Source organism: Pedobacter nutrimenti (assembly GCF_003208655.1).
In the GTDB taxonomy this organism is placed as follows: domain Bacteria; phylum Bacteroidota; class Bacteroidia; order Sphingobacteriales; family Sphingobacteriaceae; genus Pedobacter; species Pedobacter nutrimenti.
Map to the genome: position 1 here is coordinate 173,015 of NZ_QKLU01000007.1, position 57,671 is coordinate 230,685.

Below are 57,671 nucleotides of genomic sequence, written 5' to 3' on the forward strand. Positions count from 1 at the left end.
AAAATCAAGAAACGATGTGATGCTTGCCCACATGGAGCAGGCAATACCAGACTTAAATGCTATCCGTCACAGAAATATACCAGAAAACTGGTCGGATGATAAAAAACTTCATGAAATGCAGGTGCCTTCCTGGCTGCTGCAGGTGGTTGAAAAATGTTTACGGAAAGATCCGCTACAGCGATTTGGAAATGGAGTAGAACTCCAGGATTTTATTATACACCGTAGTGTTGCCAGTACGACAGAACAAGGGGATTATACTTTAAGTGCAGCGGTGATGACCAGTGAAAACGAAAGGTTGCAGGCCCTGGTATTGCAGTATCAGGAAGCAGCGCAGACTGATGGTATCGTGCAAGCAGAAGATGCCGATCATATTAAAGTTTCAAGACCTGTATTTTATGCCATGGTGACTTTGATGGTTGTACTTGCTGTCGCAATGGGATTGTTGTTGTTTGCAAATTCGGGAAAAAACAACCCCGAACCACGAAGTAAGAATGGAAGCCCTGTGACAGACAGTCCTGCCACTACACCCCAAACAGATACCGGGCCTGTAAACAATATTCCGGATAGCGTTTTGGATACGGCCAGCCGGATCAAACCTGCAGAGGTCAAACCCATAACAAAACCTGCTCACGATACGACAAAACTCGATCTGGATACAGCAGTTCATTTTTAACAAAACAGAGATGGAGCCGAAAACAACGTTTTGGAAAAAGATAGGTTTACAAGACCTTTTCCTTCCCGGTAAGAAAACAAAAAAAGAAGTGCAGGCAGCTGCATTAAGTCCCGATGGCGTATATAATTATATCCTGCAACAGTTTAAAACATCGATTAAAGAACTTTCTTTTGCAGGACGTATTGTTTTTTATCATGAGTACATTATTTGTTTTAATGCAGATGATTATAAAGAATTCCTGATGCAGAAACAGGGCTTGTTCGGGATTATTGTTGATGAATCCGTTAAGCAATTTTATCAGGTTCTGAAGACTTATGAAAAGGAAGGCAAAAAAGTAGAACCCTCGAGTTCAAAATGGATTTTTCGTTTGGTTTCACATCCGGATTATCAAAGAGGGGACATTGGCTTTATTGGTAAACTGATGCCTGGCAGTCAGCAGAAAGAAGAAAACCTGCGGGTTACTTTTATTCCCCGTCAAACGGGTATTGCCCAGACCCTGGATGTAAATGAGGATATTCTGAAAGGTTTTACCTATTACAGTGAAGGCTATTATGAATTGCCATATCTTTATGAACCGCAGGGTGCAGAAAAGAAACCGGTCACCAGGACGGAAAAGATCTATGCAAGGCTGGATACCATTATGCCCGATCAGAAATACAGTGGTAAAAAGTTTGAATTTCTGATGAAAGCAGAGGACATTATTGTTTCAGGTGCTGAAGAAGAAAGAAAAGGGCCGGACATCTTTAAAATACCTTCCGATTGGGTGGATAGCCCACACCTGCACATCAGGTTTAATGTTTCGGATGGTAAACTTTACCTGGCTTCCTTTGGGGAAAAAACAATTATCAATGAACAGGAGGTCCAAAGAAGTGATGTCAACAGCCCGCAATGGACAGAATTGCCCATCAATTCAAAAATCCTGCTCAATGGAATTATCGGAATTAATATATTTAAAGGATAAAGCTGATGTCTCAATTGTTAACGGGTTTTCTGGTAGTAATTTGTATCCTGTTATTGATCAGACATTTTACAGATATAAAAAGACAGGGTGATGAGCAATAATATATTTGGTCTGACCGATAGAGGGATGGTCCGGGAAAATAACGAAGATGCTTTTCTGTCTGAACAACTGGACAATGGTCTTTTTCTGGCTTGTGTGATTGATGGGGTTGGTGGTTATGAAGGCGGAGAAGTTGCCGCTGCAATAGCAAAAGACTGCATTCGCAAAAAATTATCAGGCCTTAAGGGAAATGAAGCGCTGATTCCCAAAATGCTTGAAACACTTCTGGAGGCCAATGAAGAAATTTATTTCCGGAAAAAAGAGAATCCTGTTCTGGAAAAAATGGCTTGTGTATTGACAGTGGTCCTTGCAGATATACAACAAAACCAATTGTATTATGCCCATGTGGGGGATACCCGTTTATATCTTTTTAGGGATGAGGTTTTGGTAAAGATTACCCAGGATCAATCCTTTGTCGGTTTTTTAGAAGATTCTGGAAGACTTACGGAAGCTGAGGCAATGAAGCATCCAAAACGAAATGAAATTAATCAGGCCCTGGGACTGGATTCAAGTCAACTTTGGCCTGCTGATTTTGTAGAAACGGGCCAATCTCCTTTTTTACCGGGTGATTTGCTTTTGTTGTGTAGCGATGGGCTGACGGACCGGATTGACGCGGCTCATATCAACAGAATACTGCTGGCCCCAACTTCATTAGATGACAAGGCTGCTGCCCTGGTTCATGCGGCGAACCAGGCCGGGGGACAAGATAATATTACTGTAGTGCTGGTCAGAAACGATAAAGCCATATCAAACCATGTTGTAACCAAGCCTGCTGCCAGGCCTGTTGCTTCGTCTATTCCTGAAGCGGTTAAAGACAGTTTGAACATAAAAGAGCCTGCACAGAAAAAAAACAGGGGCTTGGTTTTTTTTTTACTGATCCTGGTTGTGCTGCTGCTGGGGACATGTGCCTGGATGTATCAGCAAATTCAAATGCTTAAAGAAAAAAGGAGTATAGCTGCTCCGGTTTATGAAAATCCATGGGTACCCATGACCCCAGGTTTAAAGGATACACTTAAAAAGCCATTAAGGGATACAATTTATTACAGGGATTCCATACCTGGGAAAATGAAAAAACATGAAAAGAGACCAGTTAAATAAAACTGAAAACAATAGGGGCAGATGGAGTGAACGGTTATTTATTGCCGCAACTGGTCTGGTGTTTATACTGTTGTTTTTTAGATTATTTAGTGTTCTGGAACATAGATTTCAGGGAACTGTTGTCAAGCTGAAGGAAGGGGCCATTGTCAATCTGAATGATGCTGACCCTGTCAGTGGGATCAGAAATGTTTTAAGTAAGGGCAATTACGATCTGGATTCAAGAGATATTGCGTTTATAGGAAAGATACTTGATCAAAGACTAAAAGAAAACGGACATTTTCAGAATATTGGAGAGCTGAACAAACAAAGCTATTTTGTTTCCGCCCAACAGGCCTTTGATCAGGGGGGGAGCTCTTTTAAAAGGCGTGTGCTTTTGTCCAGATCACTTCTTGGTTACCAGGATACTGGCAGCTCCTCTTATGAAAAAGAGCAAACAAGGCCAGCTCCACTTCCTGCATCGCGGGATCTTGGTCAGGGTATTTATAGTATTAAAGGTAAGGTTGGGCAAAAAAGTAGCGGCATTGCCGGGGTATTGGTTAAACTGGAAATGATTATCCCTAAAGACAGCCTGGAACTGGAGCCGCTGAGTGCATTTGTGCGGACAAACGAAAATGGTGATTTTGAATTTAAAGGACTTCCGACAGGACGTTCTTATGAGGTGCTGCCATTACAGCCTGGCTTTGAATTTGGAAAAAGCCAGGGCACAATTGATTTAAAGCAGAATGAGGTTTTTAATTTCAGACAAAAAGAGCATCGCATCAGGTTGCTGTCTTCCAGGGATTTTAATACCCTTAAAACAGATGGCGCATTTATTGTCAGGAGCCCACTTCGGTTTGAAAAAGGTTATTGGATCATCGCCGGTTCTTTTTTACTGCTTTTTGTATTGGTCCATATCCTGCTGAGCGTTTTTGCGGCAGCGGCGGATCAGTTTTTGCTGCCAGCACTGATGGTGCTTACAGGCTTGTCCCTGCTCAGTTTACTAAGTTTGCAGGATCCTTTAAGGGATCGCTTCCTGGCAACCGATACCCTGATCTATCTGGTGGCAGGGATGGTTGTAGTTGTACTTTTAAGCCTCCTCAATTTAAAACGTTTTAACGCAGATTCAAAATTGTACAGACTCTTTCTTTTTCAAAAAGACCGTACTGCGGCAAATGGCTGGCCATGGATTGTGTTGGCCATGGTGGTATTGGTGTCAACAATTTTGATGGGCTCAGGGCCCGAAGGAAGTGGGGTGAAGGTGAATTTATTTGGCATTCAACCCAGTGAGGTGGTGAAATATCTGGTTATTCTGTTTCTGTCCGGTTTTTTTGCGTTGAATGAAAAATTTATCTCTGCTTATGCAAGCTGGAAAAAACGCTGGTCATTTTTTTCTTTCGCCCTGCTGGCGATCATTTTTACACTCCTGTTGTTTTTAACACTTGGAGATCTTGGTCCGGCGATTGTGATTTGCTTTACATTTATCGTTTTGTTTTCTTTTTCCAGGGGCGATTTTATGTATATGGCCGCTTTTGTCGCCTTATACATCTTAATCGGCTTTCTTATTGATAATGTATGGATTGACGCTGCACTTACTTTTGGTGCTTTGTTTCTGGTTCAATTGTATAAACGGAAACAGGCAAGTGAATCTGCCCTGATGGCTCTTTTGGTGATCACTGCTTTTCTAACCATTGATAAGATCCCATTTTTACACCGCATTGTTCCCGGGCCTGTCGAGCGGCTTTCTGACCGGAAAGCCATATGGCAGGACGCCTGGAACAATGAAGTGTACGGAGGTGATCAGGTCGCTAACGGACTTTGGGCGATTTCAGGAGGTGGCCTCACTGGTCAGGGTACAGGGGAAGGCTATGCCAAAACAATCCCTGAAGCACATACGGATATGATCCTACCCTCTATAGGAGAAGAGTTTGGTTGGTTGGGGATGACCTGTATCTTTTTATTGTTCCTGCTTTATTTGCACCGTTCTATTCTGATTGGCCGGGCGAGTGGCAATCCCTTTCTGTTTTATGTATGTACCGGAATCGGGATCAGTACTTTTATCCAGTTTCTGCTTATCGCAGGAGGCTCTACAGGGGCATTGCCACTTTCAGGCGTTTCATTGCCATTTGAAAGTTATGGTGGTTCTTCGTTAATGATTAATCTGGCAGGAGCAGGATTTCTGATGGGTGTATCTTCCTTGAAAGGAACTAAGGTTCAGATGGATTACATTAGCAAACAACAGGATGCAAACCTTGTTCCTGCCCTGACTGTGGCCAGTATTGCTGTGTTTTTACTGCTTTTGAATACGGCATTTTACGCTTTTAATAATAAAAAATGGATTTCCAGGCCCGCATTGGTTGCCGATAAGAGTGGGGCCAGGATGTTCAGCTATAATCCAAGAATTGCCATTTTGATGAAAAAACTTGCCGCCGGAAATTTATATGACCGTGACGGGAATCTTCTGGCAACCAGCGACCCGGCGTTGATTAAAAAACAGTATGATGTTTTGAAAGCAGCAGGAGCAGGGAAATATGATCTGGATTCTGCTATGCACAAACGTCCTTCCCGTTATTATCCTTTTGAAGAACAAATGTTCTTCTGGACCGGGGATGCCAATACAGGAATTTTTACAGGTGGAATTAATGGCTATTTCGGGGAATATGAACATGCGGCAGAACTCAGGGGTTTTAAAATGCCGCTGAACAGTTATACTGTTAAGGCATCCCGGTACAGGGAAGACCGCTTTCTTCCAAGGGGAGTAAAAGAGATGACTGTTCAAAAAAGGGACTACGGGGCATTGGTCCCGCTTTTGCAATCCGGATTGGACAGTGCTGAAATTGCTTTGCTCAAACAGAAGAACCGGGATGTCAGGCTTGCTGTTGACGCAGGACTGCAAACTCATATACAGCAATCACTGGCAAGTGATCCTGCTTTAAAAAATAATCGGGTTTCCGTGGTGGTCATGGAGGCCGGAAGCGGCGACGTGCTTGCTTCGGCAGCTTATCCGCTGCCTGCTGTTCACAATTGGGAACAGCTCAATTTAAGTATCACAGATCAGAATAAGCTGCCGGGTTGGGTCACCAATGCCGACCCGGGTTTTACCATTGCAACCCAGCCAGGTTCAACGGCCAAAATCCTGACTGCAATGGCGGCATTTAATAAATTAGGTTTAAATGCAGCAGATAAAAGCTATCTGGTGAAAACGAATGAACGGATACGGACAAATGGGGCAGAACCAGATGAAACAGGTTTGATCAATATGGAAAGGGCTGTTGTAAAATCTAATAACGTGTACTTTATTAAATTGGCAAACCAGGAGCATTTACAGGAAGAGATGGCCGCATTATACCTGAAAACAGGAATGTTTCTGCATGGTGTGGGTGGCTATTACTATAATCAAAAGCCTGACAATCAAAGACAGGATGGAAAATGGATGGAGCTGTGGCGCAAGACGGAGTTTAAAAGCCATTATAATCCAAACCGTATTTACCAAAATCGGGCGACAGGAATATCCGGGATGGCCTGGGGCCAGGGGGAGTTGATTGCCAGTCCTGCAGCAGTGGCAAGAATGGCTGCCGGCATTGCAAATAAGGGAAATCTGCGAGCGAACCGTTATGTACTTAAGTCTAGCGATTCAAGTTTTTCCAGGAAGGAAATCATTCCTCTGGCAATAAAACCGGCCTATGCGGCCATGTTACAACGTTTTATGATCGAACAAAGTGCCCCTAAAACTGATATCCTGGGCATAAGTGTTGCCGGAAAAACAGGGACCCCGGAAAGGATCTGGAAAAGAAAAAAAGTAAATGATGGCTGGTACGTTTTTTTTGCGCCGAATGCTGCAGGAACAGATTATACGGTTGTTTGTATCAGAATAGAGGCAACAAGAGGTTCATCTAATGCAGTCAGGCTTGCCGGTGAGCACATTATTCCCTTCCTGCTGGAGAAAAATTATATAAAAAGCATTTGATAAAATTATTAAAATATGTTTAATCCATTCAAAAAAGACAGATCAGCCCAGGTTCCGGATGTTAAGATGATCAGGGAGCAAGGCCTTGTGTTCCTGAAAGAAGAACTGCAAAAACTGGAAGGAGGGGAAGGGGCGCATGTTCAGGTAATTACGCTGTTTATAGCGCCTCCGGAGGAACAACAACATCTGTATGAAGCTGCTTTTTATTTGAAGGACCAGGAAAAATTGAAGCAGGAAATTCAGCGTGTGGCCGATAATTTTGCATTGGAATTGCCTGTAAACTGGAAACTTGAAGTTATAGCGTCTGACAGATTAGGCCAGGACTTAATTGCCGATAAAAGTCTGTACCTGGCTATAAAAATTGGAACAACTCCATTAAAAACAGCGCCAGCGCTTATAGAAAAAACGGCTCATATCACCGTATTGCAAGGGGAAGCCGAGCGGAATGAATATTTAATCCACAGAACACATGGCCGGGTTAATTTAGGCAGGGGAAGCCAGGTTCAGGCAGCTGATGGTTCTTTAAGGTTAAACTTCATTGCCTTTGCAGATGAATCCGGTTATACAGGGAACCGTTTTGTCAGCCGAAAACATGCTCACCTGGAATGGGACGATCAGAAAGGCGGTTTTGTGCTTTTTGCGGATGAAGGCGGTATTCCCCCTGCGAATAAAACAAAAGTCAGGTCGGCCGCGGACGAAAATCCATTGCGCTTAAATGCTTCGGATGTCGGGTATCTGCTGAAAGAAGGAGATCAGGTTATTCTTGGTGAGTCTGTTGTCCTTTTATTTAAGTACATAGAAGAAAATTAGGAACCTATACCTTGATGCCGGAACATACCTTTAAAAATGCTAAAGAAATTTAATGATTCGCCAAAGCTGAAGTAGTTTTAAATCAGAATTTTATACTAATTGCATTAATTTAGGATAAACCCATCTGATGAAATTAAAAACCATATTTAGTGTTGCGGCTATCTTTTCTGCCCTTTCCTCTAATGCTCAAAAGATCAGCCCGCTTTGGAAAGATTTTGTAGAAGCAAAAAAAAACGGAAAAATTGCAGTCCTTCCCGATTTTTCTTATGCGGGTTACCATTGGTCTGAACAGGCACTTCCGGATTTAAAAGACAAAAAGGTTTTTAATGTCAAAGATTTCGGGGCCATTGCAAATGACGATCTGTACGACGACCAGGCCATCCAGAAAGCAATCGATGCGGCCCAGGAAAATCCGGGAGGAGGAATCGTTTTTTTCGGGCCGGGAAAATATCTGATTGCGGCAGATGAGGACCCTTCCAAACAAATCAGGATTTCAAAAAGTGGAATTGTGCTCAAGGGGAGCGGAACTGGAAAGAACGGGACTGAAATCTATCAGGCCAATAAACGGATTAACGGAAGACAGTTTCTGTTTAAGCCGGATCAGACCGAGAGCCAGAAACTGACCCGTATTGTAAAAGATGCAGAAAGGGAAACTTTTGTTGTCGAAGTAGAAAATGCGGGCCAGTTGAAACCAGGACAGGATGTGGTGATCCGTCACCGGAGTGAAGAATATACAAGGGCTTATTTTGCGCCTTTAGATCTTAAGCCTCAATGGAGCAGACTCTTTGGTGAAAAGGGAGGAATGCAGATCTTTGAAATCCATACGATTGAAAAAATAGACGGTGCGAAGGTGACCTTTAAAAACCCGCTTCACCTGGACATCAGAATGGTCAAGTCTTCCAACTGGGACTTGGTATCTTATACGCCTATTGTGGAATGCGGAATAGAAGACATTACCTTCAGCAGCAACTGGAAAAATTATCCGGAGGAGTTCGTCCATCATAAAAATGAGATTCATGATTATGCCTATGAAGCGGTGGGAATGGAATTTGTTAAAAACAGTTGGCTGAGAAATTGTGAATTTCACGATCTGAATGAAGGGGTTTTTATTCGTTCCGGTTATCAGATTAGTGTTTTAAACACCCATTTCAGAGGGAAAAAAGGCCATGCTTCAGTTCATGCCAGAACGGGTTATGGGGTACTGGTGAAAAACTGTTCTTTCAATAATGCCCAGCACCATGGAGCAGGCACCGGATATAGTGCCGTAGGGACGGTCATTACACAGTGTTCACTTGGAACCGACCAAAATTTTGACATTCATTCCGGACAACCTTATGCGACTTTATATGATCAGATTGATGGTGGTGTATTTTATAACCTTGGCGGACCTGAACCAGGCCATCCGCACCATGGAAAATACCTGGTGTTGTGGAATTTTTACCATAAGTCTGTAAAAGACCAGCACTATAATTTCTGGGATATGCAAAGGAGAAGAAATTATACGATTGCCTCGCCTATTCTGGTTGGTTTCCGTTCCGACCGGAAAGTAAGCTTTGAAAATGCTGGTTTAAATGAATCTCAGGGAGAAGAGGTTTTGCCTTTATCGTTATTTGAGGCCCAACTGGAACTCAGGATCAATAAAAAAGACATCAGCAAATGAGAAAATACCTGCTTTTTTTGATACTGGCTATTTTTTGTTTTAAAAACAATACACTAGGCCAGATGAAGGAAACACCAGAGGACAGCAGGTGGAAGATCCTGGCGGACGGAAGTATTTGCTGGGACATTGGAGCTGGACTTCCTCATGCAGACCATATTGAAATGGCAGGAGAGAAAGTGGCCATATGGGTGGAATATGCATTGGACAAAGACAAAAAATCAAAAATAAGCAGGACCCTGGTTTTTCCTACTTTCAGGATGTTACCTGATGCGACCAGAAGCCATATTTCCTATACTTTTCAGGATAATGAATTGCCCAGGTTTTTTATCAATAACAAGTTACTGGATTTTTCTGTCTCTGGCAGTCCAAAATCGGGCCCTTTGGGTTACAACATCAAAAACATCCGTCATAAAGGGATCATGCGTATTTCTGCGGAGTCTGGAAATCCGGCAATGGTTCATGTAGAGCGCAGTATTTTTCCATCTGTTGACCAGCCCATGGCTATTGAGAAATTTGTTTTTACCAATAAAACAGATAAGGAACTACAGGTGTCCATGGAATACCTTAAAAAAGAGGTGCGCACCGATCCTTCCAAAAGTAAAGTGCGTTCGCATTCCATCATCATGGGAACTATAGGAGAGGGAAACCGGTCTCTGGCCCCTGGAGCATCAGCAAGTTTTTCTGTCTATTATCTGGCCACAGACAGTCCGCAGTCCATAGAAAAAATAGATCCCGATGGGCAGGAGGAAAAAAGGAGGAACCGTGTTTCTGAAATTTTGGCTCCGCTTAAATTGGAAACACCGGATAGCGTATTGAATACGGCCTTTGACTTTGCAAAGCTAAGGGCTACAGAAAGTATTTATAAAACCAAAGGCGGTTATTTTCATGGCCCCGGCGGACTTGCTTATTATGCTGCGATCTGGGCCAATGACCAGGCAGAATATGTGAATCCTTATTTTGCCTTTTCAGGGGACAAAATTGGAAATTTATCGGCTATGAATGCTTATCGCTGGTTTGCAAAATATATGAACCCAGATTATAAGGCCATTCCGAGCTCTATTGTGGCCGAGGGAGATGCGGTATGGAAAGGAGCGGGGGACAGAGGAGACCAGGCTATGATCGCTTATGGAGCTTCAAGATATGCCCTGGCCAACGGAGACATTGATTCTGCCCGTGTCTTGTGGCCACTGATCGAGTGGTGTCTGGAATACAGCCGCCGAAAGCTCAATAGTGAAGGTGTGGTGAATTCTGACAAAGATGAACTGGAGGGTCGTTTTCCTTCCGGGAAAGCCAATCTGGCAACCAATACTTTATATTATGATGCCCTGCGCTCAGCAGCCATGCTTGGTCCTTTGCTTGGAAAACCCGCAGCACAAATCAAAAATTACCGTAAACAGGCAGATGAACTGAGCCGGAATATAGAAAAGTATTTTGGGGGCAATGTAGAGGGTTTTGAGACTTATAAATATTATGAAGGTAATGACGTATTGAGGGCTTGGATTTGTTTGCCCCTAACCGTAGGGCTTTATGGACGAAAAGAAGGCACCATTAAGGCCTTGTTTTCACCAAGATTATGGACTGCGGACGGACTGGCCACACAGGCAGGTAAAGAAACTTTCTGGGACCGCTCTACACTTTATGCACTCAGAGGCGTGCTGGAGGCAGGTGAAACCGATAAAGCGATGAATTTTATACAATATTATTCCCGCAGACGTTTGCTGGGAGCGCATGTCCCTTATCCGGTTGAAGCTTATCCGGAAGGAAACCAACGGCATTTGTCTGCTGAAAGTGGGTTGTATTGTCGCATCTTTACCGAAGGTTTGTTTGGAATGCGCCCAGTCGGCTTTCGTGCCTTTAACTGTACACCAAGAATGCCGGCGGGGTGGAACCATTATGCCCTGCGCCGTATTCATTCTTTTGGACATGTATTTGATCTGGAAATTTCCCGGGCAGGGAAAAATAAATTGCTCATCCAGGTTTTGACGGACGGTCAAAAAAAGGCTTACGAAATCCAGGAAGGTAGTACAAAGCGCATCAGCCTTTAGCGGACATATACGGTTTTAATGTTCACAAATTCCCTGATGCCAAACAGCCCCAGTTCTCTGCCATAACCAGACTGATTGATCCCGCCAAAAGGCAAGCGGGGATCTGATTTGACCAGTGTATTGACAAAACAGGAGCCTGCATTTAGCAGGCCTTCTGCAATTTTTTCTCCCGATGCAATGTCTTTGCTGAATACCGCTGCCCCTAGTCCAAAAGAAGAATCATTTGCAATGCGAATGGCATCTGCGGTATTTTTTGCAGAAAAAACCAATGCAACCGGACCAAAAAGTTCTTCGGTATAGGCAGGCATTCCCTTTTTTATTCCGGTTAATATGGTTGGGATATAATAGGCATGTTTTCCTTTAGGGTCCGGAATGTAACCACCCAATAGACATTTGGCCCCGGCCTGAATATTATCCAAAACCTGCTGGTGTAATTCATCCCTCAGGTCTGTTCTTGCCATAGGTCCAAGATCTGTTTGGGGGGCAAAAGGATCACCGGTTTTTTTTTCGGACATCTTTTCTTTAAAAATTTTAAGGAATTTTTTTTCTATACTTCTGACCAGGATAAACCTTTTTGCTGCAATACAGCTTTGGCCATTATTGATCAGCCGGCTTTGCGCACAAATTTCTGCTGCATATTCCAGATCGGCATCTTCGAGAACCAGATAAGGATCGCTGCCGCCCAGTTCAAGGACTGTCTTTTTTAACAAACTTGCCGCCTGCCGGGCCACTTGTATTCCAGCTCCTGTGCTTCCTGTAAGGGTTACGGCTTTCACCAGTGGGTTTTCAATCACCTGATTTACCCTTTTGCTGGAAATAACCAGCGTTTGAAAAACGTGATCCGGAAACCCGGCTTCCTTTAATACCTCCTCTATGGCAAGGGCACAACCGGTTACGTTTGAAGAATGTTTGAGTAAGGCACAATTTCCAGCCATCAGGCCAGGTGCCAGAAAGCGGAAAACCTGCCAGAAAGGAAAATTCCAGGGCATTACCGCCAGCACAATGCCAAGAGGCCTGAAACAAACATAACTTTTGGAGGCTTCAGTTTCAACAGGTTCATCTTTTAAGAATTTTTCGCCGTTAGCGGCATAGTATTCACAAACTTTTGCGCATTTCTCTACTTCCTCCAGACCTGATTTTAAGGGTTTTCCCATTTCCAGGGCCATTAGGGCAGCCAACTCTTTTTTTCTTTCTCTAAGCACTTCAGCGGTCTTATTCAATAAGGCGGCCTTCAAGTCAAAATCCGTAAACTGCCAGTCCTCCCAGGCTCTGGCGCCCAGTTTTATCTTTTTTGCAATGACTTTTTCGGAATCTTCAGAATAAGTTTTTATCAATTTACCATTTACAGGATTAACGGATTTTATGCTCATAAAGTAAAATTATAGAAATTAAAGTATATAACCAGTTGGAGGCCATTTTGGTTTCAAAGCCCTGGAAGATTCTATTTTTTTTCTATTTTTAATTATGATTACACTGGAAAATGAACATATCAAGGCCTCCTTTCTTCCTAAAGGGGCCGAGTTGAAAAGCCTGATCAAAAAAGACAGCGGACAGCAGTACATGTGGAATGCAGATCCGGATTACTGGGGAAAGACAAGCCCGGTACTGTTTCCTATCGTAGGTGCCCTTAAAAACAACACCTATAACTATAAAGACAGCGAATATGAATTGAGCAGACATGGTTTTGCAAGAGATAAAGAGTTCCAGATACAGCAGCTGGGGAACCAAGAGGTCTTGTTTACTTTAAAGAGTGATGAACAAACCCTAAAAAATTATCCTTTTGAATTTAATTTAGGACTCAGGTACCGTTTAAATGAGGACATATTGTCCTGTAGCTATGAAGTGCATAACCCCGGAGCTTCCAATTTGCTTTTTTCTATAGGCGGTCATCCTGCTTTTGCTGTACCCTTAAGCAAAGGAGAAGACTATAACGATTATGAACTTGAATTTAACGCAGACCAGGTTTTGACCTATTATAAAATAAACGATAACCTGATCGATCATAAAACCGAAAACATTACTTTATTAAACAGAAAATTAAGGTTACAGCATAACCTTTTTTATGATGATGCCCTGGTTTTTAAGTCATTAAAAAGTAATAGGATCTCCTTGAAGGGCGGGCAGAATAAACCAGGTATTCACTTTAGTTTTGAGGGTTTTCCATATTTTGGAATATGGTCTGCTAAAGATGCAGATTTTGTATGCCTGGAACCCTGGTGTGGCATAGCCGACGGCATAGACCATGATCAGGACCTGGATAAAAAAGAAGGTATAATTACATTGCTTCCGGGAGGCAGCTGGCACAGAACCTGGAAAGTTCAGCCTTTCTAATTTAGTTTTATTCTTGGGCTTTCATTATATTTGAACATGCTGGTGTAAAGATCGGTGTGAATCTCCCTATGATGATATCCAATAATTTTTCTGCTGCCGAGGCAGAAAGAATCAAAGAATTAAAACGGTACGAGATCTTAGATACTCCTCCTGACTTCAGTTTTGACCGGCTTACCAGGCTTGCTGCTAAGTTATTTGATGTTCCGGTAGCCATTATATCCTTGGTGGACCAGGACAGGGTTTGGTTTAAATCAAGACATGGGATTGATGTACAACAAGTGGCACTTAATCCTGGTTTATGTACTGCAACGATTCTGACCGATGAAGTTTATGTGGTACAGGATGCATTGGAGGAAGAAAGCACTTTTCTTAATCCCCTGGTTACCGGTGATTTTGCCTTACGGTTTTATGCCGGGGCACCTTTAAGAACAAAAGAAGGATATAACCTGGGTAGTTTTTGCATCATAGATAAAAAACCTCGAAATCTGAACGAAGAAGATAAGCAGGTCATGAAAGAACTGGCAGGTGTAGTGATGGATCACTTAGAAGCCAGACTGTCTGCCAGACAGGCAAATGCGCAGCAAAATCAATTGTTGCAAATTGCAGCGCATGACCTGAAAAATCCTTTGACCACGATCCCGGTGCGTGCCGATTTGATCAAGTTGAAAAAACATGATCCTGAGGCGGTTGATAAAATGTGTGACCAGATCAAGCAGGCCGGATTAAAAATGACAAGAACAATAGATGATTTGCTGACTACCGCAAGCATTGAATCTGGCAGGATCAGTTTGTATACATTTAAACTCGACTTTGCGGATATCGTTTCGCAGATTGTTGATTCCAATCAGGCCCTTGCAGATAACAAAGGGCAGGAGATAGAATTGAATATAGAAGGAAGACCTTATGTTATTGCAGATGAGCAGCGCTTGATAGAAGTTGTGGATAACCTGATCAGTAATGCCATTAAGTATTCTCCCAAAGGGGAACAGATTAAGGTAAATATTGCCCATAAAGATCAGAAAGCAGTACTTGTGGTGAAGGACAATGGTCCGGGTCTTACTCAGGAGGATAAGGACCAGTTGTTCCAGCGTTTTGCGAAACTTAGTGCAAAACCCACGGGTGGCGAAAGTTCTACGGGATTGGGCTTGTCCATTGTAAAACAGCTTGTTGATGCCCATAATGGGCGGGTATGGGCAGAAAGTGAAGGCTTGAATACGGGATCTGCCTTTATCGTGGAGATCCCTTCAATTAATTAGCCTCAATACCCTGGTTTTCTGTTTGTAAGTTAAGGGCATGTGCAGTTTGCGCACGGATCTTTTCGCACAGTTCTGCATCATTGTTTAAAGAATGACCAAAAGATGGGATCATTTTTTTAAGTTTTTGCTGCCATTCTTTGGTTTTTAACTGCTCAGGGAAGCAGCGTTCCAGTAAATTAATCATAATAGATACCGCAGTTGATGCACCTGGCGAAGCGCCTAAAAGGGCTGCGATCGACCCGTCAGCCGCACTAACCACTTCAGTTCCAAATTCCAGGACTCCACCGTGTTCCGCATCTTTTTTGATGACCTGAACCCGTTGTCCGGCAGTTTCCAATGTCCAGTCTTCCATTCTTGCATTTGGAAGATATTCTTTCAGGGCATTCAAACGCTCATCAGAAGATTGTCTGACCTGGTGAATCAGGTATTTGGTTAAAGGAATGTTATCCAGTCCAGCAGAAATCATCGGTAAAATATTATTGGCTTTAATAGATAGCGGTAAATCCAGCAAAGAACCATTTTTCAGGAACCTGGTAGAAAATCCTGCATAAGGACCGAAGAGCAAAGCTTTTTTGCCATCGATCATACGGGTATCCAAATGTGGTACAGACATAGGAGGTGAACCTACGGCAGCTTTTCCATATACTTTGGCGTCATGTCTTTCGATAACATCCGGATTGGTACATTTTAACCACTGACCGCTAACAGGGAATCCGCCAAAACCTCTTCCTTCAGGAATATCCGATTTCTCCAGCAGCGGCAAAGAACCGCCTCCGGCACCAATAAATACAAATTTAGCTTTAACTACCCTGCGTTTACCGGTTTCTTCGTTACGTACTTTTATTTCCCACAGGCCATTGATCTGTCTTAGTTTTTTTACTTCATGGTTAAAATGAAGCTGGACCTGTTCCTTTGTTTTTAAAGAATTGAACATCATTCTGGTCAATGCACCAAAATTAACATCTGTGCCCAGGGTCATACGGGTGGCTGCTACCTTTTCTTCCTGGGGCCTGCCTTCCATAACCAAAGGAATCCATTCTTCCAGCAATTTACGGTCCTGGGAATAGGTCATTCCTTTGAAAAGGTGCGACTTCTGAAGTTCCTGATATCTTTTGTGCAGGTAATCCACATTTTCATCTCCCCAAACAAAACTCATGTGGGGGATACTTTTGATGAAAGATTCCGGAGCATCCACCATCTTGTTTTGAATCAAAAAAGACCAGAATTGTTTGGAAACTTCAAAAGATTCAGCAATAGAAACTGCTTTAGAGGTATCTACAGAACCATCCTTTTGTTGAGGGGTGTAATTTAATTCACAAAAAGCAGAGTGCCCGGTACCCGCATTGTTCCATGCGTCAGAACTTTCCGCAGCAGCCACATCTAAACGCTCAAATATTTCAATACTTAAATCTGGCTGAAGTTCCTTTAAAAGTACACCAAGTGTTGCACTCATAATACCGGCCCCAATTAACACTACATCAGTTACTTGATCAGATTTATTCGTTATGCTAGTCATGTTATTAATTAAATTGTGCAAAAGTACATAAAAACTTGTTTTTTGAAACGTTTAAATTGTTATTTAATAGTCATGAAGTAAGCCGGATTTCTGCTGTATTACTCCTTGTGGCTGAACTCAGAAAGGTCTACAGTTTAGCGCTGTGTTTTTGATTTAACAAAAACTTATTCATCAGTTTATATCTGTTGCTGTATTTTGAACTTAACGAGTGGAGTTGTATTTGATAGGTTTCAAAGTAACCATTATGAATTGACTAAAACCAATGGTCGCTTCATCACGCTTAAAAACAAATAATATCCCAATGAAACCTGTACAAGCTTACTGCTTAGAAAACACAATGAAAACAAGCTTTGCACGCTTCATAACCATTAAAAAACAAATAATATTCTGATGAAAATCTTAATTATAGAGGACGAACAGGAACTGTTGAAAAGCATTGCAAGCTATTTGAACGGAAATGCTTTTATCTGCGAGCAGGCCGATAATATTTATACAGCAAGGGAAAAGCTGAAAGCCTCTGACTATGATTGTGTCGTACTGGATATTACCCTCCCGGTTGGTAGTGGAATGGACATTCTGCGGGAACTGAAACTGGAACATAAATCATGCGGTGTGCTTATTATTTCTGCAAAAGGCTCCTTAGATGATAAATTAACCGGCCTGGAGCTTGGGGCTGACGATTACCTGACCAAGCCATTTCACTTACCCGAACTTGCCGCCAGGATTCATGCCATTCACAGAAGAAGGGTATTTGGGGGCAGTGACCTGATCGAGGTGGATAAATTGTCCCTGAATATTCAGGATAAATATGTGCGCACGCATTTAGGCCCTGTTGAGCTGACTAGGAAGGAGTTTGAACTGCTGATGTATTTTATCAGTAATAAAAACAGGGTGGTGACCAAAGAAGCAATTATAGACCATCTTTGGGGGGCACATTCCAATATGCCCGATAATTATGACCTGATCTATGTGCACATTCGTAACCTGAGAAAAAAATTAATAGATAAAGGTTGTCCGGATTACATTAATGCGGTGTATGGCATTGGTTACAGATTTTCAGTGGTGGAATTGCCGGTAAGCCTATGAAGTTTCTTTCCATGTATAACCGCTACAACGTATCGGTTATGGTGATTGTTTTTGCCCTCTCCAGTGTGGTTTCTTTTTTTCTGATCAAAGAAGTCCTTAAAAATGAAATGGACGGGAGTTTGCTGAGGGTTAAAGCGAAAATTGCATCTTATGTGAATGACCATAAACGCTTACCCGAAGTCAGTTTACTGAATGATGAGCAGATCGAATTTAAAAAAACGAATCAGGGAAGTTCTTCTGATGTGTTCAAATCAGTGAGGTCCTTTGTTCCTGGTCTGGGTAGAATTCATTTTTGTCGTCAGCTGAGTTACAGCATAAAAGTACAGGACCAGTTTTATGTGGTCCGTATTGTAAACCCTTTGGAAGGGACGAGCCATTTAACAAAATTAATTCTTTGCATTAGTTTGATTACCATTGTATTGCTGTTGGTTACAACTTTTATGATCAACAGACTGATCATTTCCAAATTGTGGCAGCCATTTTATCAGTCGATGACTGCACTGGGCAATTTTAAAGTAAGTGATATCCAGCAACCCGATTTTCCGGTCACAAAAATTTCAGAGTTTAATTTTATGATTGGTCGGCTTCGGGCGGCAACAACAGATGCAGGGGAAAACTACAGGATCCTGAAAGAGTTCACCGAAAATGCTGCCCATGAAATTCAAACGCCTTTGGCCATCATACAATCAAAACTGGACCTGCTGGTACAACAGCAAATGCAGGATGAACACCTGGAATCATTGCGCTCCGCGTATGGGGCAATCCGGAAATTGTCCAGGATCAACCAGGATTTACTACTGATCACCAAAATCGAAAACAGCCAGTTTAAAAAAGAAGAAAACACTTCTGTAAAGGACAAAGTCGAAGAAAAACTGAAGGAATTCAGGGAAATCTGGCAATTAAAGAACTTGCAACTGGAAACCGAACTAAAGGATGCCGGACTGACCATTAGCCCTCAGCTGCTGGATATTTTAATTTACAATGTATTTGGAAATGCCACTAAACACAATAGGAACGGGGGCTTCATCCGTGTAAAACTAAATGGGCAGGGTTTAAGTGTAACCAATTCTGGTCCGGCCAAGGCACTGAACAAAGAACGTTTGTTCAGCAGGTTTTATAAAGAGAACAACAATGCAGAAAGTAATGGACTGGGTTTATCTATTATCAAACAAATTTGTGAAGTCTCGGGCATAGAGGCAGGGTACCGGTATGATGAAAATGCCCATGAATTTTATTTTGTGTTTTAAACCACCTGCCCAAAACTGGCAGGTGGTTTTTAGGTCCTTTAATTTTTATAAACCAGTACCCGGAATGAACCTGGCTTAATGTTTTTGGTTTGACCTATATAAGATGCCGTACTGAAGTAGATGTAATGGGTTTTAGTGTTCAGTGCCATGGTTTTGGCACCCGCAGGGGTGCTGAGTTTTTCCAGGACCTGATACTTGCTGCGGTCAATTTGCCTGATAATGGTGGTCACACCATCAGCGCCAGGGCAAAAGATCAGCTTACGCTCGGGATCATAAGTGACCGCATCTACATGCTCGCTGATTGGTAATTCTGCTATTTTTTTATCTGAAATCAAGTCAATGACCACCAGTTTTTTAAGTTCTGCACAAGCAGAGAAAAGGCATTTGTTTTCTGTATCAATAGCAAGTCCTGTTGGTGCTGCATTTTTGTCCAGCTGAATGTTGCGAAGGGTTTTCTGTTTCAGCGCATCAATTACAGCAATGGCGTTTTCCTCTTCCAGGTTGTTGTAAATGAGCCCTTTTTTATCAGATACAGCGAATTCAGGGGCGGCACCAATTTTTACGGTACCAATTTCCTTATTGCTAATGGGATCAATAACAGAGGCATTATTGGATTTGCCACAAAATACCCATATTTTTTTGCTGGATTTGTCAAATAATATCGCATCCGGTTTTTCAGTGCTCAATGGAATGCTGGTGATGCTGTCCAGTGTTTTATAATCAAAAACAGTAACTGTGTTGTTGCTGCCATTGGAAATGAAGCCTTTGTTGAATTCCGGCGCCAGTGCAATTCCATGTACGCCATGGAGGTTTTTTATACGCCCAATTTCCTGTTCGGTTTGTAGGTCTATGACATGGACACGGTCTGTATGGGATACAAACAGGCGGTTGCTTTTTTTATCTTCTTTTAAATAATCCCATTTCCCATTTCCCTCCAGGGCAATCTGTTTGCTAAGTTTATAGCCGCTTTGAGCAAAGACCGAACCTGTGAAAAAAAGAATGGCTGTTGTCAGTTTAATTGTTTTGATGTTCATTATAGATGATTAATGTTGATTTCCTGTACCATTGGTTTGGTAAGCACCCATATCCTTACCGGGAGGCGTAATTTCTGTAGCACCATATTTGGGGTGCAGGGGAACCAGGGCCTCGGGGCTAAAACCTGTATAACCTTTTCCAATACATGGAGATGTCGGTTTGAGACCGAAATTATAAGAGCCGACAACAACAACATCCTTTAAGTTGTAACCCTGGGGAAGAGGGACAGGACCATTGATAAATTGAGGGTCATTGGCTTTAACCAGGCCTGGAGCGTTGTAAATGTCCCCGGTTTTCCAGCCTGTGGGAAGGAATGTGGAAGGTTGAGGGATATCGGTGACCGAGGCATTGGTCAGATAGGTAGGTGGATAAAACTGATTCACCAGATCAACGTCATCCGCATAACTGAAGTTGTAGCCATAACTTAAATTGGCCAGGTCTGCAATCGGTGCTTTCACTACCCTAAGCCCGTATTTGCAATTGACCATAATGTTGTTGAAAGCCATACCACCTGCACCTTCCTCAAAATTAATAGAGCCGCCCCGTCCGGCTTCTGCACGTCTGAAACCACAATTTATAATCGTATTGTTATAAATACGGACATTGGTTGCAGGGACACCATTTGCCGCACCGGAATTGGATAGTTTTGGTCCGTTTGTTGCAATACCAATACACACATTATAAGCAAAATCTCCAATAGTCCCTGCTTTTGCGTTTAAAGCTTCACCACCGGTAAACCCGCATTTTTCGAAGGTATTTCTAAACATTGCAATTTTACCCCCAAGGGTACGGATGGGATCATCCACACTGCCGTAAATCCAGGAATCTTCCAGCACAAATATGCCGCCCGGGTTCTGGAAAAATATAGGATAAGCCTTAGTGGAGATGGAGGTTTTAATTTCCCCGGTTGTTGGGCCACCGGCGAAATCCACATGGGTCCACTTCATGACAAGGAGCTTACAGGAGGTGTCGCAAATAACACCAGTCCACTTTCCGGCAAGGGCAGGGTCCTTTGTCGGATCTGCACCAGGCTGGTCTGTTCTGGTCAGGCCAGGGTAAGTAAAATAATTGGGTTTGCTTTTTGTCCCCAGTGAAAGCAGGACGCCTTTTACCCCAATCCCGAAATTACCGGTAAAGTTGAGGGTTACGCCTTCCTGTATGGTTAGGGTGTCGGTTTTCTTTACAATGATGTTGCCGTTAATGGTGTAAGTTTTGCCGGCCAGCATGGTTCCTTTGACCGGACCAGATAAAGGTGCAGCATCACTTACCGGGGCTGCATCGACCTCAACAGGAACAAAGAGGTCTTTTCTGTCCTCGTTTTTTTTGCAGGATGCAAAGCCTGCAGCAAGAAAAAGGACCATTATGGTTAATAATCTGTTGTGTTTCATGTGCGTTATAATTTATATCGGAGGCCTAATAAAAATGAAGTTTTGAAATAGTCTTTTTGGACAATAAACTTATCCGGGTCTGTTTGCAAGCCTAGTGCTTTGTTTCCCGCAGCAAGGTATTCTGCATAAGATTTGTGCAATTCAAGCTGTAAAGGCGTATTGGTTAAGTTGTTGATCTTTCCATAAATTGAAAACTTTTTGATCAGGGATTTTTCAAAGGAAACATCAATCTGTTTGGTGGGTGCTTGCCAGTAATCCAGTCCGAAGTAAGGGCTAACCAGTGCAATTCTGCTTCCGGTATAGACAAATGCGGCCTGAATATCGAGTCCGATTGAAGGATTTTTATATAAAAGAGAAAGATTACCCACATGATTGGATTGTCCCTGCAAAGGTCTGGTCTCCTGTACCGTTTTACTGGAGAAACCGCTAGGACCCACAAAGGTGAGCAGTTTATCGGTGGTGATACTGGATTTGGTAAAGGTATAGTTGGCGGATATGCCAAATGGTCCAAAATACTTGGTGATAACGGCCTCCAAACCATAATTGGTAGCTACCCCAAAATTGCTTGGTATTAAAGTCTGAGAGGTTACACCGGTTTTAACCGCTGTATATTCAATGGGGTCTTTAATGTTTTTGTAAAACGCCCCCAGGAGCAGCTGGTCTGTTTGCCCTGGAAAAAATTCATAACGGAAGTCCAGGTTATCGGCAGTACTGTGGTTTAATTTGGAAGGATTTCCTTCTTCTTTAAAAGCTTCACCCTGTATCCCGTCAGGAATAAGGTCTATGAAGCTCGGCCTGGCGAGTGCTTTGTAATAAGCCAAACGTAAATTCTGCGTTTCTGTTAAGGCGTATTTAAACTGAAGGGAGGGCAAAATATCGGTATAATCGATGCTTCCAAAACGATAAAGTTTTGAAGGGTCCGATTGGGTGTCGTAATGCTGATGCGTCTGTTCGATTCTGGTACCGCCCAATACTTCTAGTTTGTGAAGGATTTGCCATTTGAACTGAACATAGGCTTCAGTAAGATCTTCTTTAAAAGTGTAATTGTTTCCGCTGGGACTTGAAAAACCTCCGTTGTCTACCAGGTAAATGGCATTGTTGATGTTGGAATAGGTTTGTGGGCCTGTAGTTCCAGGGACAGGTTTAAGGGTGTATTCATTATAAATATTTGTCCTGGTCTTATCGCGGAAAACAAGCCCGGCTTTTAATTCCATTGGACGGTCCAGTGCAGTGGTTTTTTGGGTGATGTTTGCATAAGCAGAGTAATCTTTGTCTGAATTACTCATCCATAACCTGCCCATATTTTGTAAAATATCCGGTGTCCGGCTTAATTGTCCTGTTTGAGAGTTGACAATCATGCCGTATTGGTGAGAAAATTTAGCCTGGTCTGGAATGCGGTTGTTGGCCAGGGAATAGACCAGGGACCAGTCGAATTTTAGACCATTATTCAGATCGTGGTCGCCCTGAAGGGTCGAGTTGTAAATCGACTGTTTTTGTACAGTGCTGCGGTCTTCATAATTGACAATACTGTTCAAAACAATGGTATCTACAATATTTCTTTCCTGTATATCCTCCAGCCTTACAAACAGGTTGTACCAGGAAATTTTGTTCTTGCGGTTGATTTGATAATCCAATTTTGCGTTCAGGCCAAGGCGGCTGCTTTGAGTAGAATACTGACGCTGATGTATTTCCTGAAAAGAAGGAATATTGTTCACATTGGGCTGGGCATTTGGTAAAAAGAAGGTTGAACTTGTCCCTCTGTAGTTGTTTTGATAGCTTCCCGAAACAATAAAACCAAATTGCTTGTCTTTGCCCAGACGGTTTCCAATGGTCAGTCCGGCGTTTAGGTTAATGGGCCTGTTTTTTATGGTATAATTCAACAGACCAACCGGGAAATCGGAGGGTTTGGCCGCATAAGCAGGGCCATTGAGCTCTGCAGGTGAATGTGTACTGATGCCTGATCTGCTAAACTGCCTGTAATCCTGGTTGTCAAAAATGTTGTTATAGCCAGCCGCAAAGTTACCTTGGAGCAGCAACCTGGAAGGGGCGTCCTTCATCACCAGATTGATGCTTCCGCCAATGGCATCGGCCTCCATGGAAGGGGTAAGACTTTTGCTAACTTCCAGACGGTCCAGGATTTCAGAAGGAAACAGGTCCAGGGGAACATAACGGTTCTTGTTGTCGGGACTTGGAATTTTAATTCCATTGACCAGCGTATTGATGTACCTTTTTTCCATTCCACGGATAATCGGGTAACGGCCTTCACCGGTACTGCTTCTTTCGATCGTTACACCAGATACCCGTTGCATGACATTGGCCACAGTCAGATCTGGCGACAATTCTATGGTTTTTGCAGAAACCACATTCAACAGGGCGTCCGCATTTTTTTCCAAACTGCGGGCCTTGCGGTCCGATGCATTTCCCTGGGCACCAATAACTACAGTAGAAAGTTCGGCCGCATCTGGGTTCATTTCGATAGAAACCTGGGTTATTCCTGAAGCATTAACCCTGATTTCTTTCTGGCTTGTTTTGTAAGAAAGGTAACTCACCTGAAGATGGTATGCTCCCGCTTTCAAATTTTTAATGGTAAAAGTTCCGTCGAGCTGGACAAAGTGTCTGGAGGAATTCTCCATTACTTTAACCGTGGCACCTGTCAGGGGATCTCCTGTAATGGCATCTGTGACCCTGCCTTTTAAGGTCTGCGAAAATGCAGCGCAGGCCAAAAAGATCAGAAAGGAAAAGATGGCCACTGTTTTTTTAATGAACGAAGTAAAAGTTGTGGGCATAGTTATATTTTTTTTGCAATGGTATTAAAAAAGAAGGCTGCATCAGGGCTCTGGTGGATTTGATGATTAATACATAACTGCTTATTAACAAGCGCTTAAGAATCTCTTAAGAATTGGAAGGAAATGTGGAATTATTGGTAAGGTGTTTTTAAATTAACGCCGGCTTAACAATAGACTTGCGTTCTTTGCGGAATGAAAACCTTTCCTAAAATTTTTTTAAGCCTCTTATTTCCACTGGCCCTTCATGCCCAGGAAAAAGAAAAAAAATCACCCCAACCCGTATTGATCAGGGGGCCGTATTTACAGGTTGCCAGCAGTACCGGAATATTGATCCGCTGGAGAACAGATGTTTCTTCCAGGAGCCGGGTCTGTTTTGGAAGCCGTCCTGACCACCTGGACCAGCAGGCCCAGGACAATAAACTCGTTACAGAACATCAGGTTCGTTTAAGTGGTTTAAAACCCTATACCAGGTATTATTATTCCATAGGAGATTTTCGTGACACCCTGCAGAAAGGCAAAGACAATTATTTCACTACCCTCCCTGAGCCAGGTAAAGCAGGCAAATACCGCATTGCAGCGTTGGGAGATTGTGGAGACAATTCCATCAACCAGCGTCAAGTTAAGGAGCAGGTTATCAAATACCTTGGGGACCAACAAATGGACGCCTGGATTTTGCTGGGAGATAATGCTTATTCCGATGGAACTGATGCAGAGTTTCAAACCAAATTTTTTAACATTTACAAAGATGACCTGCTCAAGAAATACTCTCTATTTCCCACACCAGGTAACCACGATTATCACGATACAGAAGTCACCTCCGCCAAGGCGCAGGAAACACATGAAACCGCCTATTACCAGAATTTCTCTATGCCAACCCAGGGAGAATCAGGTGGTACAGCTTCCCATACACAGGCATTTTACTCTTTTGACATTGGAAATGCTCACTTTCTTTCCCTGGATTCTTACGGAAAAGAAGAAAAATCCTACCGCCTTTATGATACGTTGGGTCCTCAGGTTAACTGGATCAAAAAAGATCTGGCAGAAAACAAAAACAAAGGCTGGGTAATTGCCTATTGGCACCATCCCCCTTATACCATGGGGTCACACAATTCCGATACAGAAACAGAGCTGGTCAAAATCAGGGAGAATTTCATCCGTATTCTGGAAAGGTATGGCGTAGATCTGGTCCTTTGCGGCCATAGCCATGATTATGAACGTTCGCGTTTAATGGCTGGACATTATGGACCGGAAGCGAGTTTTAATGCTGCCAGGCATAACCTGAGTTCTTCCTCAGGGCGTTACGATGGTGGGAAAGATGCTGGGCCCTATGTAAAAAACGACCTTCAGAATAAGGGGACCGTATATGTGGTGAGTGGTTCTGCCGGAAAACTGGGTGGTAAACAAACGAGTTTTCCACATGATGCCATGTACTTTTCTGATGCCGATCATGGTGGTGCCAGTATGCTGGAAATTGAAGACAACCGGCTTGACCTGAAGTGGATTTGTGCAGACGGGCAGATCCGGGACCAGTTTACCATCATGAAAAACGTCAGCAAAAATACCGTCATCAAGCTCAAGGCCGGGGAGAAAGCAGAGCTTAAAGCTTCATTTATTGGTAAATACAAATGGAACCCTTCCTCTGAAGTGTCCAGAAGTATCGTCGTGTCCCCTGCGGCCGGAATAACCAAATATACCGTTACCGATGAATTTAATACGGTAACAGATACTTTTGAAGTACATGTCTCAAAATAAAATAAAAAGGCCCCTGCAAATGGGCCTTTTATTGATTTGCCTTGGTACTATACTGGGGCTCCGGACGGCGCCTGAACCACAGGCTGCTGTGCGGATTTCAGCATACTTTAAAGAAAATGCACTTGCCTTCAGCGCTTCTACTTTAGCGCTGAAAAAAAGCATCTCCCAATTAGATGAAAATAAAAACTCGCTGCTGCAAGCAAAAGAGGCCTTAAAGAACTGCAGGCTTCAATATAAAAAGATTGAATTTCTGATGGATTATTTTTTTCAGAGTTCTGCGCTCATTTATAACCGGCCAGCAAAAACAGAAGTGGAAGAGCCCTATATGGAATATCAGGAGCCTTCAGGATTCCAGGTCATAGAAGCCTTACTCTTCGAGGATCATCCCCTGCAGCACCTGCAGGACCTGAAAGCCCAGGCAGAACTCCTCAGTTCTTCTGCGGCAGACCTTGCTGCGCTGATGTACCAGTTTGAAGCAAGCGATGCCCAGCTTCTGGAAAGCCTGCGCCTGGAGTTGATCAAAGTCATGGCCTTAAGTATTACGGGTTACGATGCACCTGAACTGAAAAGTGGAATTGCAGAATCCTTGACTTCTTTGAAGGCGATACAGTTCATGCTGGAGCCTTATGTAAAAGAAAAGAAAGTGGCTATGCCCCTGCTTTCCTTACAGCAGTCTATAGATTACCTTTCTCTCAACCAAAATTTTGATGAGTTTAACCGGATGGTTTTTTTAAAGGATTATGCATTGCCTTTACAAGGGGAACTTTATGCACTAAGTGCAGCCATAGGGCCGGTACTCAGTGTTAAAACTGCTTTAAATGAACAGACAGGGAACCTGTTTGCAAAAAATGCAATCCTTTTGGATCATTTTCCACAGGAGACTTATCCAGCTGAGAAGGAGGCACGGCTGGCCGGACTTGGGAAAAAGCTTTTTTTTGAAAAGTCACTTTCGGGCAACCTGAGCCGAAGCTGTGCCAGTTGTCACCAACCTGAACAATATTTTTCCGACGGTTTAAAAACAAGTCTTGCATTTGACGGAAAAAGCCATGTAAAAAGGAATGCGCCGACACTGCTTTATTCCGCCTACCAGTATGTTCAGTTTTGGGATGGAAGGGCAGGAAATTTAAGCAGCCAGATTAAAATGGTTATGGCTAACCCATTGGAAATGAATGCTGATCATCGTTTGGTTGTAGAGCGGTTAGAAAAAAACAAGTACTACCAGCAGGAATTTGAACATATCTTTCAAAAAGGCAGCGGGCCCAGTATAGATCATGTTGCGCAGGCCATTGCCGCCTATTTGAAAACCTTATCTCCCTTTAATTCGGCCTTTGATCAATACATCAGCGGAAAAAAGAATACCATGACTTCAAAGCAGGTCCGGGGTTTTAATCTCTTTATGGGTAAGGCGCAATGTGGTTCCTGTCATTTTATCCCCTTATTTAATGGTTTGATCCCGCCTTATTACAAGCGGACCGAATTTGAAGTTTTGGGCGTACCCGCCAATGATAATTTTAACCGGCCTCTGGCTGACACCGATAAAGGCCGTTATGATTTTTTTCCGATCAGCTATTATCAGGGGACATTTAAAACACCAGGCTTAAGAAATGTGGCCATGACTGGGCCTTATATGCATAATGGAGCTATTGTCAACCTGCAAAAAGTAATGGATTTTTATAACCGGGGAGGAGGTAATGGGATAGGGCTTCAGCTTGGCAATCAGAGTTTATCTTCCAAACCCTTACATTTAACAAAAAAGGAAAGGAATGAAATCATAGATTTTATGAAATCCCTGACCGACGGCCTGCCTGAATAATGACAAGAAATAAAATCAAATTTTCTGTTTAAAAGCTTGTAAAAAGATTTTTTTAAAATATTTTTAAATTGTTAACCAATATAAGAATAAAGAGATATAGTTTTATATAGGGTTAATAAAAAACAATAACCTTTAGAAACATATGGCATACAAGTACAAAATTGATGAATTCCTTGAAAATCTTCCTGTGAAACACAACAAACATCTGGTCAGCCAGATTCCTGGGATCCTAAACGTATCCAGAAATACGTTTAGAAATTATTGTAAAATTCCTTTTATGAGCAAAAAGGACATCCCTTATGGATGCGTAAGAAAACTGGAAATCCTTTTCGGAATGGAACCAGGGGAATTGGCCAATTATGGCATCACCGGGAGGCATTACCTGGACCTGGTCAGGCAACGGCCTGTCAAAACAGGGGCGAAAAGAAACCTGAAGAAACCAGAACAGCCTGAACAGGATTAGCCTGTCTCCGATAGGTTTAAACCTTTTTTTTAAGTTCTATCACGGTAATTTCCGGCCAAATTCCTATTCTGCCGGAAAAGCCCAGAAATCCGAAACCCCGGTTTACATTCAGGTACCGTCCGTTTTCCTTTTTAATGCCTGCCCAGTGCGGATAACGGTATTTAACAGGACTCCATTTAATGCCAAAGGCCTCCAGCCCAAACTGCATTCCGTGGGTGTGACCGGACAGTGTAAGTTGTATTTTGGAAGGATAGGATTTGACTTCAGATTCCCAGTGACTCGGATCATGTGAAAGCAATACCTTAAAGTCCCCGGCTTTAGTATTTCTTAAAGCTTTCTGAAGATCGCCACGTTCTCCGAAACCCAGTCCCCAGTTTTCCACACCGGCCAGGACAATCTTCTCTGCATTTTTGTAAATATCTACATGCTCATCCAAAAGCAGGTGGTAACCCATTTCTGCATGACGGGTTTTTAAATCCCGCAGATTGGCTTGTTTTTTTTCTTCACTTTCCCATTTTACATAATCTCCGTAATCGTGGTTTCCAAGAATGGAGAACTGGCCGTAAGGCGCCCTGATTTGTGAAAAATAACTCATCCAGGGTAAAATTTCTGTCGCCTTATTGTTGACCAGGTCACCAGTAAAGACAAAAAGGTCAGATTTCTGTTCCTTGATTAGGTCTATACCCCTTTGAATGGCTTTTGGGTTGTTGAAACTACCCGCATGGACATCAGAAATCTGGGTAATGGTAAAACCATCAAAACTATCAGGAAGGTCGTCGAAATAGAGTGTATGTTTAATGGCCCGGTAAGCATATTTCCCCCTGACCATTCCATAAATAAATATAAATACAGTAAGGATAAATAAAAAGCTGGCAAATTCTACCCAGTGCAGGTTACGCGGATGGCCCCTGAACAAACGATAAATGTCCCCTACAAGAAGGGTGATCGAGAAAATCAGCTCGGCCGTAAATAAAATCAAAAAAGCGTGGGTGGCCACCTTAAAAAAAGTACCCATGCCCCGGCTGCTCACCCTTCGGATGCTGTAAATCAGCGATAAGGTAACCAGAGCAACCAGCAACCAGCAGCCAAGGCTCAGCAGGGGATTGGAACTGTAGATTTCCAACCCGGAAATTACATACCAGTTCAGGAGCAAATAAAAGAACGCAATTAAGGCAATTGGCAGAATACTGAATTTTCTTCTCATAGTGAATCTAAAACGCAAAAGTACTGTATATATATTTTATATTTATACCATGAATTACCCGCATATCATAGAGCAGATCAAAGAAGAGGTGCATAATGTGTTTCATAATGGTAAGGATGACCGGCTGATCTATCACAATTTGTTACATACTGAGCAGGTGGTCAGGCATATTGTGAAACTCGCAGGACATTACCAGCTCAGCGATTCCGATTTTTTTACAGTGATGGCCGCAGGATGGTTTCACGATACCGGTTATTTTACCGACTGCAAAAACCATGAAAATGTGGGTGCAGAAAATGCAAAAAACTTTCTTCAAAAAGTAGGGGTTCCCCAGGAAGTGATCAAAGAAGTTGAAGCTTGTATTCTTTCTACAAAAATGCCCCAGAAGCCCGAAGGCCTGCTCCAACAGATTATTTGTGACGCAGACCTTTATCATTTGGGTACGGATGATTTTAAAGAAAAAAATAAAACCATGCGTAAGGAAGCTGAAGCATTCAAAGGGCATGAAATTGATAAACAGCAATGGAGGGTCCACACCATTGCTTTTTTGGAAAGCCAGCATTTTCACACGACATACGCCCGGGAACACCTGGAAAAAGGCCGGCTGAAAAACCTGGAAGAACTAAAGGAAAAATCATTGAAATTTCAGCAGGATCAGGATCTTATACTTATGAATGAACAAAACATTGCTGTCGCGGAAACAGATGCGCTGCAGAAAAAAGATAAAAAGAAAAAACTGGAGCGCCCCGACAAAGGGATTGAAACCATGTTCCGGATTACGGCAGGAAATCACCAGCGCTTAAGCGATATGGCAGACAACAAAGCCCACATTATGATTTCCACCAATTCGATCATATTGTCTGTCATCCTGAGTATCCTGCTGCGCAAATTGGAAGACAATCCGCATCTGATTGTTCCAACCTTACTGCTGCTGATTATTTGTGTGGTGACCATGGTCTTTTCTATTCTTGCCACCAGGCCAACCATTCCTTCGGGAAAGTTTACCCAGCAGGATGTCGATCAAAAAAAAGTGAACCTCTTGTTTTTTGGTAACTTTTATGGAATGAGTCTTACTGATTATGAAAGCGGAATGTTACAGATGATGGAAGACCGGGATTTTCTGTATGGCAGTCTGATCAGGGATTTACATGGGCAGGGCGTCGTATTAGGCCGTAAATACCGCTTACTGCGAATTGCCTATAATGTGTTTATGTTTGGAATTGTGGCCTCTGTTTTGGCTTTTATCATCGCAATGGTATTTGTAGCAATGTAGCAACATGGAAAGGGATACCTATTTTAACCGTGACCTGAGCTGGCTGGGTTTCAATGAAAGGGTCTTGATGGAAGCCGAAAATCCAAGGGTCCCCTTATTGGAACGCATCAAATTCCTGTCCATTTATTCTTCCAATCTCGACGAATTTTACAGGGTAAGGATGCCGGTTGTGATGGCCATAAATGCGATTATTAAAGAACAGGAAACCGAAGAAACCGCATTAAAAGTAAAAGCACTGATCAATCTGCAGCAGCAACGTTTTGGAGAGGTGCTGAAAAATGATATTTTACCAGAGCTTGAAAAAAACGGTATCAAATGGCTTTACAATATTGATATCCCCCAATTCCTGGAAGAGCAGGTGGGTAAAATCTTTTTCAATGACATCCTGAGCCATATTCATCCGGAAAACATAGAAACAGAAGGGAAAGATTTTTTTGCGCAGAACAACCAGCTTTACCAAATGGTCGTGCTCAGGGATAACTCAGGACAAGAACGGCTGGAGTTGATCCATATCCCTTCGGACCTGTTGCCCAGATTTTATAGTTTAACTTATAAAAATCAGCATTATGTCCTTTTTATAGAAGATATTATTAAACTCCATTTGCAGTATCTTTTTCCAAATGATCAGGTATGTGGGGCCTTTAATGTTAAAATTACCAGGGATGCCGAATTGAGACTGGAGGAAGAGCTGGATGCCGATATGGCCATTTTAATAGAAAAAGAGCTGCTGAAAAGAGATCTGGGGGCTGCAACGCGCTTCCTTTGTCAGCCTGGAATACCGCTTCGTCATGTATACCGTATGGTCTATGCTTTAAAACTGGAAAAGGCTTCGGTTGTTATTGGTGGTGTTTATCATAACCTCAAAGACCTGAATGGTTTTCCCCTGCAAGACAAAAAGCTGGAATATCCGGCCTGGCCACAAGCCGATGCCTTTCAGATTGCCAAAGGAACTGGTTTATTTGAAGAGATTGAAAGAAAAGACAGGTTGATCAATGTTCCGTACCAAAGCTATGATCCTGTACTCCGTTTTTTTAATGAAGCCTCTTTAGATCCCCAGGTGGAGGAAATTTATTGTACGCTTTACCGGGTTGCAAATCCTTCTAAAATTGTACAGGCCCTGGTCAATGCGGCGAGAAATCATAAAAAAGTGGTGGTCATGCTGGAACTCAAAGCTAGATTTGATGAGGCCAATAACTTAAAATGGGCTGCAGAAATGAAGGCAGGTGGGGTAAAAATTATCTACAGCAGCGTTTCTTTTAAAGTCCATGCTAAAGTTGCCCTGCTGAAACGGAAAACAGAAATGGGAATGCGCTATATTGGGCTGCTGGCCACAGGTAACCTCAATGAAAGCACTGCCCGGTTTTATACAGATCACATTCTGCTGACGGCCAATGAAGCCTTGTTGAAAGAACTGGAATTGCTTTTTGGTTTTTTGGGTAAAAAGAAAAAAAGACCAGCGGAAGAGGATTACATAGATTTTCGTCATTTACTGGTTGCCCAGTTTAATTTACAAACCAGGTTTTTGGCCCTGATTGACCGGGAAATAGAAAATGTTTCCAAAGGCTTGCCTGGGCGTATTACGATAAAACTCAATAACCTGGAAGAAAAGGTCCTGATCTCCAAATTGTATGAAGCTTCCAGGGCAGGGGTGCAGATCGAGTTAATTGTCCGCAGCATTTGCTGTCTGGTTCCCGGAGTTCGGGGTCAGAGTGAAAACATCAGGGTCAGACGTATTGTAGACCGTTACCTGGAACACGGCCGTGTTTTTATTTTCCATAATGATGGAAAAGAAGAAGTTTTTCTGGGCTCGGCCGACTGGATGAACAGAAATATTTACAGCCGGATAGAAGTCTGTTTTCCTGTTTATGATCAGGAACTTAAAGAAAAAATACAGGCCATTATCGCTTTACAGCTGGCAGATAATGTTCAGGCAGTGGAGCTGGATGCGGAAATGAAAAATATTCCCCTGAGTGGGGAACCGCCGCTGCGGTCTCAGGAAGCGGTTCATTATTTGTTGGCAACTAAACATGAAATGCATCAGGCATAGACCAAAAATTTTAAACGGCCTGAAGGATAAAAAATAACAGATCACTTATGAAGATATTTTACAAAAGATGGATATGGACCTTGCCGCTGCTTGCACTTTTTGTGTTTTATGCCTGCAAGCCTGTTCAAAATAAACATACCAGTCCAAAAGGGTACGACCTGACGGCGCCTGAGAAATTCAATATGCCCGAAAGTTTACTGGAAATCAGCGGAATTGCTTTTCACAATGGAGATGGCCGGACGGTTTATTCCATTCAGGATGAAGACGGAAGGCTTTTTAAACAAAGTTGGGGGGTAAAAAAACAAAGTAATGTCCGTTTCGCTGAAAAAGGAGATTATGAAGACCTGGCCATTTTAAAAGAAACTGTTTTTGTGTTGAAAAGCTCGGGGACCATATATGTTTTTCCGCTCGGGGAGATTTATAAAAAGAAAGCAGAAAATGTAAAAGTGTGGAAACACATTCTGCCCGATGGAGAATATGAAAGCCTGTATGCAGATCAAAATACAAATAAACTCTATGCCATCTGTAAGAACTCTGATCAGGACCATAAAACCAGAAAATCATCGGGTTATGTATTCAATTATTATCCGGAGAATGGGAATCTGGCGGTTTCCGGAGATTTTAAAATAGATTCCAAAGAAATTGAAGCCTTTGGGACGCCGATTAAATCGGGCTTAAAAACTTCAGCCCTGGCAAAAAATCCGCGTACAAATGAATGGTATATCCTTTCCTCGGTATATAAATTGCTGGTGATTGCAACACCCGACTGGAAAATAAAAGAGGTTCACAAAATCAGTTCCTCTACTTTCAACCAACCCGAAGGCATTGCATTTGATCAACAGAGTAATTTGTATATTTCCAATGAAGGAGATGAAATTACGCCAGGTAATATTTTAAAATTCAGGTATAAAGCAGTTAAATAAATTTACATCCGCTCATGAAAAGATGGTTGCTCCTGTTGATAGGCTTAGTCCTGCTAAATGCATCAAAAGCACAGGTCCCGGATACAATTTATTCCAGGGTCATTCTTATTGGTGATGCAGGAGAAATGGACATTGCCCAGAAAGCGGTGCTCAGGCATGCTGCCGATCACATCATTAAGGGGAAAACCACAGTGATGTATTTGGGGGATAACATTTACCCCAAAGGAATGGGTTTGCCCGGAAGTAAGGAAGAAGAAACAACCAAAAAAATTCTGCAGTCCCAGTACCAGCCCATGCGGGCGCAGGGAGCCCCGGTGTATTTTGTTCCCGGCAATCACGATTGGGACAAAATGGGGCCAGATGGACTTGCAAAAATTAAAAGGCAATGGGAATTCCTGGAAGAACAGCAGGATAGCCTGCTGAAATTAATTCCCCGAAATGGTTGTCCGGACCCTGTGGAAATCAATGTGTCTGCGGAACTGGTGATCATCGCATTTGACAGTGAATGGTGGCTTTTTCCTTTTAATAAAGACAATCCGGAGGCAGAATGCGACTGCAGCAGCAGGCAGGCTGTTCTGGACAGAATGGCTGAACTGCTGGATAAAAATAAAAATAAAGTTATCCTGCTGGCCTCGCACCATCCTTTCCAGAGTTATGGGAGCCATGGAGGCCGGTTTTCATTAAAAGACCATGTTTTTCCGTTTACGGCTTTGAACTCGAACCTGTGGATCCCCTTGCCGGTGCTGGGTTCTTTATACCCTTTTTTAAGATCAACTTTTCCCACACCCGAAGACCTGGGCAATCCATTGTATAAATACATGATTAAAAGTGTAAGCCAGGTGTTTAAAGGCTTTCCAAATGTTATTTATGTAGCCGGACATGAACATGGCCTTCAGTTTATAAAAGATAAATCTGTGCAGGTGGTTAGCGGGGCGGGTGCCAAAAACAGTTATGCGGTAAAAGGGAAACATGCTTTGTATGCAAATGCAAAACAGGGTTATGTCATGGCAGACCAGCTTTCTGGAAAAAGAATGAAATTCACCTATTTTGCAGAAACAGATAGTGGAATCAGGGAAGTTTTTCAATACATTCAAGCTTATACACCGGTAGAAAGTAAAATGGCAGGTATAGCTGAACCCATTAAGGGAGACAGTATAGATGTTAAACTTCACCCGGCTTATGACCAGGTAGGGAAATTTCACCGCCTGTTGTTCGGTGAAAATTACCGCAAGGAATGGGCTGCCCAGACCAGGCTTCCGGTGATCAGGCTCTCAGAAATTTATGGCGGCCTTAGCCCGGTCAAAACTGGCGGAGGTTTTCAAACCAATTCCCTGCGGCTGGTGGATAAGCAAGGTAAGGAATGGGTTTTAAGGAGTGTGATGAAAAGCCCCGAAAAAATCCTCCCTGAGGCCTTGAGAGAAACTTTTGCAAAGGATTGGGTGAATGATGCCATGAGTGCACAGCACCCTTATTCGGCATTGGTGGTCCCTCCAATGGCCATTGCCGCCGGAGTTCCCCATGCCACACCAATTATTGGTGTGGTTTCCGCTGATCCCAACCTGGGTAAATACAGTAAGCTTTTTGTCAACCAGGTGTGCCTGCTGGAAGAAAGAGAACCAACAGGAGATTCCGACAATACACCCAAAATGATCCGGCACATGAATAAGGACAACGATTATAATGTGGATGGCCGGGCTTTTTTAAGGGCCCGTTTACTGGATCTGCTGATAGGAGACTGGGATAGGCACAGCGACCAGTGGCGCTGGACCAAAGAAGAAAAAAAAGGAGAAGACCTTTATTCGCCCGTGCCAAGAGACAGGGACCAGGTGATGTATACCAATCAGGGTATCCTGCCTTATCTGGCAGCCCGTTCCTGGCTGGCGCCGAATTTGCAGGGCTTTGGAGGCAAAATTAAAGACATCCGTTACTCGCTGTGGAAAACCATGTTCCTTGGACGTTATCCGGCTTCTCAAATCCCGCATGAGGAATGGACGGCCATTGTACAGGAGTTTGTAAAGTCCCAGACCGACCAGGTACTGGAGGCTGGGTTGAAACGATTACCTGCTTCGGCCTATGGGCTCCGTCATGATGTCCTTTTAAAACAGCTCAAAGAGCGTAGGGACAATATTCCGGCTGCAATGGAAGAATACTATCGTTTTATAAATAAAATTGTGGACATTCATGCCAGTGGGAAAAATGAGCTGGTGCACCTAAAAGGGACCCCTGATAAAGGCATTAATGTTGTGCTGAACAAGGTCAACAAAAAAGGAGTTGTACAGGATACGCTGATGAACAAAACCTATACCCCTGAGTTTACCAAAGAAATCCGTTTGTATATGGGTGGGGGAGAAGATAAAATTGTTCTGGACAATGCAACCTCTTCCATTAAACTGAAAATTGTAGACAGTACCGGACGTAAAACCGTTGAAGTCTTGCAGGCCAAAAGAAAAGTAGCTTTGTACGACAGGGGAAAAAAACTAACGCTGATGGGAGACAGCAGCCGTTTGAAACTGCACCTTTCAAAAGACAGCGCCAATACGGCTTTTTTACCGGTGAACCTGATGAATGTGACCATGCCACTGGTTACTGTAGAAGCCAATCCGGATGATGGTTTTCTGTTGGGACTTGGTTTTAAGCGGACCCACCAGGAAAGCTTCCGGAAACTTCCCTATAACGATGTACAGGAATTTTTTGTCAGCCATTCTTTTTCGACCAAAGCTTTCAAGATCCGTTACAGCGGGGAATGGATACAGGCAATAGGTTCTGCAGACCTGCTGGTTAAAGCAGCAGTCAATGCCCCGGAAAATTCCCTGAACTTTTTCGGAAGAGGAAATGAGACCGTATTTAACAAAACAGGGGATTATAAAACTTTTTACCGGGCCAGGTTTAGTACCTACCAGGTCGATCCTGCCTTGCGATGGAAGTCCCTCTCGGGAATGAGCTTTAGCGCAGGGCCTTCCTTTCAGTTTTACCGCTACAGTGCAGATGACAATACCGGACGTTTTATCAGTCAGCCTTCCGGAATTGGCTCTTATGACAGTTTAACCCTTGGAAAAGATAAACTTTTTGCAGGATTAGTGGCTAATTTTACCAACGATAAAAGAAACAGCAAAATTTTGCCAGCCTGGGGCAGTTATGTCAACATCAGGCTGCAGGGCTACACCGGTTTAAACGGCTATTCAAAATCTTTTGTGCAGCTCATACCCGAAGTAGCCTTATATAAAAGTTTCAACACCAGGGGAACAATTGTTCTGGCCGAGCGCTTTGGGGGAGGGCTGACTTTTGGAAAAACAGCATTTTACCAGAGTTTGTTCCTGGGCGGACAAAGTAATTTATACGGTTTCAGGCAAAATCGTTTTGCCGGTCAGCACATGGCTTACAACAATCTTGAGCTTCGCGCCAAGATTGGAGATTTTGTCAGTTACCTTGTTCCGGGACAGGTTGGTGTGATCGGTTTTTATGATATTGGCCGGGTTTGGGAAAATGGCGAAAGCTCCGGCCGCTGGCACAATGGAACAGGTGCGGGAATTTATGCTACCGCAGCCCAGTACGCTGTAGTTAAATTTATTATGGGGCATTCCACAGAAGGCTGGTACCCTAATTTTAATGTAGGAATGCGCTTTTAATTTTAAATAAAAAAGACCATGCAGGCAATTACGCTAGACCTCAACGAATCCATATACGGGACAACCTATCACACAGGAGCAAAGGTAGAATTTTCTCTCAGGCCCTTTATGGATTATGTGCAGCGCAAAACTGAAACCGAAGAGACTGCGAAAATTCATTTTTACCGTTACATCCTCGAGAAATTTAAAGAAAAGCCCGAACTCAGTGCACCGATCCAGTCTTGTGATGCAAATGCCTATAAAGACTTTTTCGAACTGATTTATACTTCCCTTTCTCCTTTGCTTGCTGATGAAAACCAACAGCTCTGGGCATTGAGTAAACCGGTTTCACCTTGTTTTTATTTTGGAACAAATGCGTTTTACAATGTCCTGATTGATAAGGAATCAGGTAAACTCAAGGAAAATCTGAAAATGCCGCCCCGGCCAGACATGGAAAACAATGTATTGAAGACTTTTTACAACCTGGTGCTGGAAAAATTTTACGGACTGAGTTTTGGTGCAGATCAGTTTACCATTAAATCCATCCTGGACCCGGAAACCAATTTGCTGAAATATTACCGCCTGAATGTGGATACCCGTTTTCTGGAGATACAATTTGATGGTGAGCTTCCTGATCTTCAGTTGAAAAGCCTGAAGGAAAAAATTATGGAAGAGGCCAGCAGTATGGATGTGTTGCTGGAACTTTTGCCACCCGACCGGTTCAGCATACAAGGAATTTCAATTGTTAACCTCACCGATGTGACCGGTGAATATGCCCTGGAATCTATTAAAAATGTGATCATAGAACATAATGAATGCCAGGTTGGTGCACATGGTTCGGAAATCTCGATGGCCTTAAAAACACTGGTCGGGAACGATCAGGTACAGTTTGGTTTGTTGCCTTATATAGAACTGAACGGAAAAATCGTGATGAACAACGATTCCGGTTTTGAAAGCATTGTGGCCCGCCTGGCCAAAAAAGATGAAGAGCAGAAAAGCGTTTATCAAAGTTTGGTAGATGAGTACCTTAAACAGCCCAGAAGACTGGTTTTTCCTGAAATATCCGGAGGAGAACAGCTCAATTACCCCATATTAAAATTGTTGTATCAGCAGGGCATTACCTCTTATGCACTCTTTCCCTTGTATTACAATGGAAAAATTGTGGGTTGCCTGGAAGTGTATGCAGATGATCCGGAGGTTTTTAACAGTAAAAGCCTTTCCAAACTGGAACTGGCTTTTCCATTGCTTTCCCAGTTGCTGCAAAACCTGATCATTGATTTTAATCACGACATCACCAATGTGATTACGGAAAAATTCACTGCGCTGCAACCCTCTGTCCAGTGGCGTTTCCGGGAAGCAGCCTTTCATTATATTGTGTCCGGTGCCCAGGAAAAGAACCTGCCTATAGAACGGATTTATTTTGAACAGGTGCAACCATTTTATGGGGCCATAGACATCAAAGATTCCAGCATCAAGCGCAACAGGGCCATCAGGGAAGACTTATACATCAATTTTGAGATCCTTGAAAATTTGCTGCTGTCCATCAAAAATAAAATCAATCTGGACATAGACCAGGACCTGCCAAAAGAGACTTCGATCTGGAATTTTAAGGAATTTGAAGAATTGTCCGATCAGGAAATTCTGAAAATAGAAGACTACCTGCAGCGTCAGCTGCCCTTATACCTGGAACAGCTGAAACATTCGCACCCAGAACTGGAACAAATGGTCCATGAATATTTTGAACTGAGCAAACAAAAGGCCCGCCTGTACAAAAACAGGATCCTTTATGAGAACAGCATGCAAAGGATCAACCGTACTGTAGGCCGGTATCTGGATAAGTTTAATGCCGAAATTCAGGCTATTTATCCCTGTTATTTTGAAAAATTCAGAACAGACGGACAGGAATTTGATATTTATATGGGGCAGTCCATTGCCCCGCTGATCCCTATGCCGGAGGATTTATTGTTTACCCTGAGGTTTAAACAACTTGAAGTCATTGCAAATATTGCGAAAGCGACCCATGACCTGATCCCGGAACTGGATATTTATATGCAGACCACCCACCTGATCTTTGTCTATGAGAAAAAGATTGACATCAGTTTCAGGACCGATGAACAAAGGTTTGATGTAGAGGGGAGTTACAACATCCGTTACCAGATGGTGAAAAAACGAATCGACAAGGCCCATATCAAAGGAACAGATGAGCGTCTGGTTCAGCCGGGAAAAATTGCAATCGTTTACTTCAACAGCTGGGAGGCCCAGGAATATCTGGGTTATATCAGGCGTTTACAGAAGGAAAATGTTTTACTCGATGACCTGGAATATATTGAAATTGAAGAACTGCAGGGCGTAGAGGGATTAAAAGCATTAAGGGTAGGGGTTACACTTGGATGATCACCATGAGGAAACAACATTTGAAGAAATATACAGCAGGATTATTGATGACAGGGCTAGGCCTTTGCGGGGCTTATGCACAGCAAAAACCCCTTGCAGATTCGGTAACGGTTGCCATTGCTCCCCAATACAATGAGGTGAGCGGTACGCACCGGTTTTTTTTAGGTGAAAACTACCGGAAACTTTGGGCTACCCCGGTTAAAATAAGGGTATTGGATCTTCAAAAAGAAAGAGGAGGGCTGACTATTGTTAAGCTTGGCGGCGGAAACCAGACCCGTTCGTTACGGTTTAAAGACGCCTCAGGTAAATTGTGGGCTTTAAGGACCATACAAAAATATCCCGAAAGAGGTTTGCCCGAAAACCTGCGCCCAACAATTGCAAAAAATATTGTGCAGGACCAGGTATCTACCGGTCATCCCTTTGGTGCCCTGGTGGTGCCGCCACTGGCCCAGGCCTTGAAAATTCCGCATGCCAGCCCCGAAATCGTTTATGTAGGTGATGATCCCGGACTGATGGAATACCGCAAGGATTTTGCCAATGCGGCTTATTTGTTTGAGGAAAGGGACCCGATGGAGGCTGAGAAAACAGACAATACCGAAAAGGTGCAGCGAAAACTGCAGGAAGACAATGACAAAACCACAGACCAATTGCTGACCTTGAGGGCAAGGCTGCTCGATTTTATTGTCGGTGACTGGGACCGCCACGAAGACAACTGGAGGTGGTTGCCCAACAAAGACGAAGATGGGACTCTTTATGAGCCAATACCAAGGGACCGGGACAAAGTATTTTACCGGACCTCAGGTGTTTTTCCATGGATACTTTCCCACCAATGGCTGAAATCCAATTTGCAGCCCTATAGCCCAAACATCCGGGACATTAACGGATGGAATTTCAACGCAAGGTATTTTGACCGGTATTTTCTCAATGAGCTGAATGAAAAAGACTGGAAAACAGAAGTTCAGTATGTGCAAAAGACCATTACACCTGAGCTGGTGGCAAAAGCCATCGCCTTAATGCCTGCAGTAATTGTGGCCCAAAACGGAGAAGAATTACAGCATTCGCTTAATGGAAGGGTGCAGAACCTGGAAAAGATAGCCCTGGACTATTACCATTTCCTTTCTGAATATGTGGAAATACCCGCCTCTGACAAGAAGGAATATTTTGAAATTCAATATAAAAAGGATGGACGTCTGGAGTTGACGATCCGAAACATTAAAAAAGATGGCAGTATAGGCAGAAAACTTTATAAGCGGACTTTTGATCCTGCGATGACCAAAGAAATCCGGCTCTATGGTTTTGGAGGTGAAGATCTTTTTTCTGTTAAAGGAGCCGGAAAATCCAGTATCCGGGTGAGAATGGTAGGAGGTGCTGGACTGGACAAGTTTGAAGTGGCACCGGAGGTCAGAAACAACGCTAAACTTTTTATTTATGACCGCCAGGATGAAGGAAATATTGTTCCGCAAAAAGGGCTGGCCAAATTAAAACTGTCCAATGATTCTACCGTAAATGAATACAATAAAACAAGTTTTGTTTTTGATCGCTTTGGCCCTTTGTTCAGGGCAAACTACAGCATAGACCAGGGCCTTCAGATTGGTGCAGGGCTGGTTTACGAAAAACAGGGTTTCCGCAAAATACCCTATGCTTTTAAACATGAATTCTGGGTAACTTACACCACGGGCAGACAGTCCTTTATTCTGAATTATGCCGGGGATTTTAAAAAAGCCATAGGAGAAAATGACCTGAAAATTGATGCGAATTTTCTGGGGCCACATAACCTGAGTAACTTTTTTGGTCTGGGTAATGAAAGCCTGTTTGTCAATAAGGGCGATCAAGAAATGCCTTACTACCGCAACAGGTACGATTACCTGACTGCCGATGTCAAACTGGCCAGGAACCTATCTAAAAACCTGAATATAGAGGGCGGAATTTCCACCGAGTATTACACCAGCAATGCCGCCTCCAATGAACACCGGTTTTTAAAGGATTTCAATACCGCTTATCCCCAGGAAGATGTTTTTTCCAATAGGTTCTATGCAGGCCTGGTGAGTAACCTGACTTATGACAGCCGGGACAATGCAGCCATTCCGACAAAAGGCATTTACTGGAAAACAGGTCTTTCTGTGAAAAGGGAAATGGGCGGGGAGCAGGATTATTATGCAAAACTGCAAACCGAGTTCCGTTATTACCTTAATCCCGGAAAATCTGGATTTGTAATCGCCAACCGGCTCGGTGGGGGTACCACAATTGGAAACCCGGCCTTTTTTCAGCTCATGCAACTGGGTGGGGTCAGGAACCTGAGGGGCTACCACAGCAATCGTTTCAGTGGAAAATCCATGGCCTATTATAACCTCGATTTAAGGCTTAAACTGTTTAGTTTCACCTCTTACATCGTGCCGGGTTCGGTTGGATTAATTGGTTTTAATGATATCGGAAGGGTGTGGGAACCGGGGGAACAAAGTAAAAAATGGCATTATGGTTATGGCGGAGGTTTGTATGTCGTGCCTGCAGAATTGTTCCTGATCCAGGCCGCAGTAGGTGCATCCAAAGAAGGTGCCCTGCCCTATATTTCCATTGGTTTTACATTCTGATTACCGGACCGGGGAGGAAACTGTAAACCAATTGTCTTTTTGAACGTTATATTTGATACGAACAGAAACCTTAATATGCAGGAAAATATAGTCATTATAGGGGGTGGTTTTGCCGGAATTAACCTGGCAAAAGACCTTGGCAGAAATAAAAAGTTTAGCGTAACGCTTGTTGATCAGAACAATTATAATTTTTTTCCGCCTCTGATCTATCAGGTGGCCACAGGTTTTTTAGAACCTTCCAGCATCAGTTACCCCTTCAGGAAACTATTTGCAGGCAAGGATAACCTGCATTTCCGTTTGGGTAAACTCCAGAAGGTTCTTCCTGCAGAAAACAAAGTGATTTTAAACAACGGCGAACTTTCCTATGATGTGCTGGTTTTTGCCACAGGGGCCGAAACCAATTTTTTTGGAAATGAGAACATCCGCAAAAATGCCATTCCCATGAAAACCCTGGGAGATGCCATTGCCATGCGGAACATTCTGCTTATGCGTATGGAACAGGCTTCTATTTCCAAAGATCCCCAAGAGGTCAAAAAATTGCTCACCCTGGTGATTGCCGGTGGAGGTCCGACCGGGGTAGAGATATCTGGGATGTTTGCCGAAATGAAGCAGGGCATTTTACGGAAGGATTATCCCGAACTTAAAGGAAAGGCAGGAGGCATATACCTGGTCGACGGCGGAAAATGTGTGCTTTCCCCGATGAGCGAAAAATCTCAGAAAAACACGGCTCAGGCCCTGACCAAAATGGGGGTCGAGCTCATTATGAATACGCATGTGGATGACTTTGAAAATGATACGGTAATGCTTTCCGGCGGAAAAACCATCAGCACCAGGAACCTGATCTGGGCAGCCGGGGTGACAGCAAGGGTGTTCGAAGGTATTCCTGCTGAAAGTTATGGCAGGGGAAAACGCATGATCTGTGATGCTTTCAACCTGGTAAAGGGTACTGCAAATATTTATGCCATAGGGGATACCTGTCTGCAAAATAACGATGTGAATTTTCCTGATGGACATCCTCAGGTGGCCCAGGTGGCCATACAACAGGGGAAAAACCTGGCGAGAAATTTTAAAAGAAAGGCTGAAGGCAAAGAAATGGAGGCTTTTGCTTACCACGATAAAGGAAGTATGGCCATTATTGGCAGCGCGAAGGCAGTGGTAGACCTAACCCTTCCAAAAATGCACCTGAAAGGATTTTTAGCCTGGCTGGCCTGGCTGTTTATTCACCTGATGTCGCTGATCACGTACAGGAACCGGGCCAGGACTTTCTGGAACTGGATGATTGCCTACTTTTCAAAAGACCAGTCTTTAAGGATGATCATCAGGCCTGTAGAAGAGGAAAATGTAACCTGAAAAGACAAAAAGTCGAAATCGTTTGCATAAAATCAGGCTTTAAAAAGTGCTGAAGTGTTTGTCGGTCTGACAAATAAATTTACATTTGGTAAAACCAAATATAAAAAATGAGCACTTTACACACGTACGATTATATCGTATTCCTGGTCTACTTTATTATTGTGGCCTCCTACGGCTTCTGGATCTATTATAAAAAGAAATCTGCCAGTGGCGATTCCAAAGATTATTTCCTGGCCGAAGGCTCCTTAACCTGGTGGGCCATTGGTGCTTCACTGATTGCCTCCAACATTTCGGCAGAGCAGATGATCGGAATGAGCGGATCGGGCTTTAAACTTGGCCTGGCCATTTCTGCCTATGAATGGATGGCCGCAGCCACCCTGATTATCGTTGCTGTATTTTTTATGCCGGTGTATTTGAAGAATAAAATCTTTACCATGCCGCAGTTTTTAAGCCAGCGTTACAACAGTAAGGTGGCCATGATCATGGCCGTTTTCTGGCTAATGCTTTATATTGTGGTCAACCTGATGTCTATTTTGTACCTGGGTGCCCTTGCCATCAGCGGCATCTCCGGACTGAACATTACCCTTTGTATTCTGGCCCTGGCACTTTTTGCCATTTTTATTACCCTGGGCGGGATGAAGGTGATTGGTTATACCGATGTGATCCAGGTTTTTTTCCTGGTTTTAGGTGGACTGGTGGCTACTTACCTGGCCTTAAACCTGATTTCGGGTGGACAGGGCATTGCCAAGGGCTTTGCCATGCTGAAAGATGGTGCCTCTGAGCATTTTCACCTGATCTTTAAAAAAGACAATCCCAATTATATGGACCTTCCGGGTTTAAGTGTACTGATCGGAGGAATGTGGATTGCCAACCTGAGCTATTGGGGCTGTAACCAATACATTACCCAAAGGGCGCTCGGGGCCTCCCTTCCGGTGGCCAGGTCGGGACTTCTGTTTGCTGCTTTTTTAAAAATGCTGATGCCTGTAATCGTTGTTGTACCGGGTATTGCGGTTTATTATATTGTAAAAAAAGACCTTGGAGGGATTAGTGCAAACCACCTGCTGACCTCCTCAGGTGTTCAGGATCCCAATAAAGCCTATCCTGCATTGCTTGGACTTTTACCTATTGGCCTGAAAGGCCTGTCTTTTGCGGCACTGACTGCCGCCATTGTAGCTTCACTTGCTGGAAAAGCCAATAGCATTGCTACCATTTTTACCCTTGATATTTACAAAAAAGCCTTTAACCAGCAGGCCAGTGAGGCAAAAATGGTCAATGTAGGTAAAGTAACGGTAGTGGTGTCCATGCTGCTGGCGGTACTGCTTTCCCTGATTGTGGGTGATGCCCTGATGGGAGAAGGAAAACAGGGTTTTCAGTATATTCAGGAATATACAGGTTTCGTTTCCCCTGGTATTTTTGCCATGTTTATATTGGGCTTTTTCTGGAAAAAAACAACTTCAAATGCAGCGCTTTTTGCAACCATTGGCGGTTTCATCGTATCGGTATTGCTCAAATTTCTGCCAGCCTGGACAGATCTTTCCCCGCTTTATGAGTATGGCTGGGCTGTGGCCAACAAAAAAGGCGTATTTGAAATTCCTTTTATGGACAGAATGCTGGTTGTTTTTGCTTTTTGTTTGCTTGGAATGTACTTCATTAGTGTGTATGAAAATAAAAAAGGAATTGTTCCCAACGGATTGGAAGTGGATACCAAAATGTTCCGCGTATCGACACCTTTTGCCATTGGTTCGATGATGATTATCGCTTTATTGGTGGCCCTTTACACTGCTTTCTGGTAGAATTAAACCTAAATCTTGAAAAATAATATGAAAAAAATCCTCGTTTGTTTGATCTTTCTGGGTCTGTACAGCATCGGAAAAGCCCAAAGCCCATCTGAACCTTCAAAAGCAGAGCAACAGGTGGCCCAGGTGGTTGAAAAACTTCGCCTGGCCATGATCAGCGGCAATAAAACAGAACTGGAAAGTGTTTTAACCAATGACCTGAGCTATGGCCATTCTGGTGGAAACATCCAGGATAAAGCGGCCTTTGTAGATGCCATAACAACCAAAAAGTCCGATTTTAAAACCATAGAACTGACCAAACAATCCATTACTGTCCAGGACAATATTGCGGTGGTGAGACATATTTTAAGTGCAGATACTAACGATGGCGGAAAACCCGGACATGTGAACCTGGGGATTGTCCTGGTCCTGAAAAAATCGGGTAAAGACTGGAAAGTAATGGCCAGAAGGGCTTTTAAAGTGCCGGAATAACTTAACGGATCAATAAGCTGGTATCCAGTACCTTTTTCTCAAACTCGTACACCGGATACCGGCTTTCAATCAGCCTGATCAGCATATCTGTTGCAATTTGTCCCATTTCAAAGGCTGGCTGACGTACAGCCGTCAATGGGGGATGCATCAGGTCCAGTACATCGGAATTGCTAAAACCGGTAATGGCCATGTCTTTCGGCACCTGGATGTTCAGGTTTTTAAAAACCACCAGGCAACCCACGCTCAAACGGTCCCCGGCCACAAAAACAGCATCCGGCCGGTCTGACAAATTCATCAGCTCCTTCACTGCATTTTCAACCTCATCATAAAACATTCCACCGTGCGGACAATATTTTAGGTAATGGGGATTAAAGGGTAAACCATGCTGTTCCAATGCTTTTTTATAGCCATTTAACCTTTCGATGCTAATGGATAAATGGTCTGAACTGGTCAGGTGGGCAATCTTTTTATAGCCCTGTCTGATCAGGTATTCTGTGGCCTCAAAAGCCCCCTTTTCATTATTGGCGGTAATTTTATGTGTTTCAATATCTTCGGCAACCCGGTCAAAAAAAACCATTTGAAGCCCCCTTTTGTGCAGGCTTTGAAGGTGAGAAGTATCACTGGTTTCTGCAGAAAGGGAAACCAGTAGCCCGTCTACAGACCTGGAAGCCAAATGCTGTATATTGATCTTCTCCCTTTCATACGATTCATGGGTCTGGGTAATAATGACGTGATAACCCTTGTCATAAGCAATGGATTCAATCCCGTTAATGGCCTGTGAGAAGTAATGATTGGCCACCTCGCTGACAATGACCCCTATGGATTTGCTGCGTCTTTCCTTTAAACTCAGTGCATTTGGATTGGGCTTGTAATTGATTTTCTGCGCATATTCCAGAACGATTTTTTTAGTTTCCGCACTGATTTCGTGGGTATCCCTCAGGGCGCGGGAAACCGTGGAGGTAGAAAGGCCTAAGGCTTTGGCAATGTCTTTTAAAGTAAAGGGCTCAAACATAAACAGGTTCTCGAAGGGTAAAAAGATCAGCAGATCAGTTTCTGGTCATTAACACTACACAAGTTTACATATAATTTCTGATTGTTGAATGGCAACGTTGTCGGGAACGATTGCACAGATTTATATCCCCGGCCCAAATCGTTTATTAAAAAAAACAATGTAGACTTGTTTAACGAGAACCTAACCAAATATTCTATAAACCATTAAACCGAATTGTCTGAGCCAGGATAATCCTTAACCATTTATCGCTTCTTTTCCGGAAATTGATAATGTCCCGATGATTTTGGATACAGCAGAGGTTTTAAAACAAACTGTATGAAAAAAACTTTACTTCTGTTTGCATTGCTGAGCTCATTGTACGGGGCACTGCATGCCCAGACCCGGCAGGTAACAGGACAGGTAACGGATAAAACAACCAAAGAACCCATTCCGGGTGTCAGCATCACCATTAAAGGAACCAAAACCGTTGTCAGTACAGATGGCAAGGGGAATTATAAAATTGCTGCAGGTAACGATGCTGTTTTACAGGCCCGTTATGTGGGCTACAAAACTCAGGAGCTCACTGTAGGAACCCAATCTGTGATCAGTTTTGTATTGCAGGAAGATGCTGCGGCCCTGAACGAGGTGGTGATCAATATCGGTTATGGAACTGTACGTAAAGAGGCCTTAACGGGTTCGGTATCATCGGTGAGCGCGAAAGACCTGGCCGATTTTCCTGTAGGTACCGCTGCGCAGGCACTGGCCGGTAAGCTGGCTGGTGTATCGGTAGCCACTACCGAGGGCAGCCCGGGTGCAGAAATCCAAATTAAAGTCAGAGGGGGAAGTTCCCTGACCGGTGATAATTCCCCTTTATATATTGTGGATGGAATACAGGTTGAAAATGCCCTGTCTATTTTATCTCCAAATGAAATTGAAAAGATCGACGTCCTTAAAGATGTGGCCTCGACCGCTATTTACGGGACCCGTGGTGCAAACGGTGTGGTGATCATTACCACTAAAGGCGGTAAGGCTGGCCGTACGGTCGTGGCTTTTGAAGCTTATGGGGGCGTCAGGCAAATTGTCAACCGCCTGGAGACCATGAACCCTTATCAGTTTGTGAAATACCAGTACGAATTGTACAATACCAATACCACCCAACAGGTCAAAGACCAGTTTACCAAAACCTACGGAACCTTTGATGACCTGGACATCTATAAAAACATACAAAACATCAACTGGCAGGATAAGGTTTTTGGAAGACAGGCCTTTTCCAGTACCCAGATCCTGAGCCTTTCAGGTGGAAATGAAAAGACCACTTTTAACTTTAGTTTAAACAATACCAAAGAAGACGGGATTATGCTCGAGTCGGGCTATAGAAGGACTTTTGCTTCCTTCCGTTTTGACCATAAAATATCCGATCAGTTAAAGGCAGGGGTCAATGTACGTTACAGCCGTCAGCGCATTGATGGAGTAGGGACCAGCAACACCGGTTCAAATACCGCAAACCGTTTAAGGAATGCAGTACGTTACCTGCCTTATGCAGGTGGAGGGGATTCCGGAGATCTTTTTGATGCCGATTACAGTGCTACTTTACTGACCAATCCGGTTACCCTGGCCCATAATGAACTGAAGTATGACAACCGGAACGACCTGATCAGCAGTATGTATTTGAATTATCAGATCTTAAAAAACCTTTCTTTTAAAAGTACGGTCGGCTTGACCTATACAGACCGTAAAATCAATACTTTTAATGGAACGGTGAGCCTTATTGCCAGAAACAATGGTGGCCTGCCAGCCATTTCTATTGACAACAACAACCTCAATACCTTAATCAACACCAATTTATTGACTTATAAACCCGATTTGGGTCCTAGCCACAATCTGGACTTACTGGCCGGACAGGAGTTTACCAAAACCAGTACCAACAACACCAGTATGAATATCAAATGGTTCCCGGCCAACATTACCCCTGATGAGGCTTTTGCGAGTATACAAAAAGCAGAGCCTATTGGAAGCGGGGTGCAGGATAAACCAACTTCTTTGATTGGCAGCATGCGCCAGCTTTCCTTTTTTGGAAGGGCAGCTTATGGATACAAAAGCCGATACCTGGCCACCTTTAACCTTAGGGCCGATGGTTCTTCTTTGTTTGCTGCCGGAAAAAAATGGGGCTATTTTCCTTCCGGGCAATTTGCCTGGAGGATCTCCGAAGAAGATTTTTTCAAAAAACAAAATCTTTCCTGGGTGGATAACCTGAAACTGCGCCTGAGTTATGGTGCAGCAGGGAACAACCGGATTGGTCCGGATCTGTTCAGGACGCTCTACTATGCCAATTCAGTTGCCGGTGGTTATGCCGCCAATGATGCCTCGGTCAGTACAGGCTTAATCACCGGTGACTATATGGCCAACCCTGAAATTACCTGGGAAACCAATACTTCCCGAAACCTGGGGCTGGACATCGACCTGCTTAAAAACCGTCTGAACCTGAGCATTGATGTCTACGACAACAGAACAAAAAACCTTTTACTGAGTGCAAATGTCCCACCAACAACCGGCTATAAATACCAGCAGCAAAACGTGGGAAGAACGCAAAACAAAGGGCTGGAAGTACAGCTGAACTGGCTGGCGGTTAAATCAAAAAACTTTACCTATAACGCAGGTTTTAACATTGCCTTTAACCAGAATAAAATTGTTGAACTGCAACAGGGGGTAACCGCATACAGTGCACAATCGGGCTGGGTGAACAGCTTAAATGACTTTTACATAGAAGTCGGGAAACCTGTCGGACAATTTTATGGTTTTGTTTCTGACGGACGTTATACGGTTGATGATTTTAATTATACGCAGAATGCGACAACGGGCGTATATACCTATACCTTAAAACCCGGGGTTCCAAACAGCAGTGTGCTGATCGGGAACCGGGATCCAAAGCCTGGAGATATGAAAGTCAAAAAACTGTCTGGCTCAGCCAGTATGCTCATCGGCGAAGACGATAAAACGGTACTGGGTAACGCCCAGCCAAAATTTATCGGAGGACTGAACAACCAGTTTGTTTATAAAAACTTTGACCTGACCGTATTTATGAACTTTTCAGTAGGTGCTAAAGTATACAACGCAAACAAACTGGAATTTACCTCTCAGTATAATGTAAAAGACAATAACCTGCTGGCCATTATGGACAACCGCTGGACCAATTTTAATGCCCAGGGACAATTGGTCACAGACCCGGCATTGTTAACGGCTATGAACGCCAATACCCAGTACTGGACACCAACTACTGGCAATTATGCCTTAACTTCTTTTGCCATAGAGAATGGTTCTTTTTTAAGGATCAGCAATGTGACCTTAGGTTATACTTTACCAGCCAAACTGATCAAACGCTCGGGCTTTATTTCAAAACTCAGGGTGTACGGAACGGTCAATAACCTTTATACCATTACCGGTTACAGCGGTTACGATCCCGAAGCAAATACCAGAAGGTCCAATGCGCTGACCCCTGGTGTGGATTATGCAGCCTACCCGCGCAGCAGGTATATCCTTGCAGGCCTTAACCTTGTTTTTTAACCCATTCAGTAATTAAAAAGATGACAACGAAATTTAGACAATCAGCTTTAATAGTACTTGCTGTTGGGGCTTTAAGCATTGGTTCTTCCTGTAAAAAAGCTTTGGATTACAGTTCCCCATCGACCACCAATCCGGAAACTGTTTTCGAAAGTACCACCTATACCAATTCTGCCGTTCTGGCCATTTACAACAGGCTCTGCGGGGACAATGGCTACGGAAGCCGGATTTCCACCTTATATCCGGTCACTGCCGATGATTTTAAAACCTCGGGCAATTACAGCCCCTCTGACCGCAGGGGAATTAGTATGTATGGCGCAAGCTCAGACAATTCCGACCTCTACAATCCTTTTGTACAACTCTATTCAGGAGTGGAACGGGCAAACCTTTGTATCAAATACATTCCGGCTTCAAAATTGTACAACAGCGGGGCTGCAACAGATAAGGCCATGATGCAGCGCTACTACGGAGAAGCACTGACCCTTCGCGCCCAGTTTCTCTATGAGCTGATCCGCAACTGGGGAGATGTTCCGGCCCCTATGGTCCCGGCTGCTGACGGCGAGACTTTGTATGCCCCAAATGCAGACCATAACCAGACACTTGAAAAATTAATTGCAGACCTTAAAATTGCAGAAGACCTGGTTCCCTGGAGGTCAGGGATTGCAGAATATGGAAGTTTCCGTTTCACCAAAGGCGCGATTAAAGGGCTCCGGGCCAGGCTTGCTTTGGCAAGGGGTGGTTATTCCCTGCGCATCAGTGACCATACCATGTCCAGGCCTGCAGATTATCTGGCCTATTACAAGATTGCTTTTGACGAATGTCTGGACATCATGAACCACAGATCGGAACATGACCTGAACCCGGTATATGAAAACATTTTTAAAAGTTTACACAGTACATCCAGAATGGACGATAAACATGAGCTGATGTTTGAAGTGGCGGCTTATGGGACCAATGCTTCTACTGACAGTAAGCTGGGCTATTACAACGGGATCCGTTTTAATTCTGCTTCTTCTTTTGGTTCAGGTGGCGGGGGTATGAATGCCATTCCAACCTATTTTTATGAGTTTGATCAAAGCAAAGACTGCAGAAGGGATGTTACCATTGGTGTATTTGAAATTGCGGCCAGTTCGAAAAAGATCCTGAACGCCGCAAACAACCTGACCGATGCCAAGTTCCGGAAATCATGGACTGCTTTTAACAATTCCTCTTCCTCCCAGAATTTTTCCATCAACTGGCCCCTGCTCCGTTTTGCAGATGTCCTTTTGATGTATGCCGAGGCAGACAATGAAATCAATGGTGCGCCTTCGGCCCAGGCGGTAAATGCTTTGCAGGAAGTGCAAAAAAGAGCATATGCAGGCTTTGAAAGTGCGATCCCGGTAAGCCCTTTAGATAAGGCGGGCTTTTTTAATGCCCTGGTCAAAGAACGATTGCTGGAGTTTGGAGGGGAGGGGATCCGTAAATACGACCTGATCCGCTGGAACCTGATGAAAAGTAAATTTGATGAAACCCGGGACAAATTACGCCAGTTCATGGCAGGAACAGGGGCCTATGCGAATGTTCCGGCCTATATTTATGCCAAAGAAAGCTCCTATAACCAAAGTGCAAGTGTTGCCGAAGTGGCTTCCCTTGACCTTTACCCCGGACCATTGCTCAGTACACCCAACGCTGTTTTTTACAGCCCGGGTTTGGGTACTTCTGCTGCCCCTTCTGGTTACACGACAAAAAACTGGAGAGCGGCAGTTACCGATGATCCCTCCAGCGGTGCCATATCAGGAACTTTAAGTGGTTTTGCGACTTATTTTGAAGCCAATAAAAAAGAGGTGTTCCCTTATCCTAAATCAGCATTGATCGAGAACCCTAAAATGGTCCAGAATTTTGGTTATTAATCTGTTATCGTCATGAAAAAATATATACATCAACTCATTTGTGCCCTGGCTGTGGCCGGTCTTCTTTTGGCTTCCTGTAAAAAAACAGAAGAGCAGCCAACTGAGCCCGCCAGGATTTTTAAACCGGGTACACTGTCGGTTTCTGCCGGCGCGACCTCGGCCAAACTAAAATGGACACAACCTTTGCTGTCTACAGGACAAAATTTTAAATACAGTATTGACTTTTCCAAAGATTCCCTGTTCAGTACCATTGCCTATACGGGAAGTTCAGACAGTTTGGGTTATGTGGTTACCGAAGCAAATATTTCGGTCAGGACAAAATATTTTGCCAGGGTTAAAGCATTGGCCACGGCCACCCAGCCGGAGTCTAAATACGTAGTCAGTTCTGCTTTCAGCCTGAGCGGCACCCAGTTGTTCCTGCCAGTCAGGGATAGCGAAATCAAGGAAACAGGGGTCATTCTGCGCTTTACTGCTGCTGCCGGTCTGAGCTCCATTGTACTCAGCCCGCCTACAGGTACGGCCATTACCGTTGCCCTGAGCAGTGCAGATGTGACCGCTGGTCTGAAGGTGATTAACGGTTTAAGCGGCAGCATTAAATACAGTGCCGAACTATTTGCAGGTACGGTAAGTAAAGGTTTTCTCAGTTTTACCACCTTGACTGCAACCAATTATACCAGCATTATAGGTCCGGAAACTGACCTGGCCACTACAATTGCCGGGGCAGCAAACGGAGCGGTAATCGGTTTAAGACCCGGTAGCTATAACCTGAGCAGCACAGCGACGTTTATCACCCAGAAAAGTATTGTATTGAAATCTACTTCTGGCAACCCGGCCGATACCAAAATCAATTTTAAAGAAATTGACCTGGAGGGTACCGGGGCAGGGGTAACCTTTTCAGGAATAGAACTGGACGGAACAGCTGGTGCAGCCTTATATTTCATCAATTTTATCGGTTCTCAGGCCAATAATGCCCTGGCGGCAACCTTTACCAATGTGGTGATAGACAACTGTATTGTTCATGACGCCACTACGGCCTTTATGCGGGGGGACCGCGGATCTGCGGCCAGGGATTTTAAAATCAACGGCATTACGGTGAGCAATTCCATCGTGTACAATTGCGGGGCAAATGGTTCTTCCAATTACTATACCTTCCACCTGAATAAAATGCAGTTCAACACCCTGACTTTAAGCAAATCGACTTTTTACAATTTCGGACCAGGCCTGGTGACAGCTTCCACAACTTTCAGTGCCGATCCGGTGCCGGGGGTGGACATCAGTTACTGTACTTTCAATGGTTTTGGAGGCAATGCCAAATACGCTTTGCTGGATGCGAATGCCAACCCCGTAAATTTCAGTATCAAAAACAGCATTATGGCCAACAGCCCTAAATCAGGGACAGTAGTGGCTTCAGCAATCCGGGCATCGGCAGCAGGTATTGCTTTGTCTATAGCAAATACCAATTATTTTAACCTCAATACCACTCTGGCGGGAGGCACAGCCCTGACTTTTGGCACGGCAGCCTTAAGCGGAAACCTGAATGTTACCTTGCCATGGACAGCAGATACCAATGATTTTACCCTTCCGGCAGGCTCTGCGTTAAGAACCGCAGGAACAGGGGGAACTGCATTGGGTGACCCGAGGTGGGCCTATTAATTTTACAGACATGAAAAGGAAATTTTTATATTGCGGTATAGCCCTGTTCTCATTGACTTTAATGGCTTTTATGAAACCCGTCCCAAAAATAACCCTATACCTCATTGGCGATTCCACTTTGTCGGTGAAAGAAAAAAAAGCCTATCCGGAAACGGGCTGGGGAATGCCCTTTGCTGTTTTTTTTGATGCACAGGTCCGCATCGACAACCGTGCGCAGAATGGAAGAAGCACCAAATCTTTTCTGGCAGAAAATCGCTGGCAACCTGTTGCAGACAGTTTGAAGGAGGGGGATTATGTACTGATCCAGTTTGGGCACAATGATGAAGCGAAAGAAAAGACAGACCGGTATACAGCTGTGCCTGATTTTAAAAATAACCTCCTTAAATTCGTTAAAGAAAGCCGGTCAAAAGGGGCCAAACCCATTCTGATCACTCCGGTGTCCAGGCGAAAATTTGATCAAAATGGAAATGCATTGGAAACCCATAAAGAATATACGCAAGCGGTGATCGATGTAGCCATGCAGGAGCAGGTGCCTCTGATTGACCTGGACCAGAAGAGCAGGGCACTTTATCAGAAATTCGGAGTGGAACAATCTAAATTGCTCTTTAACCAACTGGAAGCCGGTGTACATCCGAATTATCCTGAAGGAAAAATGGACAATACCCATTTTAATGAGCTGGGTGCCAGGGAAATTGCCCAGATCGTTTTGCAGGAAATCAAAAAGCTGGAACCCGGTCTTGCTGCTTATGTGGTGAAATCCTCTGCTGTAAAATAATGAAAGTAGGTTATCTGTTTTTTTTTGTGGGCGTTTTGTTTTTTCAAATGGAAAAAGCTTTTGGACAGGATAGAAAATTGATGGTGGCCCAGGATGGTTCGGGGGATTACCGGACGGTTCAGGAAGCCCTCAATGCTGTGCCGGACTTTAGAAAAGTGGTGACGGTGATTTGGATTAAGAATGGCATTTACAAAGAGAAACTGAATTTATCGGCCTCCAAAAAGCTGGTGAAATTAATAGGTGAAAATGTAGAGCGCACCATTCTGACCTATGACGATTACGCTGCCAAAAAGAACTTTTTTGGAGAGGAAATGGGAACATCAGGTTCTTCGAGTTTTTATGTTTACGGAGAAGAGTTCAGTGCCGAAAACATTACTTTTGAAAATTCTTCCGGACCGGTTGGACAGGCGGTGGCCCTTTGGATTGCCGGAGATAAAGCGCAATTCAGAAACTGCCGTATGCTGGGTTTTCAGGATACTTTATATACCTATGGCGGGGGCAGCCGGCAGTATTTTAAGAATTGCTATATCGAAGGAACTGTAGATTTTATTTTCGGTTCGGCAACAGCCGTGTTTGAAGACTGCCAGATCTATTGTAAAAAGGGCGGGGGTTATATTACAGCCTCTTCCAGTCCGGATACCTTAAAGTATGGCTATGTTTTTTTGAACTGTGTAATTGACGGAGATGCCCCTGAACATTCTGTTTACCTAGGCCGGCCCTGGAGACCTTATGCCAAAGCAGTTTACCTCAATTGCAGTTTGGGAAAAATGATCCGCGGGGAAGGCTGGAACAACTGGGGGAAAGAAAGCAATGAAAAAACCGCTTATTACGCAGAATACGCCAGTAAAGGACCTGGGGCTGCAACACAGAAAAGAGTGGCCTGGTCCAGACAACTGCAGGCTGCAGACCTTGAAGACTATACTTTAGCAAAAATTTTCAGAGGATGGCAACCCGGATTAAAATAATCAGTTTAATACTCTTGTTTTGCAATGTCCTGAGCCATGCCCAGGTGCAAAAACAAGATCCCCTTTCCATCAAAGTGGCGCAAGACGGATCAGGTGATTTTAAAAGTATACAGGAAGCGGTCAATTCGGTGCAGGACCTTTCGGCCCAGCAGGTGGAGATCCACATCAAAAATGGAATTTACAGGGAAAAACTGGTCATTCCTTCCTGGAAAGTCCATATTTCGTTGGTCGGGGAAGAAGCCGAAAAAACCATCATCACCAATAGTGATTATTCCGGTAAAAATGGCATCAATACCTATACTTCTTATACGGTTTTGGTTCAGGGCAATGATTTTAAAGCTTCAAATTTAACCTTTGAAAATGCAGCAGGCCCGGTTGGACAGGCCGTTGCCCTGCATGTGGAGGCAGACCGTGTGTTTATCCGCAATTGCAGAATACTGGGCAATCAGGATACCCTTTTTCCTGCATCGGACAGCAGCCGGCAGTATTATCTGAATTGCTATATTGAAGGGACTACGGATTTTATTTTTGGGGCAGCCACAGCTGTTTTCGACCATTGCCGGATCCACAGCAAGAAAAATTCCTACATCACGGCCGCTTCGACTGCAGCAGGTAGAAATTACGGTTTTGTCTTTCTGGACTGCACCTTAACTGCAGATCCTGCCTTTAAAAAGGTTTACCTGGGGCGGCCCTGGAGGCCTTACGCGAATACGGTATTCATCCGGACCAGTATGGGGGATCACATCCTGCCACAGGGCTGGCATACCTGGAATGATAATGAAAACCATAAAAACAGCTTTTATGCAGAGTACGGCTCTTATGGGCCTGGTTTTGTCAAAGAAGCCAGGGTTGCCTGGTCCAGGCAGCTTAGCAGTAAAGAAGCTAAAAAATACACCCTTCAAAACATTTTTTCCGGCCCCGGGGCCTGGTTACCTTTATGATGAAAAAAGGATTTTTTCTATTGGTATGTCTGCCGCTGTTGCAGGGCAAAGCACAAGACCTGCCCAAAAAAACAGAACCCTCTGTGTCTAAAGTATGGGTTTCGGACCTGGGCAACGGCAATTATAAGAACCCGGTTATCAATGCCGATTATTCAGATCCCGATGCCATTAGGGTGGGCGCAGATTTTTACATGACGGCCTCCAGTTTTGATGCGGTACCGGGTTTACCTATTTTACATTCCAGGGACCTGGTGAACTGGACGCTGATTAACCATGCCCTGCCCTTACAGGTTCCTGTGGAACATTTTTCCAAAACTCGGCCCGGAAAAGGCGTTTGGGCACCGGCCATCAGGTACCATAAAGGGACCTTTTATATTTATTATCCCGATCCAGATTTTGGCATCTATATGATTAAAACCCAGGACCCGGCTTCCAGTTGGTCAAAGCCCTTAATGGTACAGGAAGGTAAGGGGTTAATTGATCCCTGCCCTTTTTGGGACGAGGATGGCAGGGTTTACCTGGCTTATGCTTTTGCCGGCAGCCGTGCGGGTTTAAAAAGTATCCTTGCCATTGAAGAACTGGAGGCCAGCGGAGAAAAGCCATTGGGGCAGGGCAGGATCGTTTACGACGGGCATGAACTGGACCCGACCATTGAAGGCCCTAAATTGTACAAAAGAAACGGCTATTATTACCTCTTTGCACCAGCAGGCGGGGTGTCAACTGGCTGGCAACTGGTTTTAAGGTCAAAAAATATTTATGGCCCTTATGAAAGAAAGGTGGTAATGGACCAGGGCAAAACAAACATCAATGGCCCGCACCAGGGCGCCTGGGTAGATACCGAAAAAGGAGAAGATTGGTTTTTGCATTTCCAGGATAAAGGTATGCTGGGAAGGGTTGTACATTTACAACCCATGAAATGGATACGGGACTGGCCGGTTATCGGATCGGATCCAGATGGAGATGGAAAGGGTGAACCGGTGATGACCTTTCGCAAACCGGCTGTCGGAAGGACTTATCCACCCGCTTCTCCGGCCGAAAGTGATGAGTTTAACCGAGCAGAACTGGGCCTTCAATGGCAGTGGCAGGCCAACCCCAAAGAAACCTGGTTTTTTGCCGATCAAAATAAAGGAAAACTGCGCCTGTATACGGTCGCACTTGCTGACAGTTCGGTCACTTACCGGGATGTGCCTAATCTTTTGCTGCAAAAATTTCCCTCCCAGGAATTTACGGCAACCAGCCGCTTAAATTTTTGTCCGGATAGCAAACAAAGTGCTGAAAAGACCGGA

At 43.7% G+C, this 57,671-nt stretch carries 37 protein-coding genes (2 of these 37 running past the window's edge); 30 read left to right on the forward strand and 7 right to left on the reverse strand.

From position 1 onward, the window contains the following. From B0O44_RS18935 to B0O44_RS18965, 7 genes are all read left to right on the forward strand, one after another. Positions 1–673: the end of a serine/threonine-protein kinase gene (locus tag B0O44_RS18935; protein WP_110833672.1), read on the forward strand. 674 nt of this gene lie to the left of the window's left edge; only the last 673 of its 1,347 coding nucleotides appear in the window; its start codon lies off the left edge, out of view; the stop codon is at positions 671–673. Positions 674–683: 10 nt separating this feature from the next. Then, positions 684–1,634, forward strand: coding sequence for a hypothetical protein (locus B0O44_RS18940; protein WP_110833673.1), 951 nt, complete (start codon positions 684–686; stop codon positions 1,632–1,634). 90 nt (positions 1,635–1,724) lie between these two features. Further along, a complete protein-coding gene (locus B0O44_RS18945) occupies positions 1,725–2,831 on the forward strand; it encodes a PP2C family protein-serine/threonine phosphatase (RefSeq protein ID WP_110833674.1) in 1,107 nt (368 codons plus the stop codon). Then, a complete protein-coding gene (locus tag B0O44_RS18950) occupies positions 2,809–6,774 on the forward strand; it encodes an FtsW/RodA/SpoVE family cell cycle protein (protein WP_110833675.1) in 3,966 nt (1,321 codons plus the stop codon). Before B0O44_RS18945 ends, B0O44_RS18950 begins: the two co-directional genes overlap by 23 nt. Before the next feature lie 15 nt (positions 6,775–6,789). Beyond that, a complete protein-coding gene (locus B0O44_RS18955) occupies positions 6,790–7,584 on the forward strand; it encodes an FHA domain-containing protein (RefSeq protein ID WP_110833676.1) in 795 nt (264 codons plus the stop codon). Between the two features lie 127 nt (positions 7,585–7,711). Beyond that, positions 7,712–9,244, forward strand: coding sequence for a DUF4955 domain-containing protein (locus B0O44_RS18960; protein ID WP_110833677.1), 1,533 nt, complete (start codon positions 7,712–7,714; stop codon positions 9,242–9,244). Next, on the forward strand, positions 9,241–11,289 hold the full coding sequence (locus B0O44_RS18965) for a glucosidase family protein (RefSeq protein ID WP_110833678.1): 2,049 nt from the start codon (positions 9,241–9,243) through the stop codon (positions 11,287–11,289). Before B0O44_RS18960 ends, B0O44_RS18965 begins: the two co-directional genes overlap by 4 nt. Here B0O44_RS18965 and B0O44_RS18970 read toward each other — a convergent pair. Beyond that, positions 11,286–12,659 (reverse strand): NAD-dependent succinate-semialdehyde dehydrogenase, encoded by a 1,374-nt coding sequence (locus B0O44_RS18970; RefSeq protein WP_110833679.1) that lies wholly within the window; start codon positions 12,657–12,659, stop codon positions 11,286–11,288. The genes B0O44_RS18965 and B0O44_RS18970 overlap by 4 nt on opposite strands. A gap of 94 nt (positions 12,660–12,753) precedes the next feature. Here B0O44_RS18970 and B0O44_RS18975 point away from each other — a divergent pair, with 94 nt between their 5' ends. Beyond that, positions 12,754–13,620 carry an aldose 1-epimerase family protein gene (locus tag B0O44_RS18975; protein WP_110833680.1) on the forward strand — a complete coding sequence of 289 codons (867 nt, stop codon included), beginning with the start codon at positions 12,754–12,756 and terminating at the stop codon, positions 13,618–13,620. Positions 13,621–13,688: 68 nt separating this feature from the next. After that, complete coding sequence (locus tag B0O44_RS18980) at positions 13,689–14,876, forward strand: GAF domain-containing sensor histidine kinase (protein ID WP_110833681.1); 1,188 nt, start codon at positions 13,689–13,691, stop codon at positions 14,874–14,876. On the opposite strand, the gene B0O44_RS18985 is transcribed toward B0O44_RS18980, so the two are convergent. Beyond that, positions 14,869–16,413, reverse strand: coding sequence for a malate:quinone oxidoreductase (locus B0O44_RS18985; protein WP_262512049.1), 1,545 nt, complete (start codon positions 16,411–16,413; stop codon positions 14,869–14,871). The genes B0O44_RS18980 and B0O44_RS18985 overlap by 8 nt on opposite strands. Positions 16,414–16,782: 369 nt before the next feature. On the opposite strand from B0O44_RS18985, the gene B0O44_RS18990 reads away from it, so the two are divergent. Continuing rightward, the gene (locus tag B0O44_RS18990) at positions 16,783–17,478 is read left to right on the forward strand and encodes a response regulator transcription factor (RefSeq protein WP_110833683.1); all 696 of its coding nucleotides are present in this window, start codon (positions 16,783–16,785) and stop codon (positions 17,476–17,478) included. Beyond that, positions 17,475–18,725, forward strand: coding sequence for a sensor histidine kinase (locus B0O44_RS18995; protein WP_110833684.1), 1,251 nt, complete (start codon positions 17,475–17,477; stop codon positions 18,723–18,725). Before B0O44_RS18990 ends, B0O44_RS18995 begins: the two co-directional genes overlap by 4 nt. A gap of 38 nt (positions 18,726–18,763) precedes the next feature. Here B0O44_RS18995 and B0O44_RS19000 read toward each other — a convergent pair whose 3' ends face one another. The 3 genes from B0O44_RS19000 to B0O44_RS19010 are packed head-to-tail and all read right to left on the reverse strand — an operon-like array spanning position 18,764 to position 23,934. Beyond that, positions 18,764–19,759 carry a YncE family protein gene (locus B0O44_RS19000; RefSeq protein ID WP_110833685.1) on the reverse strand — a complete coding sequence of 332 codons (996 nt, stop codon included), beginning with the start codon at positions 19,757–19,759 and terminating at the stop codon, positions 18,764–18,766. Positions 19,760–19,768: 9 nt separating this feature from the next. Next, positions 19,769–21,148: a hypothetical protein gene (locus tag B0O44_RS19005; protein WP_110833686.1), complete on the reverse strand. Its 1,380-nt coding sequence runs from the start codon at positions 21,146–21,148 to the stop codon at positions 19,769–19,771. Positions 21,149–21,153: 5 nt separating this feature from the next. Then, positions 21,154–23,934 carry a TonB-dependent receptor gene (locus B0O44_RS19010; protein ID WP_110833687.1) on the reverse strand — a complete coding sequence of 927 codons (2,781 nt, stop codon included), beginning with the start codon at positions 23,932–23,934 and terminating at the stop codon, positions 21,154–21,156. A gap of 192 nt (positions 23,935–24,126) precedes the next feature. Between B0O44_RS19010 and B0O44_RS19015 the strand changes: the two genes are divergently transcribed. From B0O44_RS19015 to B0O44_RS19025, 3 genes are all read left to right on the forward strand, one after another. After that, complete coding sequence (locus B0O44_RS19015; RefSeq protein WP_110833688.1) at positions 24,127–25,686, forward strand: purple acid phosphatase family protein; 1,560 nt, start codon at positions 24,127–24,129, stop codon at positions 25,684–25,686. After that, the gene (locus B0O44_RS19020; protein WP_110833689.1) at positions 25,673–27,499 is read left to right on the forward strand and encodes a cytochrome c peroxidase; all 1,827 of its coding nucleotides are present in this window, start codon (positions 25,673–25,675) and stop codon (positions 27,497–27,499) included. Before B0O44_RS19015 ends, B0O44_RS19020 begins: the two co-directional genes overlap by 14 nt. Before the next feature lie 142 nt (positions 27,500–27,641). Then, positions 27,642–27,962, forward strand: coding sequence for a hypothetical protein (locus tag B0O44_RS19025; RefSeq protein WP_211321413.1), 321 nt, complete (start codon positions 27,642–27,644; stop codon positions 27,960–27,962). Positions 27,963–27,978: 16 nt separating this feature from the next. Here B0O44_RS19025 and B0O44_RS19030 read toward each other — a convergent pair whose 3' ends face one another. After that, positions 27,979–29,166: a metallophosphoesterase gene (locus B0O44_RS19030; protein WP_110833690.1), complete on the reverse strand. Its 1,188-nt coding sequence runs from the start codon at positions 29,164–29,166 to the stop codon at positions 27,979–27,981. 49 nt (positions 29,167–29,215) lie between these two features. Here B0O44_RS19030 and B0O44_RS19035 point away from each other — a divergent pair, with 49 nt between their 5' ends. The 9 genes from B0O44_RS19035 (at position 29,216) to B0O44_RS19075 (ending at position 45,613) form a co-directional block, all read left to right on the forward strand. Beyond that, complete coding sequence (locus B0O44_RS19035; protein ID WP_110833691.1) at positions 29,216–30,439, forward strand: Pycsar system effector family protein; 1,224 nt, start codon at positions 29,216–29,218, stop codon at positions 30,437–30,439. A 4-nt stretch (positions 30,440–30,443) separates the two neighbouring features. Beyond that, positions 30,444–32,486, forward strand: coding sequence for a polyphosphate kinase 1 (ppk1, locus tag B0O44_RS19040; RefSeq protein ID WP_110833692.1), 2,043 nt, complete (start codon positions 30,444–30,446; stop codon positions 32,484–32,486). Positions 32,487–32,533: 47 nt separating this feature from the next. Further along, on the forward strand, positions 32,534–33,409 hold the full coding sequence (locus B0O44_RS19045; RefSeq protein ID WP_245943717.1) for an SdiA-regulated family protein: 876 nt from the start codon (positions 32,534–32,536) through the stop codon (positions 33,407–33,409). A 14-nt stretch (positions 33,410–33,423) separates the two neighbouring features. Continuing rightward, on the forward strand, positions 33,424–37,035 hold the full coding sequence (locus B0O44_RS19050) for a BamA/TamA family outer membrane protein (RefSeq protein ID WP_110833693.1): 3,612 nt from the start codon (positions 33,424–33,426) through the stop codon (positions 37,033–37,035). Between the two features lie 18 nt (positions 37,036–37,053). Further along, positions 37,054–39,408, forward strand: coding sequence for a GAF domain-containing protein (locus tag B0O44_RS19055; protein ID WP_110833694.1), 2,355 nt, complete (start codon positions 37,054–37,056; stop codon positions 39,406–39,408). Between the two features lie 5 nt (positions 39,409–39,413). Then, on the forward strand, positions 39,414–41,996 hold the full coding sequence (locus B0O44_RS19060) for a BamA/TamA family outer membrane protein (protein WP_110833795.1): 2,583 nt from the start codon (positions 39,414–39,416) through the stop codon (positions 41,994–41,996). A 39-nt stretch (positions 41,997–42,035) separates the two neighbouring features. Beyond that, the gene (locus B0O44_RS19065) at positions 42,036–43,346 is read left to right on the forward strand and encodes an NAD(P)/FAD-dependent oxidoreductase (protein ID WP_245943719.1); all 1,311 of its coding nucleotides are present in this window, start codon (positions 42,036–42,038) and stop codon (positions 43,344–43,346) included. 107 nt (positions 43,347–43,453) lie between these two features. Further along, a complete protein-coding gene (locus B0O44_RS19070; protein WP_110833696.1) occupies positions 43,454–45,139 on the forward strand; it encodes a sodium:solute symporter family transporter in 1,686 nt (561 codons plus the stop codon). 27 nt (positions 45,140–45,166) lie between these two features. Beyond that, on the forward strand, positions 45,167–45,613 hold the full coding sequence (locus B0O44_RS19075) for a nuclear transport factor 2 family protein (protein ID WP_110833697.1): 447 nt from the start codon (positions 45,167–45,169) through the stop codon (positions 45,611–45,613). Between the two features lies 1 nt (position 45,614). Here the strand turns inward: B0O44_RS19075 and B0O44_RS19080 are convergent, their stop codons facing one another. Then, on the reverse strand, positions 45,615–46,625 hold the full coding sequence (locus tag B0O44_RS19080; RefSeq protein WP_110833698.1) for a LacI family DNA-binding transcriptional regulator: 1,011 nt from the start codon (positions 46,623–46,625) through the stop codon (positions 45,615–45,617). Between the two features lie 315 nt (positions 46,626–46,940). Between B0O44_RS19080 and B0O44_RS19085 the strand changes: the two genes are divergently transcribed. The 7 genes in view from B0O44_RS19085 to B0O44_RS19115 are tightly spaced (at most 20 nt apart) and all read left to right on the forward strand, a layout consistent with a single transcriptional unit that may run on beyond the window. Then, positions 46,941–50,165 carry a SusC/RagA family TonB-linked outer membrane protein gene (locus tag B0O44_RS19085; RefSeq protein ID WP_110833699.1) on the forward strand — a complete coding sequence of 1,075 codons (3,225 nt, stop codon included), beginning with the start codon at positions 46,941–46,943 and terminating at the stop codon, positions 50,163–50,165. A gap of 20 nt (positions 50,166–50,185) precedes the next feature. Further along, positions 50,186–52,051 carry a RagB/SusD family nutrient uptake outer membrane protein gene (locus tag B0O44_RS19090; RefSeq protein WP_110833700.1) on the forward strand — a complete coding sequence of 622 codons (1,866 nt, stop codon included), beginning with the start codon at positions 50,186–50,188 and terminating at the stop codon, positions 52,049–52,051. Positions 52,052–52,063: 12 nt separating this feature from the next. After that, positions 52,064–53,704: a DUF4957 domain-containing protein gene (locus B0O44_RS19095; RefSeq protein ID WP_110833701.1), complete on the forward strand. Its 1,641-nt coding sequence runs from the start codon at positions 52,064–52,066 to the stop codon at positions 53,702–53,704. Between the two features lie 10 nt (positions 53,705–53,714). Continuing rightward, positions 53,715–54,479: a rhamnogalacturonan acetylesterase gene (locus tag B0O44_RS19100; protein WP_110833702.1), complete on the forward strand. Its 765-nt coding sequence runs from the start codon at positions 53,715–53,717 to the stop codon at positions 54,477–54,479. After that, positions 54,479–55,444, forward strand: coding sequence for a pectinesterase family protein (locus tag B0O44_RS19105; RefSeq protein ID WP_110833703.1), 966 nt, complete (start codon positions 54,479–54,481; stop codon positions 55,442–55,444). Before B0O44_RS19100 ends, B0O44_RS19105 begins: the two co-directional genes overlap by 1 nt. Then, complete coding sequence (locus B0O44_RS19110; RefSeq protein WP_110833704.1) at positions 55,423–56,385, forward strand: pectinesterase family protein; 963 nt, start codon at positions 55,423–55,425, stop codon at positions 56,383–56,385. Before B0O44_RS19105 ends, B0O44_RS19110 begins: the two co-directional genes overlap by 22 nt. Then, positions 56,382–57,671, forward strand: the 5' portion of a protein-coding gene (locus B0O44_RS19115; RefSeq protein WP_110833705.1) for a glycoside hydrolase family 43 protein. Its footprint extends 357 nt past the window's final position; the window shows 1,290 of its 1,647 coding nt (coding positions 1–1,290); its start codon is at positions 56,382–56,384; its stop codon lies beyond the right edge, outside the window. The genes B0O44_RS19110 and B0O44_RS19115 overlap by 4 nt, the downstream gene beginning before the upstream one ends.

What these genes read in the sequence shown, in the direction of transcription:
- B0O44_RS19060 (WP_110833795.1), top strand. Translation starts at nt 39,414, where the DNA reads ATGAGGAAACAACATTTGAAGAAATATACAGCAGGATTATTGATGACA.
- B0O44_RS18980 (WP_110833681.1), top strand. Translation starts at nt 13,689, where the DNA reads ATGATGATATCCAATAATTTTTCTGCTGCCGAGGCAGAAAGAATCAAA.
- B0O44_RS19020 (WP_110833689.1), top strand. Translation starts at nt 25,673, where the DNA reads ATGTCTCAAAATAAAATAAAAAGGCCCCTGCAAATGGGCCTTTTATTG.
- B0O44_RS19015 (WP_110833688.1), top strand. Translation starts at nt 24,127, where the DNA reads ATGAAAACCTTTCCTAAAATTTTTTTAAGCCTCTTATTTCCACTGGCC.
- B0O44_RS19030 (WP_110833690.1), bottom strand. Translation starts at nt 29,166, where the DNA reads ATGAGAAGAAAATTCAGTATTCTGCCAATTGCCTTAATTGCGTTCTTT.
- B0O44_RS18975 (WP_110833680.1), top strand. Translation starts at nt 12,754, where the DNA reads ATGATTACACTGGAAAATGAACATATCAAGGCCTCCTTTCTTCCTAAA.
- B0O44_RS18940 (WP_110833673.1), top strand. Translation starts at nt 684, where the DNA reads ATGGAGCCGAAAACAACGTTTTGGAAAAAGATAGGTTTACAAGACCTT.
- B0O44_RS19110 (WP_110833704.1), top strand. Translation starts at nt 55,423, where the DNA reads ATGGCAACCCGGATTAAAATAATCAGTTTAATACTCTTGTTTTGCAAT.
- B0O44_RS18995 (WP_110833684.1), top strand. Translation starts at nt 17,475, where the DNA reads ATGAAGTTTCTTTCCATGTATAACCGCTACAACGTATCGGTTATGGTG.
- B0O44_RS19095 (WP_110833701.1), top strand. Translation starts at nt 52,064, where the DNA reads ATGAAAAAATATATACATCAACTCATTTGTGCCCTGGCTGTGGCCGGT.
- B0O44_RS18955 (WP_110833676.1), top strand. Translation starts at nt 6,790, where the DNA reads ATGTTTAATCCATTCAAAAAAGACAGATCAGCCCAGGTTCCGGATGTT.
- B0O44_RS18965 (WP_110833678.1), top strand. Translation starts at nt 9,241, where the DNA reads ATGAGAAAATACCTGCTTTTTTTGATACTGGCTATTTTTTGTTTTAAA.
- B0O44_RS18960 (WP_110833677.1), top strand. Translation starts at nt 7,712, where the DNA reads ATGAAATTAAAAACCATATTTAGTGTTGCGGCTATCTTTTCTGCCCTT.
- B0O44_RS19000 (WP_110833685.1), bottom strand. Translation starts at nt 19,759, where the DNA reads ATGAACATCAAAACAATTAAACTGACAACAGCCATTCTTTTTTTCACA.
- B0O44_RS19005 (WP_110833686.1), bottom strand. Translation starts at nt 21,148, where the DNA reads ATGAAACACAACAGATTATTAACCATAATGGTCCTTTTTCTTGCTGCA.
- B0O44_RS19085 (WP_110833699.1), top strand. Translation starts at nt 46,941, where the DNA reads ATGAAAAAAACTTTACTTCTGTTTGCATTGCTGAGCTCATTGTACGGG.
- B0O44_RS19055 (WP_110833694.1), top strand. Translation starts at nt 37,054, where the DNA reads ATGCAGGCAATTACGCTAGACCTCAACGAATCCATATACGGGACAACC.
- B0O44_RS19070 (WP_110833696.1), top strand. Translation starts at nt 43,454, where the DNA reads ATGAGCACTTTACACACGTACGATTATATCGTATTCCTGGTCTACTTT.
- B0O44_RS19105 (WP_110833703.1), top strand. Translation starts at nt 54,479, where the DNA reads ATGAAAGTAGGTTATCTGTTTTTTTTTGTGGGCGTTTTGTTTTTTCAA.
- B0O44_RS19045 (WP_245943717.1), top strand. Translation starts at nt 32,534, where the DNA reads ATGAAGATATTTTACAAAAGATGGATATGGACCTTGCCGCTGCTTGCA.
- B0O44_RS19075 (WP_110833697.1), top strand. Translation starts at nt 45,167, where the DNA reads ATGAAAAAAATCCTCGTTTGTTTGATCTTTCTGGGTCTGTACAGCATC.
- B0O44_RS18945 (WP_110833674.1), top strand. Translation starts at nt 1,725, where the DNA reads ATGAGCAATAATATATTTGGTCTGACCGATAGAGGGATGGTCCGGGAA.
- ppk1 (WP_110833692.1), top strand. Translation starts at nt 30,444, where the DNA reads ATGGAAAGGGATACCTATTTTAACCGTGACCTGAGCTGGCTGGGTTTC.
- B0O44_RS18950 (WP_110833675.1), top strand. Translation starts at nt 2,809, where the DNA reads ATGAAAAGAGACCAGTTAAATAAAACTGAAAACAATAGGGGCAGATGG.
- B0O44_RS19025 (WP_211321413.1), top strand. Translation starts at nt 27,642, where the DNA reads ATGGCATACAAGTACAAAATTGATGAATTCCTTGAAAATCTTCCTGTG.
- B0O44_RS19050 (WP_110833693.1), top strand. Translation starts at nt 33,424, where the DNA reads ATGAAAAGATGGTTGCTCCTGTTGATAGGCTTAGTCCTGCTAAATGCA.
- B0O44_RS19090 (WP_110833700.1), top strand. Translation starts at nt 50,186, where the DNA reads ATGACAACGAAATTTAGACAATCAGCTTTAATAGTACTTGCTGTTGGG.
- B0O44_RS19080 (WP_110833698.1), bottom strand. Translation starts at nt 46,625, where the DNA reads ATGTTTGAGCCCTTTACTTTAAAAGACATTGCCAAAGCCTTAGGCCTT.
- B0O44_RS19010 (WP_110833687.1), bottom strand. Translation starts at nt 23,934, where the DNA reads ATGCCCACAACTTTTACTTCGTTCATTAAAAAAACAGTGGCCATCTTT.
- B0O44_RS18970 (WP_110833679.1), bottom strand. Translation starts at nt 12,659, where the DNA reads ATGAGCATAAAATCCGTTAATCCTGTAAATGGTAAATTGATAAAAACT.
- B0O44_RS18990 (WP_110833683.1), top strand. Translation starts at nt 16,783, where the DNA reads ATGAAAATCTTAATTATAGAGGACGAACAGGAACTGTTGAAAAGCATT.
- B0O44_RS19035 (WP_110833691.1), top strand. Translation starts at nt 29,216, where the DNA reads ATGAATTACCCGCATATCATAGAGCAGATCAAAGAAGAGGTGCATAAT.
- B0O44_RS19100 (WP_110833702.1), top strand. Translation starts at nt 53,715, where the DNA reads ATGAAAAGGAAATTTTTATATTGCGGTATAGCCCTGTTCTCATTGACT.